This window comes from Kribbella sp. NPDC023855, assembly GCF_040639475.1.
Taxonomy (GTDB): Bacteria; Actinomycetota; Actinomycetes; order Propionibacteriales; family Kribbellaceae; genus Kribbella.
This window is the reverse complement of sequence record NZ_JBFAAA010000006.1, coordinates 168,780-225,454: the sequence shown is the minus strand read 5'-3', so window position 1 is coordinate 225,454 and position 56,675 is coordinate 168,780. Positions and strand designations below refer to the sequence as shown.

Below are 56,675 nucleotides of genomic sequence, written 5' to 3'. Positions count from 1 at the left end.
TGATGAGCCGGGTGAGGCCGACAGGGTCAGCTGTCCCGACCACGACCACCTCGTCGGCCTCTTCGAGTGTTGCCAGGGTGGCGCCGTTCCGGCGGGGCGCGAGCGTGTCGAAGGAGATCTCCTCGTCACTCTCGATGCAGAAGCCCGCGTCGATCACCGTGCAGGGTGCAAGCATCCGGGCGGTCGACCAGACGGCCTCAATGGCAGTAGGGCGCAGCTCGGTCCACCGGTCGGCGCGGCTGAGGCCTGTGAGCACCAGTTGATTCGGCCCGACCTGCCGAGCGTGTCGGGCGAGCGCTGCGACATCCAGCGACCCGCCGCTGGCAGAGCGGGCTGCCGCGGCCAGCCCCGAGGTCTCGTCGAGCATGCCGAGCAGCTGAGCCACAGTGCCGCCGTACACGTCAGCGTCGGCCAGCAGCGTGGGCATGTTGCGTGCTGCAAGCTCCGCGGCCAGTCCGACAGCGACCGTACTGCGGCCTGGCGCGCCGGTGGGTCCCCAGACGGCGATGATGCGGCCGGTGCCCTGGCCGTAGGGCTCGCCGTCCGCCTCCTGGTTGGCCCCTGACTCGCTGGTGAACGGTACGAACCCGCCGGCGAAGTGGGAGACAGTTGCCGGTGGCCCCGACTCCACCGCGTCGATGATGGCCCGGCCGAGGTCGTCCGCGCTGACGTCCGCCGGCAGGATTCGCTCGATGCCCATCCGGCTCAGGCGGTCCTCGGCGCCGGAGGGTTCGCCGTTGTCCGACGGGTCGACCAGGGCGACTACTGCGATTCGGCGGGCGTGGAGAGCGGCCACTGCGTCAGAGGTGAGTCTGGGGAGGTCTTCCGCGAGTAGTACGGCTCGGGCTTGCCCACTGGCCGCCGCGGCCATCACATCGGCGATGTCGACGCAGCGACGGACCACCCGGATGCCGGTGGCCCTTTCGGCCCGGCGTACGACGTCTGCTTCCCAGGGCGCGCCTGTGACCGCCAGCAGAACGGGCAACGACATCAGCGGCCCCGCCGGACGAGCACGGTCTCGCCGGTACTGATCAGGGGAAGGGCTGCAGAGAGCCTGTTGGCGTCCTTGGTGCCCAAGGCGATCAGTACCTGCCTTCGGGAGGAGCTAGCCGCCACACCCTTCACAGTGTCGATCTGTACTACGCGGACTTCGTTCCAGAGCCGCTGGGCCGGCTGGTCCTTGGGGATCACCCAGACGTCGACGTGGTCGCCCACTGCGGTGTCCGATGGGAGGCGGCCGGTCGTGATCGACAGCGGGAGCTCGGTGCGCTCGCTGTCGGACTTGGTGGTGGCAGCCTGGCGCGGTACGAACTCCCCCTTGCTGATGGGCCGGGTGAGGATGAGGCCGGTGAGGTCGGCGTCAGCGGCGACGTACTGCTTCGCTGCGTCGTCACTGGTGAAGCGGACGTTGACGGTGGTCAGGTCGTCCCCGGTGAGCGTCGAGCCGATCGGCAGGTCGCGCTTGACGGCCCAGATCGCGGTGGTGTCGTCGGCAGCGGCCAGCAGCTTGGCGCCGGCCAGCGCGGTGACCGCGACCAGCAGCACGCCGAGCAGCAGCCTGCCGTCCTTCCAGCGTGCCCTCCGAGTCCGCAGAGTCGGCGTGGACGGCGCCGCGAACCCACTGCGCAGGACAGGACTGTCGGCCACTCGGAACTCTCCCCAGCTTCGGTTACCACGTGATTGCACTCGATCGCGCTTGGCGACCGACATTCTGCCGTGTCCGCGGTTCTGGCGTCGTCCGTCATCCACAGGTGAGGGCTGGTTGGGGACAAACTGGTTCAATCCGATGCCAACCGTGGCAAACTGAAGCAACCACCTGCCCGTCGGCCCGAAGGGAAACAGCACGCATGCCGGCTCCGCGCTTCCTCCAGCTGTCCGACGTCGCCGAGGTCCTGAACATCTCAGCCAACCAGGTGTACGCCCTGGTCCGCCGCGGCGACATCCCCGCCGTAAAAATCGGCGGCCGAGGCCAGTGGCGAGTCGAGTCCTCGGAGCTGGAGAAGTACATCGAACGCCTCTACACCGAAACCAAGCAATTCATAGACACTCACCCCTTCGGCGAAGAAGCCGAAACCACACAAGACGCCCAGCTCTAACCTCCACCCGACAGCCGGCCTCCACCCTGCAACTCCCCCGGCCCGGCACCTCGGAGCACGACCCGACCCGGCGGCTCCACCCAGCCCGGCGCAGCTCAACCCGGCACTCGGAGCACGGCCCACCCCGGCGGCTCCACAGGGCCTGGCGACTCCGAGCACGGCTCACCCCCGGCAGTTCCGCACCGGGGTGCTTGGCCCGCCGGCCACTCGCCGCTTAGCTCAGCACCTCCGTCTGGGCGTCCATCAACGCAGGCCTGCGCGACTCGCCCGGCAGCTCCGCTCGGACCGGCGCGGCGGTCGGGCACGGCTCAGCCCGGCGGCTCCGCACGTACTCGACCCGGCGCGGGCGGCCACTCGCCGTTTAGCGCGGCACCTCCGCCCGAGCGTCCATCCCCAGGCATGCACGGCTCACCTGGCAGCTCGTCCCGGCAGTCGCTTGCCCACCGGCTGGCCCCGTAGGTCGCCGCTGGCACGCTGCGCCCGGCAGCTCCACTCCGCGCGCCTCGGCTGCTCAGCGCGGCAGCTCGGCTCCGGCTCGGCGGTTCTAGCGGCGGCGGACGGCGTCCAGGGCTTGGGTGGGGACTAGGCGGGAGTTGTAGACCTCGGTACGGCGGCGTGGTGCGTCTAGCGGGTGTTCGGCGAGTTCGAGGAAGTCGGCGCCGACTCGGTCGATCGTGCCGGTGACCGGGTGGCCGCCACAGAACAGCGTCACCGGTGAGCGATCCCGGGCGATTCCGCGCAGCAGATGCGCCAGGCCGAGTTTGGCTGCGACAGCCCCGTGCGCCGACTCCGCCCACGGACCGAGCCCGTGGATCGCGGTGAGCGCGGCATCCGGGATCAACCACTCCTCGTGGCGCTCCGCCTCCAGCAGCAAGCAGTCCTTGCCGACGCGGCTGAGCGTCCCCTGCACCGGATCGGCTCGCCTCAACTCCACCCGGATCACCGTCCCGACCGCCCCGCGCAGGCGATCCAGCACGGTGATCTTGCCGACCTCGGCGCGGATCCGGTCCGCGACCTCGCCGTACAGATCGCCGTCCTGCAGAGCCTCGAACTGCGACTCCAGGTCCTCGAACAGGGCTTCCAAACGCATGCCGTGAACCTACCGCTCCGGGCGGTCAGCGCCACTCTGCGTCTACCACTTCGACACTGCGTGACACGGTCTCGTCGTTTTCGACTTGCCAAAGCCGGTCTAGTCAGGTCTATATTGATCAAGCCAACGTAAACTCACGCAAACTCATAGGTCGGAGGTCAAAGCGGATGAACGCGACGATCCGTGGACTGAAGGGATTCCTGGCGCTGGGCGCGCTGGCATGCCTCGGCCTGCTCCTGCGCTGGGTGACAGCCGGCTCCATCACCGCGGCCACCACCCAGGACCTGACCGCAATGGCCTCCCTCGCGATCGGGGCGGTGGCATGGGTCGCCTATTGCTGGCTCGTCCTCGCGGTCCTCGCCACAGTGCTCGAGCAAACCCCCGGCGCCATCGGCCGAGCCGCCTCACTCGTCGCCACCGGCATCACGTCCCACGGCTCCCGAGCCCTACTCCGCTCAGCCCTCGGCGTAGCCGCCGTAACCCCCCTCACAATCGGCCTAGCCCAAGCCACCCCCGGCCAACCCCCTAACCACCCCCACACCAACACCACCAACCCCCACCAACACCAGTCATCCCCCACCCGCCCCTGGACCTCCACCGAACCCCGCTCAACCGTCGACCTCACAAGCACCACACCGCCCGCCCACCGCACGACTCCGGTCGATTCCCGCTCCACCGTCGACCTCACCACCCCAACCCCCACAGACCACCGCTCCCTGACCCCGACCCCCGGCGGCCCCAGCACCGGCGCCCGCCCGTGGAACACCACCGAGCCCCGCTCCTCCATCGACCTCGCCAGCACCGCGGCGACCGCCGACGGCACACCCTCGGTCGAATCCCGCTCCCCCATCGACCTCGCCAGCACCGCGGCAACCGCCACCCGCTCAGCGCCCGCCGAGCCACGCCCGACCGCCGACCACACCAGCACCGCATCGACCGCCCACCGCACGGCCCCGGCCGAGCCCCGCTCCACCGTCGACCTCACGAGCGCGCCGCCCGCCCGCCACTCGGCCTCCAGCGAGCCCCGTACTGCGGCTACTCGCGCCGGCGGGTCGCAGCTTTCGATCTCCGCAAAGCCCGGCCCGGCCTCCGCACGATCCGGTGCTACCGGCCGCCCGGCCGACGAGGCGCAGGCAGGCGCCCGGCCGTGGAGTGCGGTCGAGCCGCGGTCAACCGTGGAGGTTGCTGGGAGCTCGACCGTGGAGGCTGCTGGGAGATCGACCGTGGAGGCTGCTGGGAGATCGTCAAATGACTGGCGAGCCACCGAGGCTCCGTCGTCTGTCCAACTGACCGAGCAGTCCGGCAGCACCCCGTCGACGGCGTCGCGTACTCCGCGGACCCCTCAACCACAGACCAGCGACCAGGCCAAGACCGCGAACCGCACGTCAACAACTGGCACGCCGGCTCAACGTCCTCACCAGCAAACGCGAACCGGCGCGCCCACCGCGAAACAGCCGCCCGCCAAGCACACCGCAGTACCGGAGCAGCCGCCCGCCGCAGTACCGGAGCAGTCGGCGCGCGAGCACAGCGCAGTACCGGAGCGGGTTGTTGTTCCGGATCGGCCTACTGCTGGGGCTCCTACTCGGTACACGCATCTGCAGTCGGGGCAGGTCGCTCGGCCCTGGTCGCGCGTGGTCAAGCCCGGCGACTCGCTCTGGACGATTGCCGCCGCCGAGCTCGGACCTGCCGCCTCCGACGACGCGATCGCCGCCCGCTGGCCGCAGTGGTACGCCGCCAACCGCCAACTGATCGGCCCTGACCCCAACGTGATCCACCCCGGCCAGGTGCTCAACCCACCGCCGCCCGGCCATCCCGTGCCGCCAACCAACCAGGAGAAGTGACATGCGCAACCGCAAACTCGCCACCGTCAGCACCCTGCCCGCCACGGAGACCGCCTCCACCCGGATTCATCCCGCAACCCCAATGACACAAGGCGCTTTGGCTCTGCACTACCAAGAGGAGCCTGAGCTCCACCCAATACCAGCGCCACCCGTACTGCGCCTGGTGCCAACCGGCCCGACGCTGCCAGACGCTCAGGCGTGGGCAACGCGGCTGGTACAGGCAGTCGCCGAGGTGCTGGCCGGCGACCGCCCGATCGGCCAGCTGATCCGCTTCACCGACACCAGCGTCTTCACCGACCTCAACCGCCGCGTACGCGTCCTGGGCCTCACGACGACGGCTACCGCTCGCAGTACGAAGGAACGCAGCGCGGTCCGCTCGGTGCACGTCTCCCTGCCCGCGACCGAGGTTGCCGAGGTCTGCGCCCACGTCCGGTACGGCGACCGCTCCCGCGCGATGGCCCTCCGTCTGGAGGTACACCGCAACCGCTGGATCTGCACAGCTCTCGAACTCGGCTGAACTCCGCGGCGTCAGATCTGGTGCAGTTCCGCGACGACACCGACCAGACGTTCCAGCTCCGCGTCGGAGTCGGCGAACGGTACCTGGAAGGCGAGATCCTGGCCGAGCGGCCGACCAGTACGTCGTACCGGGTCTTCGCGCGCGGCGAGCGCTTCCTCCGAGCCGGCACCGAACACTTCCGCCGCAACCAGATCTGGCGCACCGCCATCGACCGCCGCACCGGCTCACCCGTCGGCGAAGAACTGATCCGGGAGAACGTTGCCTTGGTCAAATACATCCCCACCGACGTAGACATCGTCGAGGTCGACCTCAGCCAGCACCCACCAACCACCTGATGCGCGAGGCGGTCGACTGACGCCGTCAGACAACTCAACGGTTATTAGTGGTAGGTGGTGGTGGGGGTGGTCCAGGAGGCTAGGAGGTCTAGGGCTTGGGCTGTGGGGGAGCCTGGTTCGGGGGCGTAGAAGGTGAGGGTTAGGCCGGGGTCGGAGATCATGTCGACGCTTTCGTAGGCTAGTTCGAGGTCGCCGACGTCGCGGTGGTGGAAGTACTTGGTGCCGGCGCCGTGGGAGCGCACGTTGTGGGCGCTCCAGCGGCGGCGGAAGTCCTCGCTGCGGGTGGATACCTCGCCGACCAGGTCGTGCAGCTCCTTGTCATGCGGGTCGCGGCCGGCCTCCGTGCGGAGGATGGCGACACAGGTGTCAGCGGCGACCTCCCAGTCGGCGTAGAAGGCGCGGGCGGCGTCCAGCTCGAGGAACGTGAACCGGACGAAGTTCGGATGCGGGTCGGCGACGTCGTACAGGGAGGCGTGCATGGCGCGGCCGAGTTGGTTGCAGGCGAGGAGGTCCATCCGTCCGTTGCGGACGATCGCCGGGCCAGTGAACTTGTCGAGCACCCATTGCAGACTCGGCCGCGGCGTCCAGCGCTTGCTGGGCCGGCGCCGTGGTCGCATGCCGGCGCTGGTGCCGTCAGCGGCGTGGGCGAGGTGGAACAGGTGTCCGCGTTCGGCGTCGTCGAGTTGCAGGGCGCGGGCTAGCGCGTCGAGTACGGAGGCGGAGACACCGCCGAGTGCGCCGCGTTCGAGTTTGGAGTAGTACTCGACGCTCACTCCGGCGAGTGCGGCGACTTCGCCCCGGCGCAGTCCCGGAACACGACGTGTCCCGACATCAGGCAGCCCCGCCTGTTGCGGGGTGATCTTGGCTCGCCGCGAGATCAGGAACTCGCGGACCTCGGCTCGGTTGTCCACAGTACTGACGCTACGACGTGTTCCGCCCGTTTGAGGTGCTCTATCAGTACACGTCTCCCAAGAGACTCCCCCAGCCGGCCGGAACCCGGTTTGCTGGAGGCCATGGACGACCCGCCCGTCCCGTTAGCTGAGGAGGGCTCGATGCATCGGCAAGCTCCGTTGCCACTGTCAACAAACAGCCAGGCATCGGCACCGGCGGTGGCCCCGGCCCTGGCACCGGCACCGGCACCGGCATCGACATCGGCATCGACATCGACATCGGCATCGACATCGGCATCGACGGTGGCATCGGCATCGACGGTGGCATCGGAGGTGTCGCCAGCACCGGCATCGGCGGCGCGGCGCCGAGCGGGCCTGACCGCTGGTCTGGTGGCGAGCGTGGTGTTCCTGACCGCGATCGCGCCGCTGGCCACCGACATGTACGTCCCGGCGTTCCCCCAGGTCGCCGGTGAGTTGTCCACCACCGCGACGCAGGTCCAACTCACCCTGACGACCTTCTTCGTCGGCATGGCGCTCGGCCAACTCGTCGGCGGACCGGTGTCGGATCAACGCGGCCGGCGGGTCCCGCTGCTCGCGGCCGTCCTCGTCATGACCGCCGCCTCGATCGTGTGCGCGCTCGCACCCACCATCGGCGTGATGACGGTGGCACGCTTCGTGCAGGGTTTCGCCGGTGGATGGGCGATGGTGATCGGGCGGGCGATCATCGTCGACCTGGCCACAGGTGCTCAGCTGGTCCGGGTTCTGAACGTCATCGCCGGTGTCGGCGGCATCGCGCCGATCGTCGGCCCGCTGGTCGGCGGACTCATTCTGCAACTGTCACATTGGCGGGTCTCGTTCTGGCTCGTCGCCGCCCTGGGAATCGCGATGGTCATAGCCGTCCTGGTCGCGGTGCCCGAATCGCTCCCACCCGAACGCCGCCACGCCGGCGGTCTGCGGAGCTTCCTCGTCGCCGGACGCGTCGTGCTCGGCAATCGCGAGTACGTCGGTTATCTCGTGGTAGCCGGCGCCGCGATGGGCGCTCTGTTCGCCTACGTCGCCACCTCCGCGTTCGTCCTGCAAACCATGAACGGGTTGTCGCCCATCGCGTACTCGATCGACTTCGCCGCGAACGCGGGTGGCATGACAGTCGCCGCATTGATCGCGGCACGGCTCGCGGGCCGAGTCTCCACCCGCAGGCTCATCCTGATCGGACAAGTGGCTGCGTTGGCCGCCGGGATTGCGATGCTGGCCGGCGCTCTGTGGTTCGGTACGCCGCTGGTCGTGGCGCTGGTCTGCTTCTTCGTCATCATGACCGCCCAGGGACTCATCATTCCCAACGGCGGCGCGCTCGCATCGGCCGCAGTACCGGAGCATCCCGGTACTGGGTCAGCTGTCCAGGGTTTCGTCCAGTGGGTCGCCGCTGGCACGGTTGCTCCCATTGCCGGGCTTGGCGGCGACCACACCGCAGTACCGATGGCTGTACTGACCATTGCCGCTGCTGGTGCGTCCATGGTCGGGCTGCTCGTCCTGGCTAAGGAATGTCGGCGGCGGGTTGCAGACTAGGAGTGTGGAGTTCGCGGAGCGGTACCAGGAGCGGGCGGCGGCGTTGCCCGGTGCTGTGTTGTGGACTCGTACTGCGGACGGCGAGCCCTTTCGGGTGCTCCCCGACGGTTGCATGGACCTGTTGTGGGTCGAGGGCGAGCTGTTGGTGGCAGGGCCGGATCGGCGAGGGTGGATCGGGTCGGCTGAGCCGGGCGTCCGGTATGCGGGGCTGAGGTTCGCGCCGGGGACCGCGCCGGGGCTTCTCGGGGTGCCCGCTCGTGAGGTGGTGGATCTGCGGCTGCCGTTGGCCGACATCTGGTCGCCGAGGCGGAGTCGACGGCTGGCAGACCGGATCGGGACCGCTGCCGATCCGGCGTTGGCGTTGGAGGAGGTCGCGGGCGCGTTGTTCGACGCGGTGCCTGATCGGTTGGTGAGTCAGGTACTGCGTGGCGTCCGGCGCGGGGTCGCAGTACCGGCTCTGGCTCGGGGAGTCGGGTTGAGCGAGCGGCAGCTGTATCGGCGGTGTCTGGACGCGTTCGGGTATGGGCCGAAGATGCTTGATCGGGTACTGCGGTTGAATCTCGCGCTGGACCGGGCGCGAGCGGGGCTCTCGTTTGCGGAGGTCGCGGCACGGACCGGCTATGCCGACCAGGCGCATTTCACCCGCGACGTGAAGGCCCTGACCGGCGTGCCACCCAAGATCCTGCTGGCCTGACAATCGGTCCATGAGTGCTCCACACGGTCCGACCACAGCAACCACCCTCCGCCACAACCCCCTCAACGCCGTCACCGCCACCGTCGAACGCATCACGGATGAAGCCGGCCGGACTTACATCCGGAAGGAGCTGCGTGCTCCCACGCAAGCGCCGGTGGCGGCGGGCCGGGCGGGAGCGCGAGATGCGGTGGGCGAGGTGCAAGCGCTGGATGCCGTGGGCGAAGCGCAAGCGCCGGTGTCGGGCCGAGCGGGAGCGCCGGACGCGGCTGGCCGGGCGAGAGCGCGGGATGCGGTGGGTGGGGCGCAGGCGCCCGAGGCGGTCGGTCGGGCGGGAGCGCCGGAGGCGGCCGGCGGGGTGGGAGGGGCTCGCCGGCTGAAGGCGTCGCCTGTTGGATCTGCGGGGCGCGGCGGGCGACTGCGGAGTGGGGATGCGCAGGCTTCTGGGGTGGTGGGGTGGGCGGCTTCGGGGGAGTTGCGGCATTGGAATTACTGGGGGCGGGAGGTTGAGGTTTATCGGGATCGGGAGTGGCGGGAGGGGTTGGCGGGGACTGGGTTGGTGTTGCCGGAGGGGGAGGTTGAGGAGTACAGCGGTGGGGCGGTGCTGTATCTCGAGGATGTGGTTGGGAAGCCGGGGACCGAGTTTTCGTTGGCGGATCATGCGGCGTTGGCTCGGGCTTGTGGGCGTTGGCAGGCTCGGCCGGCGTTGGTGCGGCCGTGGACTTCGGAGGGGTTTCTGCGGGACTACTCGACCACGCGTGTAGTGCCCTGGGAGTTGCTGGGTGACGATGACGCCTGGAAGCAACCGCTGGTTGCCGAGAACTGGCCGGTGGGGTTGCGGGACAGCTGGCAGCACCTGGTTGCCCATCGGGATGAGCTGCTGACTATCGTCGAGCAGTCGCCGCGGGCGGGGTGTCATCTTGATCTGTGGGTCTGCAACCTGATTCGGCGTAGCGATGGTGAGATCGCCTTGCTGGACTGGGCTTTCGCTGGTGACGGGGCTGTGGGTGAAGACCTCGGGAACCACATTCCGGATGCTGTGTTCGATTTGTTCTGGCCGGCGGAACGCCTTCCCGAGCTCGCCGAGACGTGCATCGACAACTATCTCGACGGGCTGCGGGAAGGTGGCTGGCGGGGCGATCCGGACGTCGTACGGCGGGCGGTGATGGCCTCGACGGTCAAGTACGCGTGGTTGCTGCCTGGTCTGCTCGGGCGTGCCTCGGACCCGTCGCACCAGGCGTATCACCAGGAGGCGGACAGCCAGCATCTGTTCCAGCAGCGTGGGTTGGCGTTGAGCTTCGTGGCTGACTGGTGCGCGGAGGCGCTCAGAGGATGACGGTGAAGCCTCCTGGGGCGACGGGGGCGGTGAAGGTCTTCGCTGTGGTGGACAAGCGAGACTTGAGAGCTCCGGTGCTGTCGTAGGTCGACACCACGCTGCGGCGGGGTGCGGCGAGGGTGACCTGGTGTCGGCGTGGGTGGGTGTCGACACTGGCCAGCAGGATGGCGGTCGCGGTGCTGGTGGTCAGGCGGAGCTCGGAGATCAAAGGCAAAAGCAGAACAGCATCTACCCGCCGCTCCTGCAGCTGCGCCGACGTGGCGGAGGCGGGCGTGGCTGTGGTGGTGAGGTGGGTGGCTTGGGATGGGAGGGCGGTGGGGAGGGTGCGTGGGAGTAGGGCGCCGGGGGTGGGGGAGGTGCCTTGGGGGGTGGCGCCGGTGTGGGTGAGGGTGCCTAGGGGGTGGACGTTGGTGGACCAGGTGGTTTTGCCGGCGGTGGGGTCTGGGACGACGTCGATGATGGGGAGGGCGAGGCGGGGCTGGGTAGCGGGTGGCAGGGGCCAGGTGGCCTTGCTGCCGGTTGGGAGAGACACGTAGGAGTTGTTGCTCCATTGGGATTCGCCGGTCCACGGTGACGGCGGTGTGACGACGGTGGCTCCGCCGGACAGCGTTCCTGCCTCCGCCTCGAGCACCTGCAGACCGGAGAGAGTAGGGCTCGCCGACCCGAGCGCGCGAGCCTGCGCTGCCAGCGACGGATGCGCGTCCAGCGCCAGCATCGAGAGCAGGCCGTGGATGGTGGACTCGGCGCCCGAGTTGCGGTTCACCACGCCGTCACCCGAGATGCCGTCATAGGTGCGTCCAGTCGCGGGGTCGTACATAGTCTGACCGGCCCGGTTCGCGCCGAAGTACCAAGCAGCCACGAACGCCGCGACCTGCCGCAGCCCAGGGCGTCGCGCCGCAGTCGCCACGCCCAGAAGCGCCTGCAGCCGCGCATCGACCCCGTACGCGATCTGCGTCCGGTCAATCGGCGCAGGCAACCACCCGTTGTCAGGTCCACCTGCAGTCATCAGCAAGGGGGTGAAGCCGGCCGCGTCGCCCAGAGCCGGCTCAAGCAGACGCGGCGCACGCAGTACTGCGGAAGCCGCGGCCAGCGCGGATGGCATCTGCGCACCCCATGCGTGCCAGACCGAGATCGACTCGCCCCACGGCAGTAGAGCCCGGAACGGCCAGGTCTGCGTATCGCCAGCAGCCATAGCCGCCAGACCCTCAGCAAACCGGGCAAGGGCAGTCCGGGCTCGGGCAGAACCACCAGCCTCCACATAGGCAGCCAGCCCAAGCACTGCCTCAGACGTAGCGTCAGCACCGGCCGCGATCAGCCAGGCAGGGACTCGCCGACCATCTACGAGATTCCACGAGCCGTACCGCACCAGCACCTGCCGCTCCAGCGCACTCACAGCCAACTCGAGCCGCTCACGCAGGAAGGCGGCAAACCCCGCGTCGAGCGACCGGAAGACCGCATCCCCCTCCCCCAACGCCCAGACCGTCCGGGCCAGCCAGTACGACGGACCGGAGTCCGACGGGTCAGGCAGCTCCACTGGCTCGGCACTGGGGTTGAGGGTGCCGTCCGGCTGCATCCAGAGCACCACGTTGCCGGCGTTGACCCCAGTGGTCGTCTGCAGGAACGTCAACCCACGCAACAGCCCGTACGCCGCCTGCCTGCTGTGGGCGTCGCCATGCATCGAGTAGTGGCGCAGGTAGACAACAGCAGCCCGGGCAATGTCGTCTGCGTTGTAGGCGCCTTGCCCGTAGGTATTGGTGGCCGAGTCATAAGGCCCACCGCCGATGCGCGCGTAGGAGCCGTCCGAGCGACGATCGGCGTAGGTCCACAACACCCCGAGAGGCCCCGAGCCGTACGTCGAATGCCCAGCCAGAGCAGGCGGAGTGACCACAGCACCGAGGTAGTCGAGATGCGCGAGATTGGTCATCTCCGCGGCAGCAGAGTCAGAGGCAGACGCAGGCAAAGAGATACTGGAGGCCGCGGCGACGGCGAGAGTACCGCCGAGGACGGTTCGACGGGTAACGGTCATGACAGCCGGTCCAAGCGCGCTACGCCGATCTTGGCATCCGCCATCCCGTAGAAGACGTAATGCACCCCGTCGACCTCCTCGATCGCCGTCGGGAAGACGACGTTGCCCACCGTCCCGATGCGTTCCTCCTCGGTCTCCGGCACCAGGATCGGTTCCGCCGTACGATCCAGCACCCGGGTGACGTCGGCAGGATCCAGCAGCAGCGCGCCGGCCGCGTAGCTGACCTTCTGTGTCGTCGGATCGAACCCCTTCGGCTGCTCACCGGTCACCCCGTGGTGAATCACCAGCCATCCCTCCGGCACCCGCAGCGGCGCGGGCCCAGCGCCGATCTTGAGCTCCTCGAACCCGTACTCCGGCATCGCCACCAGCCGGTGTTCGCGCAGGTGCACCAGATTGCGCAAATCCCGCTCGACCTCCGCCACGGGCACGAACGAGACCCAGATCCCCGGCCGATCGTCCTTGATCCCGGCGGGCAGATGGACACCCTCGCCTTCCCGGAACCACCCGAGGTCCCACATCGGCCGATGCAGCATCGCGTAGGCAGGCGCACCGTCCGGCCCCGGCACCGGCTCGGGGAAGAACACCGTGTCCTTGTTGGGGAACAGGTTCAGGTCGGTGTCCAGGTCGGCCTGGTACTCGAAGTGCAACGGCCCCAGCCGCGTCCACGACCGCAGATCGTCCGACACCGCGAGCGCCGGCTTCGGCCCCAAAGGCCCGTAGGCAACATAGGTCATCACGTGTTTGCCCAGCGACGGGATCCACGTCACCCGTGGATCCTCGACGCCGGCATTGTTCAGCCCACGCTCCCAGCCTTCGTCAGGCGCCAGTACTACGCCCTCGCGGGAAACCCCGGTCGGTACGCCGTCCGTCAGCACCACCCGAGCCAGCCCGACCCGCGAAACATTGCCCGGAGCAACCAATCGCGGGAGCAGGTAGAGCTCCCCGCCAGGCGTGTGCCCGGAAGCCGGGTTGAGAACCCCTTCGGACTCGAGCGAGTTGCCCGGCTCCGGCGTCATCACAACACCGAGACGCGTCAACGTATAAGGAACAGTCACAGCGAGAACCTTTCAAGAAAGACTAGCCCTTGACCCCGGACTCGAGGCTGGAAGAGATGAAGCGGCGCTGGAAGATGACGAACAGCGCGACCGCCGGAGCAGCCAGCACACAGGCACCGGCCAGTACTGCGCCGAACGGGTTCGCCGCCCGCGCCGAGACCGTGGTGATGTAGTTCGACAGCGACACCGCCAGTGGCTGCATGTCCTGCTGCTTGGTGATCAGGAACGGCCAGAGGAACTCGTTCCACGGCCCGATGAAGGTCAGCAGTACGCCGGTCAGCAACGCGGGCTTGACCAACGGGATGGCGACCCGCCACAGGATGTCCAGCTCACGGGCTCCGTCGATCCGGGCCGCGTCGAACAACTCCTGGGGCAGCTGCAGGAAGTACTGCCGGAAGACGAAGACCGCCGTCGAGTTGATCGCGAACGGCAGGATCATCCCTAAGTACGAATCGGCCAGCCCATAGCTGCGCACGATCAGCACATAGAGCGGAATGGTCAGCAACTGGAACGGCACGACCTGCACCAGCAGCATCAGGTTGAACACCGTCGACCGGCCGCGAAACTGCAACCTGGCCAACGCATACCCAGCCAGTACGCCGAACACCAGCGTGCCGAGGATGACCCCACCGGTGAAGGCCCCGGAGTTGATGAGCGACCTGCCGAGGCTGATCGCCTTGTTGATCTCCTCGTAGTTGTGCAGCGTCAGGTTGCCCGGTGACGGGAACGCGCCACCGACCGAAGAGTCCGGCGACTCCTGCAGACTGCCGACCAGCATGTAGTAGAAGGGGAACAGGAAGACGAATGCCCCCAGCAACAATCCGATGAACCGCCAAGTCTGACGCATCAGGACTCCCGGTCCAGTAGTCGACGCTGAAGCACAGCCAGCAGCAGTACGCCGATCACGAGCAGTACTCCGATCGCCGAGCCGACATCAGGATTGCCCTGCTCGATCCCGCGCTGGTACATGATCAGCACCGGCGAGGCCGACGCCCCGTCGGGACCACCACCGCCGGTGAGCAGATAGGGCTCGGTGAACAGGTTCGCTCCGGTCACGGTCGCCAGCAGGACGACCAGTGTCGTGGCCGGCCGGACACCGGGGACGGTGACGTTGAGAAACGACTTCCACCGCCCGGCGCCGTCCATCGACGCCGCTTCGTACAGGTCCTTCGACACGTTCTGCAGCGCGGCCAGGTAGAGCAGAATGAAGAAGCCGAGCTGTTTCCAGGTGACGTAGACCGCGACCGTCGGCATCGCCAGCTTAGAGTTCACCAGCCAGGACGGGTCGGGCGCGAGCGGCCCGAGGACCGAGTTCACCAGACCGTCGGAGTTGAACAGAAACAGCCAGACCCCGACGACAGCGACGCTCGCGGTCACGTACGGCACGTAGTACGAGACTCTGAAGAAGCCGCGCCATCTGATCGCCGCGTTCAGTGCGTAGGCCAGCAGCAGTGACAGGACGACGGTCAGCGGGACGTTGATCAGCAGGAAGATCCCGACGTTCGCGAACGACCGGCGGACCGCCGGGTCCGAGAGCACTGCCGCATAGTTCTCGAACCCGACGAACGGCCGCTCCACGATCGCGCCCGGCGCCGCGAAGAAGTAGTCGTGGAAGGACATGTACACCGCGAACCCGAGCGGGTACGCGAACACCGCGGCCAGAAACACGGCGTACGGCGTGACGAACGCCGACCCGATCGGTTGCTTGCCCAACACGCTGATACGCCTGGTCATGGGCCCTCCCGGTCTGGACTGAGGAACGGAGGGAGCGAAGCGACTGGAGAGACGAGGGAAGGCCGGGAGGTTAGCCCCATGACCCGCCGAGCCGAAGGCGAGGCCAAAAGCACTGTCATGACTGCGAGGCGAGCTGTTCGACCTTCTGGACCGCGCCGTCGAGGGCCTCGCCCGGGTCCTGCTGACCGAAGATGACCGACTTCGACCAGGCGTCGCGGAAGGTCTGCCAGATGGTGATCGAGTTCGGCACGTTGGGCACCTCGACGGTGCGGGACGCCTGCTCGGCGAACTGCTTGTAGTCGGGGTTCTTCGTGAAGTACTCCGGGTAGGCGGTCGCGATCCCGTCCCGCAACGGCATCTGGCCGGTTGCCTCCAGCAACTTGCCGTCCTGCTCCTTGCTGGTGGCGAACTTCAGCACGTCCCAGGCCGTCCCACGGTTCTTGCAGGCCGAGTACATCGCCACGTTCTTGGCGTCGCTGAACGTGTAGGTCTCGGCAGCGGACTTACCCGCCGACGTCGGCACCGGCACCGCACCCCACTCGACCTTGCCCTTGTACGACGCGATCGCCCACGGGCCGACGATCGCCATCGCGGCCTTGCCGTCGACGAACGAGTCGCCGTTGTACTTCTCCTGCGACGCGAGCTTCTCGGCGTACAGGGTGCGCCAGAACGCGGCGACCTTCTTGCCCTCCTCGGAGGCGAACTGCGCCTTGCCGTCGGCAACGAGTTGCTTGCCACCGGTCTCGGCCGCGAACAGCGGGTAGAAGTCGAACCAGGACTGGTAGAACTCGTTGCTCGGCGCGGGGTAGATCGCGTACTTCGCGGCCTTCGAGGCGACGATCTTGCGCGAGGCGGCGAGGAACTCGTCGTACGTCGCCAGCGCCGGCTTGGCCGGGTCCAGACCGGCCTTCGCAAAGACCTTCTTGTTGTAGAAGATCATCACCGGATTGGCCTTCCACGGCGCCTGGTAGTACTTGCCGTCAGTCGACTTGTACTGCTCGGCGACCTTGCCGGAGCGCTCCTCGAGGTACGACTTGCCGTCCGGGAAGCTGTCGAGCGCCACCAGGCCACCCTGCTTCTGGAACTGCGAGACGGACGCCGGTGAGGTGTTGAAGATCAGGCAGGGCGCGTTGCCCGCGGTGATCGCGGCGCCGATGACTTCCTCGGAGCTCTTGCCGGCCGGGATCTCCTGGGCGGTCACCTTCTGGTCCGCGTGGGCAGCGTTCCAGGCGGCGACCATCTGCTTGCCCCAGGCCACTTCCTCGGCGTTGTTCGAGAGCCAGACGGTGATCTCGCCCCGGGCTTGGGCGGCCGCGTCGGCATCGCCGCCGCCCGAGCTGCCGCCGCAGGCGGCCGTAGTACCGGCCAGGCCTAAGGCCAGTAGGGCAGCCGTGAGTTTGCGTTTCATGAGTCCTCCAGGTGGGCGGTTGACCGCCGGATGATCAGGCGAGCGGGCGGCAGTTCGACATCCGGTACTGCGCTGTCGCCGTCGATGAGCTGGTTGAGGGTTCGCGCGGCCGCCTCGCCGAAGGCGTAGGGGTCGGCGCGGACCGTGGTCAGACCGGGATGGACGAACTCGGCGAGCTCGCTGTCGTCGAAGCCGGCGATGCTGAGGTCGTCGGGCACCCGGAGTCCTGCTTGCTGCGCGGCGCCGAGACCGGCGATCGCCATCCGGTCGTTGGCGTAGACGATCGCGGTCGGTCGCTCGGGGAGCGCGAGCAGCCGCTTGGTCGCCTCGATCCCGCCGACCGCGGTGAAGTCGCTGACCTCGATCCCGATCGGCTCCACTCCCGCTTCGGTCAGGGCGCTGACGAAGGCGTCCTGCCGGGCGGTCGCGTGCACGAAGTCCTGCGGGCCGGCCACATGCGCGATCCGGCGGTGGCCGAGCTCGAGCAGGTGCTGGACGACAGCGATCGTGCCGGGCCGGTCGTCCAGGCAGACGGCCGGGAACGGCGAGGGCCCGTCGGGACGGTTCAGCGTGACCGCCGGCAGCCCGAGCGAGGTCAGCAGGTCGATCCGGGGATCGTCGTGCCGGAGGTCGGACAGGAAGACGCCGTCGACGCGGCCGTCCTGAGCCAGCCGCCGGTACCCCGCTTCCTCGTCCTCGCCGGGCGCGACCACCTGCAGTACGAGAGCTTGGCCGCGGGGGGCGAGCACGCTCTCGACGCCGCCGATGAACGCCGGGAAGAACGGGTCCGAGGACAGCACGCCCGGGTCCCTGGTGATCACCAGACCGAGCGCGAACGCCTTCGAGACCGACAGCGAACGAGCCCGGTTGCTGGGCCGCCAGCCGAGCTCGTCGGCGGCCGCCAGAATCCGGTCGACGGTCGCCTTGGCCAGGCCGGGCCGCCCGTTCAGCGCGAACGAGACGGCGCCCTTGGACACGCCGGCGCGGGTCGCCACATCCGCGATGGTCGGCCGTTCCTTCGTCATCTGCATCCCAGGATTGAGGGTTTAAACCGGTTTAAACGATTACTAAACCGGTACAAACCCTCCACGTCAAGAGGTCGGACCCGACTGCGCAGTACCGCGTCGATGGGAGGGTTCCGCGCACTCGTTTGCAAGTTCGTCTTGACGGTGCGGTGCCGGGTCGCTTAACTAAGGCGTCAGTGCCGGGCCCGTGAGACCCACACTGCAGTGACGCACCCAGCCGGTAACGAACGAGTTTCCAGTCCGGTTTTCAGGCGCCAGGGCGACGGCCCGAGGCGGGGTCGCGTCCCCTGGACCGATGGAGCCAATCGTGTCCCGTTTCCGCCTCCCACTGCTGGTCGCCGTGACCATCGCCACCGTCACTCTCGCCTCGCTGCTCACCCGCACCTCCGCCGACGCGGCCGTCACGCTGCCACCGGTCCACGCCAAGTTCGACTACCAGATCGGCGGCGCCTACTCGCCGCCGTCCGGCGTCCAGGTCGTCACCCGTGACCGGACGGCAACGCCGGCCGCCGGTCTCTACAACATCTGCTACGTCAACGCCTTCCAGGTCCAGCCCGGTGAGGAGAGCCAGTGGGCCTCCGACTTGCTGCTCCGCGACGCCGCCGGCAACGTCGTCGTCGACGAGGACTGGGGCGAGGCGTTGCTCGATCTCCGGACCTCGGACAAGCGGACCCGAATCGCCGCGAAGGTCAACGGCTGGATCGACGGGTGCGCCGCCAAGGGGTACAAGGCGATCGAGCCGGACAACTACGACAGCTACACCCGCTCGAAGTCGCTGCTGACTGCTTCGCAGGCCAAGGCGTACCTCACCCTGCTGGCGCAGCACGCCCACTCCAAGTCGCTGGCCATCGGCCAGAAGAACACGGTCGAACTGGCCGGTGCGCGGCAGAGCATCGGGCTCGACTTCGCCGTCGCCGAGGAGTGCGGCCAGTACGACGAGTGCGGTGACTATGTCGCTGCCTTCGGCAACAACGTGATCGTGATCGAGTACACCGACAGCGGCCGGCGCAAGGCCTGCACCGCCTTCGGTACCAGGTTGAGCATCGTGCAGCGCGACGTGGACGTCTCCGTCCCCGGTGACGCCGGCTACGTGCGCAAAACCTGCTGATCAGCCCTTTCCCAGCTCAGCTCTAGGGGTTACCCATGCCTTCACCAACTCGTCGTGACGTCCTTCGCGCGGCAGCCGCCCTGGCCGCTGCCGGCACCCTCGCCGCCTGCGGCAAAACAGGCGAGGAACCCGCCGGTGGCGTGGTCACCGTCGACCTGTGGCACGGCCAGACGGACCTCGCCAAGGCGGCGCTCGACGGCCTGATCAAACAGTTCAACGACACGCATCCGTTGATCAAGGTCGTCGGCGGTGGTGGCGGGGTGACGGCGGACAGCATGCTGCAGAAGGTCACCGCGGGCCTCGCGGCCGGGTCCTACCCGGATATCGCGTACATCTTCGGATCGGACCTGGCCAGCATGACGCGGAGCCCGAAGGTGGCCGACCTGACCGCGTCGCTGGAACTGAAGGACTGCTGGCCGGCTGCTCGCGACGCGGTCACGGTGAAGGGCAAGGTCCGCGCCGCTCCGGCGCTGCTCGACTCACTGTGCGTTGTCTACAACAAGAAACTCTTCGCCGCCGCCGGTTTGCCCGAGCCCAAGGCAGGCTGGACCTGGGACGACTTCATTGCGACCGCTCAGAAGCTGACCAACCCGCGCAAGGGCATTTTCGGTACCGGCTGGCCGGGTGTCGGCGACGAGGACACGGTCTGGCGATTGTGGCCGATGATCTGGGACCTCGGCGGCGATGTGGTCAGTGAGGACGGCAAGTCGGTCGGCTTCGACAAGGTGGGTGCGCAGGCGCTGGGAACAATCGACCGGCTCCGTACCGACAAGTCCCTGTACGTCGATCCGAAACCGGGTGGCGAGCAGCTCTACCAGGTGTTCCTCGGTGGCCGAATGGGGATGGTTGCCACCGGCCCCTGGCAACTCCCCGATGTCGTTGACCGAGGCATCGACTACGGCGTCGCACCACTGCCGACGTACTCCGGGAAGCCGGTAACGATTTCGGGGCCTGACACCTGGACCGTGTTCGACAACGGCAAGGCGCGGGTCAAGGCGGCGACCGAGTTCGTTCGCTGGCTCAACGACCCCAAGCAGGATGTCCGCTGGGACATCGAGGCCGGAAGCCTGCCGGTGAGCACCACGACGGCGGCTCTGCCCGAGTGGAAGAAACATGCCGCGGGCACGAAGGGGATGCAGGTCTTCGTGGATGCGCTGGAGTCGGCGCGGGTCCGGCCGACCATACCGGCGTACCCGCAGGTGTCGCAGCAACTCGGCCAGGCCGTGGTCGCAGTACTGCTGGGCAAGAAGTCGCCGGACGATGCGCTCGGTGAGTGTGTGAAGCAGTGCAACGCCATCCTGGCAGTGCCCAGCTGATGGCCAGTGTCGTCGGCACCTTCACCGTCGATCCTCGTGCGCGGCGCGCGGCCAAGCGGCGTACCAGGGGTGAGGGCCTGACCGCGTGGGCCTTCGTCAGCCCGTCGGTGCTGATCATCCTCGGGCTGAGCGTCGTCCCGGTGCTGTGGTCGTTGTTGTTGTCGTTCCAGTCGAACGACCTGGTCTCGCCGAGCGAGTGGGTGGGACTCGCCAACTACAGGGCGCTTTCGGTCGATCCCGCGTTTGCCGCTGCGGTGAAGCACACGTTGCTCTACGCGGTGCTGTATGTGCCGCTCAGCGTGGTCGGCGGGTTGGCGATCGCGTTGATGCTCGATCGGCGGATCCGCTTCATCGGGCTCTATCGCACCCTGGTCTTCGTGCCCTTCGTCGTGTCCGCGGCGGCGCAGGGCGTGCTGTTCTCGTTCGTGCTCGACCCCGAGTTCGGCGTGGCCAACTCGGTGCTGCACAAGCTCGGACTGCCGGCGCAGGGGTTCTTCAGTGATCCCGGCCAGGCGCTCTACCTGCTGGTCGGGATCTCGCTGTGGAGCGGCACGGGCTTCTGCGTGATCGTCTATCTTGCCGGCCTGCAAGGGGTTTCAGCCGAACTCGTCGAGGCTGCCCGCATCGACGGTGCAGGACGAGCCGGCGTACTACGGCACGTCGTGCTCCCGTCGTTGACGCCGGTGACGATCTTCCTGGTGCTGTTTCAGACGATCAACGCGTTGCAGGTGTTCGACCTGGTCTTCGTCACCACGAAGGGCGGGCCGCTCGGCTCGACGACGGTGATCGTGTACTTCATCTGGGAGAAGGCGTTCAAGACCTTCACGGCCGGCTACAGCGCGGCCGCGGCGTACGCGCTCGCTGTTGCGTTGCTGGTCATCGGGCTCGCCCTGCAGTTCTACCGCCGGAGGGTCGCGCGATGAAACGTCTGCCCTTCAGCCCTTGGCATCTCGTCCTCGCGCCACTGGCGCTGCTGTTCGCGCTGCCGCTGGTCTGGTTGCTGGTCAGCTCGGTGATGAGCAACTCGGAGATCAACCGGTTCCCGCCGGCGCTGATCCCGTCGAGCATCAAGCTGGACGGGTACCGGTTCGTGCTCGGGAACGCGCTGTTCCCGCGCTGGTTCGTCAACTCGCTCATCGTGTCGGCGGTCGCGGTGACCGCCAACCTGGTGCTCGGGTCGCTGAGTGGGTACGCGTTCGCGCGGATGCGGTTCGCGGGGTCGCGGGTGGTGCTGGGGCTGATGCTCGCGACGATGGTGATCCCGTTCCAGCTGACGATGATCCCGACGTTTCTGGTGATGAAGCAGCTCGGGCTGATCGACACCCTGGGCGCGCTGATCATCCCCGCGCTGGTGACGCCGTTCTCGGTGTTCCTGTTCCGGCAGTTCTTCGTCTCGCTGCCACGTGAGCTGGAAGAGGCGGCCTGGCTCGACGGGTGCGGGCGGCTGCGGATCCTGGTTTCCGTAGTACTGCCGCTGGCGAGGCCTGCGCTCAGCACTGTTGCGGTGCTGACGTTCCTGAGTACGTGGAACGACCTGACCTGGCCGCTGATCGCTATCAATCACGACGCCAACTACACGCTTCAGCTCGGGCTGACGACCTTCCAGGGCCAGCACCACACCCAGTGGGCGGCGGTGATGGCCGGCAACGTCATCACCGTCCTGCCTGTCCTGCTGGGTTTCCTGCTGGCTCAGAAGGCCTTCATCCGCTCGCTGGCTTCTACCGGACTTAAGGGTTAACAGATATGAGTGGTTTTGATCTGTTGGTCATCGGCGATGCCAATCCCGATGTGGTGGTGGGGCCTGTGCCGCAGCCGGTGCTGTTCGGCCAGCGTGAGCGACTTGTCGACATGGGGTCTCTTGTCCTCGGTGGGTCCGCGGCGATCATGGCGTGTGGCGCTGCTCGGCTTGGGTTGAGTGTGGCCTTCGCTGGTCGGGTTGGTGACGACCCTGCCGGTGCCTTCGTCCGTACTGCGCTCGCGGAGCGCGGCGTCGACGTGTCGGCTCTGGTGGTCGACCCGACGCTCCCCACTCCCCTGACGACGGTGCTCACGTCCGGTGATGATCGGGCGATCCTCACGGCGCCTGGGTGTTTGCCGGCGATCACGGCGTACGACGCACCGGCTGAGCTGTTGCGGTCTGTTCGGCATGTGCACGCTGCCTCCTTCTACCTGATGCCTGAGCTCGCTGCTGGGCTTGCTGCGCTCTTCAAGGAGGCGAAGAGCAACAAGGCGTCTACGTCGCTCGACACCAATGACGATCCCTCTGGGCGATGGGACCGCGTAGTACTGGATGCTGTTTTGCGGGTGACCGACATCCTCTTCCCGAACGCGGCAGAGGCGCATGCGCTGACAGGGCATCCGGTACTGGCGGATGCGGCCGGCATACTCGCTCGGCGCGGTCCGCTGGTGGTGGTGAAGGACGGTGCCGCCGGGGCTCTGGCACATGACGGCACGAACCTGGTGTCGACACCTGCGCTTGCGGTGGAGCCAGTGGACACCGTGGGGGCCGGCGACAGCTTTGACGCGGGCTATGTGGCCGCAGTACTGAACGGCCTCGGGCGGGAGCGGGCACTGGCGGTCGCTGCGGCCTGTGGGTCGCTGTCGACGCGTGCTGCCGGCGGTACTGCGGCACAGGCCGACTGGGCGCTTGCTGTGGAGAGTGCCGGATGACCAAGATCGCGTTCATCGGCGCCGGAAGCGTCGTCTTCACGCAGGGGTTGCTGGCCGACCTGTTCAGCTTCTCGGACCTTGGCCCGCTGCACATCGCCTTGCACGACATCGATCCGGAGCGGCTGAGTACTGCGACCGGCGCCGCCACTGCGATCGCCGACACGCTGAAGGTGTCGCCACAGATCACCGCCCATCTCGACCGGCGGGCGGCGCTCGACGGGTGCGACTTCGTCATCAACATGATCCAGGTGGGGATGAACGAGGCGACCCGGCTCGACTTCGAGATCCCGGCGCGGTACGGGGTCCGGCAGACGATCGGCGACACGCTCGGCGTGGGCGGCGTCTTCCGCGCACTGCGGACCTTCCCGGTACTGCGCGGCCTCGCGGTCGACATCGCCGCCGTCTGCCCGGACGCGTGGCTGCTGAACTACACGAACCCGATGGCGATGAACGTCTGGTACCTGTCGGCCCTCGGCGTACGGAACCTCGTCGGGCTGTGCCACTCGGTCTACTGGACGATGAACGACCTGTCGGCACTGGTCGGAGCGCCGTACGACGAGGTGTCGTACCTGGCGGCCGGCGTGAACCACCAGGCGTGGGTACTGCGCTTCGAGCACCAGGGGCGCGACCTGTATCCGGTGCTGGACGACGTAGTCGCCGGCGATCCGGAGCTGTCGCGGCGGGTGCGGGTGGACATGTACCGGCGACTCGGGCACTACCCGACCGAGACGAGCGAGCACTCGTCGGAGTACGTGCCGTGGTACCTGCATGACGCGTCGGAGGTGGAGCGGCTGCGGCTGCCGGTGGGTGACTACCTGCGCATTGTCGAGGAGAACGTGGCGCTCTACCAGAGCACCCGGGATGCCCTGAAGGCCGGTGAGACGCTGGCTGTCGAGGGCACGATGGAGTACGCGCCACAGGTCATCCACAGCATGGTCACCGGCACACCCCGAACCATCTACGGCAACATGGTCAACACCGGCCTGATCGCCAACCTCCCGGCCAACGCAGTCGTAGAAGTCCCTTGCCTGGTTGACTCCCTAGGCGTCCAACCCACCTCCATCGGCCCCCTCCCCACCCAATGCGCCGCCCTCAATCGCGCCTACATCAACGTCAACGAACTAGTCGTCAAAGCGGCCCTCGAGGAAGACCCGCACGCCATCCGCCAAGCCCTCATGGTCGACCCAGCAACCTCGGCAACCCTCACAGTCGAGCAGATCTGGTCGCTGGCGAATGACCTAGTGGATGCCCACAGCAACTACCTGCAGCAGTCCCTCCGCACCCAGCTAACCCTCTAGTTGCGCGGCTGCCTGCAGGTAGGTCTTGTAAGTTGCCAGGTTGCTCAGGACTTCGGCTGCTGTTGTGGTTTTGTGGAGGGCGCCTACGCCTTGGCCGGCGTAGAGAGAGGCAGCGGTGGGGTCGGCGGCGCGGGAGGCGGCTACGTACTGGGCGTGGCCCTCGTCGTCTGACTTCAGGGCGTCTTCCCTGCCCTCCCACCTGTTGTAGAAGGTGTTGCGGAGCGCCCGGCCTCCGAATTCGTCGGGCCAGCCGGCTCGGGAGGCGGCGTCGAAGACTGTGCCGTAGACGGTGTCGGTCTCGTCGGCTTCCAGCAGGCGTTGACGGGAGGGCTCCGGCGTCAGCGCCTCCTCGCAGGTGAGGAACGCCGTGCCGATCCACCCACCAGCAGCACCAGCAGCCAGTACTGCGGCCAGTCCGCGCGGCCCCGAGATGCCACCACCCGCCAGCACCGGGAGGTCGGTGAGCTCGAGAATCGCTTGCAGCAAAGGAAGTGTGCCCACCTCGTTGCGCCCGTGGCCGCCCGCCTCGGCACCACGCACGACGATCGCGTCGACACCCGCATCGATGGCTTCACGCGCGTCGGCGACGGTCCCGGCCTGGGTCGTCACCACAATGCCCGCGGCACGCAACTGTTCGACGTACGGGCTGTAGTCGCCGAAGCTGAGTGAGACGAGCGCCGGCTTCAACTCCAGTACCGCCTCGAGATGCTCGGGGTGATCCTTGACCGACCATGCCATCAGGCCGACGCCGTACGGCTTGCCGCTCGCCGCCGCGATCGCGCCTTCCGTGCGGATCCAGTCGGCCGACACCGCGCTCCCGGCGCCGAGCATGCCGAGCCCGCCGGCCGTCGAGACCGCTGCCGTCAACTTCCCGCCGCTCACGAAGGCCATCGGCGCCGCCACCACCGGTACCGACAGTCCGAACGTGTCCGTCAACCAGGTGCCCATCGTCCACTCCTCCCAGGCAACGCGAAGGCCCGCCCCGAAACTGTCTGGGGCGGGCCTTCGAGCGCATCAGCTCTTGTAGATGTCCGAGTTCGGGTCACCGTGGCAGCGCTTGTACTTCTTGCCCGAGCCACACGGGCAGACCGCGTTGCGCGGCGTACCGGCGTACTCGAGAGCGCCGCCCTCGACCGCGTCGGTGCGCACCGAGACCTCGTCGTCGCCGTCGATCGTCGGCGCCGAGTAGGTCAGCCGCTGCGGGCGGCTCTCCGTGCTCAGGCCCTTGGCGCGCAGCTTCGGGGTGTCCTGCGGGCGCGGGGTGTCCTGCGGACGGTCCTCGTCGTCCTCGCCGGACTGCCGGCCCGGGAACTCGGCGACCGGCGCACCCGGCACCAGGATGTCCTCGGCCTCGGTCTCCTCGAGCTCGGCCAGTTCCGCCTGCGCGGCCAGGTCGGCCTGCATCGCCTCGATGTCGACCTCGACGTTGAAGATGAACGCGACCGACTCCTCCTTGATGGACTCCATCATGGCGGCGAACATGTCGTAACCCTCGCGCTGGTACTCGACCAGCGGGTCGCGCTGCGCCATCGCGCGCAGGCCGATGCCCTCGCGCAGGTAGTCCATCTCGTACAGGTGCTCGCGCCACTTGCGGTCCAGCACGCTCAGCACCACCCGGCGCTCGAGCTCGCGCATCGCGTCGGTGCCGAGGCTCTGCTCGCGCCGCTCGTACGCCTCGCGGGCGTCGGCGATCAGCCGCTCGACCAGGAAGTCCTGGGTGAGCCCGGAGCGGTCGCCACCGGCCTCCTCGATCAGCTCTTCCTCGGTCAGCTCGGTCTGGTACAGCGTCCGCAGCGCGGTGAACAGCTGGTCCAGATCCCAGTCCTCGGCGAAACCGTCGGCAGTCGCGCCCTGCACGTAGCCGGTAATGGTCTCGTCGAGCATGTCCAGCACCTGCTCCTGCAGGTCCGCGCCCTCGAGCACCCGGCGGCGCTCGGCGTACACGACGTGCCGCTGCCGGTTCATCACGTCGTCGTACTTCAGGATGTTCTTGCGGGTCTCGAAGTTCTGCGCCTCGACCTGCGACTGCGCCGACGCGATCGCCTTGGTGACGACCTTGTTCTCCAGCGGCACGGTGTCGTCGTCGTTGCGCGACATCGCCCAGTCGACCATCTCGCGCTTGAACAGGCGCATCAGGTCGTCCTCGAGGGACAGGTAGAAGCGGGACTCGCCCGGGTCGCCCTGGCGGCCGGCGCGGCCGCGCAGCTGGTTGTCGATCCGGCGCGACTCGTGCCGCTCGGTGCCCAGCACGTACAGACCGCCGGCCTCGCGGACCTCGACCTGCTCGTCCTTGACCTGCTGCTCGAACTTCTCCAGGACCTTCGGGTACTCCGCTTCGTACTCCTCCGCGGACTCCACCGGGTCGATGCCGCGGGCTCGCAGGTCCTTGTCGGCCAGGTGCTCGGGGTTGCCACCCAGGATGATGTCGGTACCACGGCCGGCCATGTTGGTGGCCACCGTGACGGCGCCCTTGCGGCCCGCCTCGGCGACGATCGCGGCCTCACGCGCGTGCTGCTTCGCGTTCAGCACCTCGTGCGGGATGTTGCGCTTGCGGAGCTGGTTGGACAACCGCTCGGACTTCTCGACGCTGGTGGTACCGACCAGGATCGGCTGCCCGGTCTCGTGCCGCTTGACGATGTCCTCGACGACCGCGTTGAACTTGGCTTCCTCGGTGCGGTAGATCAGGTCGCGCTGGTCCTGCCGGACCATCGGCTTGTTGGTCGGGATCTGGACCACGCCGAGACCGTAGATCTTGGAGAACTCGTTCTCCTCGGTCTTGGCGGTACCGGTCATCCCGGCCAGCTTGTTGTAGAGCCGGAAGTAGTTCTGCAGCGTGATCGTCGCGAGGGTCTGGTACTCCTCCTTGATCTCGACCTTCTCCTTGGCCTCGATCGCCTGGTGCAGACCCTCGTTGTAGCGGCGGCCGTGCAGCGTCCGGCCGGTGTGCTCGTCGACGATCAGCACCTCGCCGTCGACGACCACGTAGTCCTTGTCCTTGCGGAACAGGTCCTTGGCCTTCAGCGCGTTGTTCAGGTAGCTGATCAGCGGGGTGTTGGCCGACTCGTACAGGTTGTCGATGCCGAGCCGGTCCTCGACCTTCTCGATCCCGCGCTCGAGGATGGCGACGGTGCGCTTCTTCTCGTCCACCTCGTAGTCGGCGATCGGGCGCTGGTCCTCGGCGATCTTGTCGTCGGCGAACCGCGGCTTGAGCTGGGCGGCCAGGTTCGCCATCTCGACGTACCAGCGCTGGGAGTCCTCGGCCGGGCCGGAGATGATCAGCGGGGTCCGGGCCTCGTCGACCAGGATCGAGTCGACCTCGTCCACGATCGCGTAGTTGTGCTCGCGCTGGACACAGTCCTCGATCGAGTTGGCCATGTTGTCGCGCAGGTAGTCGAAGCCGAACTCGTTGTTCGTGCCGTAGGTGATGTCCTTGGAGTAGGCGACGCGGCGCTCGGCCGGCGTCATCTCCGGCAGGATCACGCCGTAGTCGAGGCCGAGGAAGTGGTACACCCGGCCCATCCACTCGGCCTGGAACCTGGCCAGGTAGTCGTTCACCGTGACCACGTGCACGCCCTTGCCGGACAGCGCGTTCAGGTACGTCGGCAGGGTGCCCACCAGGGTCTTGCCCTCACCGGTCTTCATCTCGGCGATGTTGCCCAGGTGCAGCGCCGCGCCACCCATGATCTGGACGTCGTAGTGGCGCTGGTGCAGGGTCCGCTTGGCGGCCTCCCGGACGACCGCGAAGGCCTCCGGCAGCAGCCCGTCCAGGGACTCCCCGTTGTCGACCCGTTGCTTGAAGTCGGCCGTCTGCCCGCGGAGCTCCTCGTCGGACATGCCGACGAAGTCGTCCTCGATCGAGTTCACCACCTTGGCGATGGTCTCGAGCTTGCGAACGGTCTTGCCCTCGCCGATCCGCAGTAACTTGTCGAACGCCTTCATCGTGGGGGGTCCACTCCTTGACTGTGCAGCCTTCAATGCGGCGGGTGCCTGACCGTGCGTACCCGGTGACGGACGCAGCACGGCCTGCCCGCCTGGCGGGCGCCACCCATGGTACTGGGCGAGCAGCCCCACCCCACGCCCCGGAGTGCGACCCGCCCATGTCCCCACCACGACTGAGCACCCCAAAAAGTTCCAGTACTACGCCACGCGCCACCGGCAGCGGACTGCACCGGCCTCCGGTGAGGTGGTCTGGCAGCGGCGGGCCGCGCCGCCGTGGTTGCTGCAGGCTGCGCCGCAGGTGGGGGCAGAGGAGGCGGCTCCCACCCCGAACGGGGGGGTGCTGGTGTGCGGGGTGGGGCTTAGATGCCTGCTCCTGCTTGGTTGGGCTAGTGGGCGTGGAGCGCGTGGCTTAGGGCTGGGGCTAGGTCGCCGGGGCCTGCTACGCGGACCTGGTTCAGGCCTAGCCAGGTGGCTAGTTGGACGAGCTCGGCTGCTAGTTCCTCCGGGGTCTCCGCGGGTGCGTTGGGTTCGGCGTGGGCTGATTGGACTAGGAGGGTGCCGGTGGCGCGGTCGGACTTCAGATCTACTCGGGCTACCAGGCGGTCGCCTAGGAGGAAGGGGAGGACGTAGTAGCCGTAGATGCGTTTTTCGGCTGGTACGTAGATTTCTATGCGGTAGCGGAAGCCGAAGAGAGCCTCCGTGCGGGTTCGCTCGAAGACCAGCGAGTCGAACGGGCTGACCAGAGCCCGGGTGTTCACCCGGCGGGTCAGTTTGGCGTCGCGGTGCAGGTACGCCTGGCGCTTCCAGCCCTGGATGGTGACCGGCAGCAACTCCCCCTCCTCGACCAGTTCGCTGATCGCCTGCGCGGTGGGAGCGGGCGCAGTACGGAAGTAGTCCTTCAAACACTGGGCCGTCGCGACCCCATGCGCCTTGGCCGCGATCGAGACGAGGCCGCGATGCGCGTCCTCCGGGGTCGGCGTCGGGGTCGCGACCACCGAGGCGGGCAGCACCCGCTCGGGGATGTCGTACATCCGCTCGAACTGCTGGTTTCGCCGGGCGACCGTGATCTCACCGGCGAAGAAGAGGAACTCCAGCGCGCGCTTCACATCGGACCAGTTCCAGCCCCAGTGGTTCCGGTCGCGCTCCACGTCGTCATCGATCTCGCGGGCGGTCAGCGGACCGTGATCCCGCACGTCCGCGAGCACCTGCTTGACCAGATCCGGCCGCTCGGCCGCGATCGCCCGCGGCCCGCCCCACGCCTCGGTCGCCGCCCGCGCCATCCGCCACCGCATCAACGGATGCGTCTCCACCGGGATCAGCGACGCCTCGTGCGCCCAGTACTCCACCAGTCGGCGCGGCGCCTTCCCCGCGGCACGGTCGAGCAGGTCCCGCGGGTACGGCCCCAGCCGGGAGTACAGCGGCAGGTACTGCGTTCGGCTCAGCACGTTGACCGAGTCGATCTGGATCAGCCCGATCCGGCCGAGCACGCGACTCAGCGCGCGCATGTCCGGAACGCCTTTTGGGCGTGGATCGGTGAACCCCTGGGCAGCCAATGCCACCCGCCGGGCCTGGGCCGTCGACAACACCTCCGTGGTCACGCCAGAGAGTCTGCCCGACCCCACCGACAAAACGTGTCGATCAGGTGTCCTGGACGTTCAGGATCACCAGGCGGTCAGTCAGTTGGGGCGCGAGATGGGCGGGCAGCAGCCCGCGGGACCAGAGCTCCTCGACCACGCGGAACCGCCCGTACTGCGTCCGGCTGAGCATGATCGCGGCGGCGTGCTCGCCGGTGACGCCGGGCAGAGTTTCCAGTACGGCGGCCGGGGCGCCGTTGAGATCGACCAGTCCGCCGTCGTCGAAGTGCCGGGGAAGGTCGGGCCGGCCGATCCGGAGGGCCTGCGCGAGGGCCGGCTCGTTGGCGACGATCTGGCGCGCGTTGTTCCGCAGTACGGCGTCGGCGGAGAGCACTGGCGGTTGGTAGGCCGACGGTGGATACGCAGGTTGCGGCGGGTACGCCGGAGGATGCTGGGCTGGCGGCAGCTGGTGCTGGGGCAGGAGGTACGGCGGTTGCTGCGGCTTGCGGCGAGGGGGTCTGCCGATGACGACCGCTGCCTGGACCGAGCAGGCGATTGCGGCGAAGAGCTGGATCAGGCTGATCATGAAGTCGCGGTCGGTGAACTCCGGCTGGTCGGGCTCGATGACGAGGAAGAAGTAGCCCAGCATCGCCGCGAGATAGCCGACTGCGGACAGCCCGAGGGCGATACTCCGCTGCCTGATCGCCACGACGCCCATCAGCACCCACCCGCCGAATCCGAACGTCACCAACGGCGTGGCCGCACCCAGCAGCTTCAGCACCACCAGCTTCCACCGCGTCGGCGCCGGGGGGACGGGCGGCGGCGGAGTGGACCCGAGGGGCGCCGAGTACGGGCGGCCCTCGCCCGCCCGCCCGGAGACCTGTGGGGTGGGGGGCGGGGCGCTGTGGGTGCGCCCAGGTAGGTGCGGGGCGAGGGGCGTTGTGCTGGAGGTGCGCCCAGGGAGCTGTGGAGTGGCGGGCATTGGGCTGTGGGGGTGCCCGGGGGCCTGTGGAGTGGCGGGCATTGGGCTGTGGGGGTGCCCGGGGGCCTGTGGAGTGGCGGGCATTGGGCTGTGGGGGTGCCCGGAGGGCTGTGGGGTTGTGCTGTGGGCGGGGAATCCTGGGTGGGCGAGCTCTGTCTCTAGGGTCCGGAGCGTTTCTTCGGCGTTGCTGCGGGCAGCCAGCAGCTGTGGGCGGATCTCGTCGAAGGGGTGGCCGGTGAGGCCTTCGAGCGGCGTGCCGTGCCACAGGGCCAGCGCAGTACGGACTTTGTCTGCCGCCTCCCGGTCCTGGCCCGCAGCACTCAGCCGCTCGGCCTCGGCGACGTACAAAGTGAACTCACTGAGATCGCTCTCGGCAGGCATAACGCACAGGACGTACTTGCCGTCCCCCAGAGTTATGAGCAGCTCGCCGCTCCCAGGCGTCCGGTGCGGATCGACCAGCTCACGCAGTGCATCGATGTGACCGGCAACCAGCTCGCGCGCGTCCTCCGGCGGCGTAGCCTCCCACGCCGCGGCGACCAGCTCGGCCGGTGAGACCGCCTGGTTCGCCTTCAGCAGCAGGGCCGCGAGGATCCGCTGTTGTTGCTCAGGGCCCAGATTCCGCCGGATCCGGTCGCGCCGGACGACGAGCGGCCCGAGCAACTCGTAGCGCACAGATCCCATTGGGCCCTCCCCCTCACCGGTCCAGACCGAATGAGTCTAGAGATCGAGGTGGTCATAACTCCGGTGTTACCGCAAGTGAGAGGTGCGCTACCCGAGGTGATCAGGGGATTCTGCGAGCAGGCGGCGCCGCCCGCGCCCGCCCCTGAACACCTGGAGTGTGAGGCATGACAGCAAGACTTCAGCTGGTGCGCGCCGTTGTGGCCGCCGGTGCACTGACCGCGGCATCCCTCGGCGCGGTGTCCGCCGCGACCGCCGCCCCGGCTCCGGACTGTCCGCACACCCGGATCGTCGGCGGCGACCTCGCCCACACGGCCGACGCTCCCTGGGCCATCCAGCTGTCGAACAGCGCCTCACCCGACCCGACTGAGGAGTACTGCGGCGCCACCCTGGTCGCGGCCAACAAGATCGTCACGGCAGCCCACTGCTCCACCGAGGCGGCCGCGACCTACACCGCGATCCAGGGCCGGGACGTGCTGAGCGACAAGACCGTCGGCAAGGAATCGAAGATCAGCGCCATCTGGGTCGACCCGGAGTACGGCAAAGCGGGCGGGCACGACGTCGCGGTGATGACGCTGGCCACCCCGTTCACCGGCGTACCGACTCTCGCCCTGGAGACCAGTACGGCGGCTGACGCGGAGGGCGCGGCCGCTGTCGTCTACGGCTGGGGCGCCACCGAGGGCACCGGCCCGGCGAACACCTTCCAGAAGGTGGCAGTGCCCGTGCTCGGCGACGCGTACTGCGGTGACGTGTACGCGAGCCAGAACTACACCCCGGCCGGTGAGATCTGCGCCGGCTACAAGGAAGGCGGCAAGGACTCCTGCCAGGGTGACTCCGGCGGCCCGCTGGTCCTCAACGGCCGCCTGTTCGGTGTCGTCTCCTGGGGCGTCGGCTGCGCGGACGCCGGCAACCCAGGCGTCTACGCCGAGGTAGCCACCTACGCCACCGCCCTCCAGGCCCAGATCGACAGCTAGCGCAGGAACAGACCTTCACAGGGGAAGGAGAAAGGGCCGGACACCGTGCGCGGTGTCCGGCCCTTCTCCTTTGTGGGCTCCTCCCGGGTCAGACGGCCAGCCGGATCACTCCGTAGTCGTAGCCGCGGCGGCGGTAGACGACGCTGGGCTGGTTTTCGTCGGCGTCGACGAACAGGTAGAAGTCGTGGCCGACCAGTTCGAGCTCGTAGAGCGCCTGGTCGAGCGACATCGGCTTGGCGGTGTGGGTCTTCTCGCGCATCACCAGCGGCCCGTCACCGGTCACCGTCAGCGAGCCGAACTTCTGGGTGGGCACCTCGTCCTCGGCGGCCGTCTCCTCCGGCACCGGGGTGCCGTTGACCGCCTGCTTCGCGGCCACGTGCCGCAGGCCTTCGGGGGCGTGCTGGCCGGTGTGCACCCGGCGCCGGTCGGCCGCCTTACGGACCTGGGCCCGCAGCCGGTCCAGACTCACGTCGAAAGCAGCTTGCTTGGTCTCACCGCTCGCTTCGGCCCGGAGTACCGGCCCCTTGGTGTACATGGTGAGCTCGACGCGCATCGCCCGATCGTGCTGTCGCGGGTTCTTCTCCTGGCTGACTTCTACCTCGCATCGCAGTACCCGGTGATCGACCTTCTCGATCCGCTCGAGTTTTTCCTCGACGTACTGCCGGAAGCGGTCACTGACCTCGCAGTGATGACCCTTGACAACGACGTCCACGGAAACCTCCATCGATCGGCGACTCTGTTACGTCTTCGGACCCCCGTCGGTGGTGCCGGTTGCGGCAGTCGGGCGCCCGAAACGACAACACCCGCTCTGCGGCCCGGCGAACTCCGTGGGAAGGAATCCGGCTGATCCGGTCCTCGCCCACCACTGCGTCCGACAAGCCCAAGCGGGTGTCATACGCCAACGCTAGTCGGCTTCTGCGAAAACCGGTAGGGAAGTTCTCATGAACCGGGCAGCGCGCGTCGCCGGGTCGCCGCCACCACCGCACAACCGAGGACCGGAATTCCCCGGACGGCCAGCGCACGGCACGCCTCGGCCAGCGTGGAACCGGTCGTCAGCACGTCGTCGACCACGATCACCGGCTGACCCGTCAGCCTTTCAGCCCAGCGCGAACGGGCCTCGAAAGCGCCGGAGAGATTGGCGGCACGCTGCTGAGCGGACAGGCCGGCTTGGTCCTGCGGCCGCCGTACGACGGCCAGCGCGTCGGCGAGCCGTACGTCGTACCCACTCCTGCGCAGCCGGCGGATCGCGACCGCGGTCAGCCGGCGCAACGGGTCGTGGCCGCGTTGCCTGACGGTGGAAGCCGAGGACGGCACAGGGCAGAGCCATGCCGCGCGTCCCGCTCCCAATGTGGTCTGCACCGCCACGGCGAGGGCCTCACCGAGCGGGCCGGCCAGCGCGTACCGAGCGTGCTCCTTGTGCGCGAGGATCACCGACCGCACCACCCCGCCGTACTCCGCTGTTGCCGTCGGCATCAGTAGCCCGGCCGGCACCGGATCAGGCCAGGCCCGGTACGCCGTACAGCCCGCGAGCGCGTGCCGGCAGCTGGGGCACAGTGAAACACCTGGGCGGTCGCACCCCGCACACCGGCCGCCCAGCACGAGATCCACGAGCGCATCCCGCAGCAGCCACCCGAACCACGATCCGCGATCGCCTCCCGGACCGCAACCAGACCGCCGGCAACCTGTGGACAAGCCAGCCGGATCGACCACCGAGACCTAGCCTGTGGACAAATCGGAGCCCCAGAGCTGTGGACAAATCAGCCCGGGTAGACCGGGGAGACTTTGCCTTCGGCGCCTTCGGCGAGGTCGACCCAGTTGAGGTCCTTGCCCTGCCAGTGCAGCTGGCCGGCCGCGTCCTGAACGGCGGGCAGGGTGTCGAGGTTCGGGTTCGCGGCGACGTGGATCGTGTCGAACTCGCTGCTCGCGCCCGGAAGCGCCCGCTGGTACGAGCCGTCCACGTTCACCTGCCACGGCCGGGCCTTGTTCTCACCCTTGGCGGCCTTACCTGCGACCAGGATGCCGAGGTTGCTCCAGGTCGCGTCCGTGATGTCGGCCAGCCGCAGCTGCAGCGGCTTGAACCGGCTGAGCACCAACTGGTTGCCGTCGGTGTTCTCGATCGTTGCGGTCTGCACCGTGTTGACGCCCTTCGACCGCATCACCAGCAGCGCCCGGACCCCGTCCGGCGCCATCCGCAGGACGACCGGGGTGCTGTCGCCGAACTGGGTCTGCACGGTAGCCAGCTTGCCGTCCGGTCCGCGGACCCGCAGCCGGGGCTTGGCGCTGTCGGCCCGGTCGAGGATCCACAGGTTGTCGTCGTTGTCGTAGCTCGGCCGCAGCACCTTGCCCTCGACCGGGATCATCGTCGTGGGCTGCTCGTTCCGCGGCGTGTCCAGCCGGCCGTAGACGACGGCCGGCGTGCCGTTCTTCGTGGTGGTGACGATCGCGCCGGAGTCACCGCCGAGGCTCACCGCGAACGACTTGGCGTTGTACGCATACAGCGGGCTGTCGGAGATCGGCTGCGGCTCGATCGTCTGGGAACCGTCCTGGCCCTGCGGGATGCGCTGGATCTTGCCGTCGCGCAGGCCGTACAGGTCCTTCATCCGGCCGCTCGCCACGGACGGGTCGTACTGGCCGAAGTTGGTGGCGAACGAGAGCTCGTCGGGCTGGTCGGGCAGCAGCGGGGCGCCGTCGACGGTGATCCGGACCCGGTTGGTGACCGGCCGCAGCGTCCAGGTGATCTGGGCGGCCAGCCGCTCGCGGTCCATCGGGTCGGTCAGCGAGGCCGCCGTGCCGCTGAGAGCGACCGTCGCGACCCCGGACTCGACCGGTACCGACACGTTCACCGTCGTGCCGGGTGGGGCAGCCGAGACGACGCTGTTGCCGAGCTGGCTGGTCGGGCCCTTCAACAGCTCCTGGATCAGCTGGGTAGCCGCCTGGCCGGCGACCTTGTTCGGCAGGAAGACCGGGTCCGCGACCAGCAGGTCCCTGGACCGGTTGAAGAAGTACAGCGCCTGCGGCGCGAGCCGCGGCTGCAGCTGGTTGCTGCCCAGGAACACGCCAGGCGGCACGTTCGCGACCCGCCACTGCTTGGACACCTCGACCAGCTCGAAGACCCAGTCCACCTGTTCGCCGGGCACCGCCGGTGTCCACGAACCGCGCGAGTCGATGGTGGCGATCAGCGGTGCGGACAGGTGCACCTTCTTGTTGGCATCGACCGACACCCCCGAGCCCGCGGTCTGGTCGTAGACAAGGGTCTTGGACTCGGGTTTCCAGCCTCCGGCGGCTTCCGGCGTCATGTACTCCCGGGCGACGTCGAAGGCACGGGAGTCCGACATCGCCTCCAGGAAGCCGTTCACCAGCGGGAGCGGCTCGGCGTTGGGACGCGGTGGCCGCGCCTCGACCCCGATCCCGGCGCTCCCCGCGGCCGGCGCGTCCTGGCTGCTGTTCCGGATCGGGCCCTGGGTCGGCACGGTCGCGCAACCCGTCGCCAGCAGGGCCGTCGTCAGCGCGCCTGCCAGCAAGGCCAGCGGCTTGCTCCTCATGAATCGTCACCACCGGTCAGCTTCTGGTACGGCGCGCCGACGTCGACGAGCTCGGTCACCACGCGGGCCGCGTCGCTCGGCCGGGGCGGCAGCGGCGAGCCGGTCAGCGTGATGTCGGGTCTGCGCGGCAGGGTCAGCCGGAAGTACGCGCCGTCGCCAGGCGATCCCCAGGCATCCAGCCGGCCACCGTGCAGCCGGGCATCCTCCAGCGCGATGGACAGACCGAGCCCCGTGCCGCCCGTGGTCCTGGCCCGGGCCGGGTCGGCCCGCCAGAACCGGCTGAACACCATCTCGGCCTCTTCGGCCCGGAACCCGACACCGTGGTCGCGGACGGCCACCGCCGCGGCCTCTTCGTCGTACGCCGTGCTGATCAGGATCGGCCGGCTCTCGCTGTGCTCGATCGCGTTGCCGATCAGGTTGCGCAGGATCCGCTCGATCCGGCGCGAGTCCACCTGCGCGCGGCACGGCCGGGGCATGTCCAGCCGGACCTCGCAGCCCTTGTGCCGCAACAGGGTCTCGTGGTTCTCCAGGACGCGGGAGACGATGTCGCGCAGGTCCACGTCCTCAAGGTCGAGCGCGGCCGCGCCGGCGTCGAAGCGGCTGATCTCGAGCAGGTCGGCGAGCAGTTCCTCGAAGCGGTTGAGCTCGTTCTGCAGCAGCTCGACCGAGCGGCGGGTGATCGGGTCGAAGTCGTCCCGGGTCTCGTGCAGCAGGTCGGCGGCCATCCGGACCGTGGTGAGCGGCGTGCGCAGCTCGTGCGAGACGTCGGAGACGAACCGGCGCTGCAGCCGGGACAGCTCCTCCAGCCGGCGGATCTGCTGCTGCAGGTTGCTGGCCATCTTGTTGAAGGAGACCGCCAGCCGAGCCAGGTCGTCGGTACCGCGGACCTGCATCCGCTCCTCGAGCCGGCCGGCCGCGAGCCGTTCCGCGATCCGCCGGGCCATCCGGACCGGCGTGACGACCTGGCGGGTGACCAGCCAGGCCACTGCACCGAGCAGGATGACCAGCAGCAACCCTGCGGTGAGCAGTGCTCGCTGGACCACGTCCAGGGTGTCCTTCTGCGCCGTGAGCGGGAACAGGAAGTACACCTCGTACCGCTGGGCGTTCAGGTTCAGCACCCGTAGCTGGGAGCCGAACGCGAGGCCGGGCTCGCTCTGGCCGTCGTCGTAGTCGATCCGCATGTAGGTGTCGTAGAGCCTGGTCTCGTCCTTCGCGACCGAGGCGCGCAGCTCGTACGGGATCGAGTCGCTCTTGACCTGGCCGGTGGTCCGGATCGCGTTGGAGTCGGCCTGGTCGCTCGGGATCAGCACCACTTCGTACAGGCCGGGCCGGTTGGAGCCCGCGATCAGCAGCGACAGCTTCTGCTGGATCGCGCCGGGGTCGGCGGCGTTCAGCGAACCGGACAGCGACGCGAGCTGCGCGACGGCCTCCTTCTGGGCGCTGTCCCGCCGCGCCTCCAGGATGCCGTCGGTGACCTGGCTCATCATCACCCAGCCGACCAGGATCAGCACGATCGTCGACATCAGCAAGGTGCCGGTGACGATCCGGGCCTGGATCGAGCGTCGCCAGAAGTCCGGCCAGTGCCGGGGGTGGGTCCGCCACAGCGGTTGCTGCGCGGCGTGCCAGTCGGCCCCGGCGGCGGTGAGCTCGATCTCGGTTCCGCGGGTTTCCGGCTCGGCTGCCGGTTTCTCCGCCTGCGACTGGTCGTCGCGTCCGTACTCGATCAGTCCGCACCAGCCTTGTAACCCACACCCCGCACCGTCACGACGATCTCGGGGTGCTCCGGGTCCTTCTCGATCTTGGACCGCAGCCGCTGGACGTGCACGTTCACCAGCCGGGTGTCGGCCGCGTGCCGGTAGCCCCAGACCTGCTCGAGCAGCACCTCACGGGTGAACACCTGCCAGGGCTTGGAGGCCAGGCAGACCAGCAGGTCGAACTCGAGCGGGGTCAGCTGGATGGTCTCGCCGGCCCGCTTGACCGAGTGCCCGGCCACGTCGATGGTCAGGTCGCCGATGGTCAGCGACTCCGGCCCGGGCTCGTCCATCCGGCGCAGCCGGGCCCTGATCCGGGCCACCAGCTCCTTCGGCTTGAACGGCTTCACCACGTAGTCGTCGGCGCCGGACTCCAGGCCCAGCACGACGTCCACGGTGTCGCTCTTGGCGGTCAGCATCACGATCGGGACGCCGGACTCGGCCCGGATCGCCCGGCAGACGTCGATCCCGTCCATCCCCGGCAGCATCAGGTCGAGCAGCAAAAGGTCGGGTTTGAACTCGCGGAAGGCCGGCACCGCTTTGTCGCCGGTGGCGCACAGGTAGGTGTCGTAGCCCTCGTTGCGCAGCACGATGCTGAGCATCTCGGACAACGCCGTGTCGTCATCGACGATGAGGACTCGGCCCCGCATCGTCCGGTTACCTTCTGCCACGCCTGCTCCTTGTCGTGTCACGGCCGATCCGGATCAGTACCGCGCCCAGGGGCGCCGATCGTACGCACTACGGATAGTGTCCCATTCTCCGGCCGGCGCACACGCCGGAGCGCCGAGCGGGACCGGAGTAATGGGGGTATTGGACCGCTCGGGCTGTGATCATGGTGCACTGCGGGTTCGGGGACAAGCCCGGCAGGGCCACATCAGGCTCGCCGCCGGGCCGGGAAGGGAGGGGTGGGATGCGCGACGACATCGGGGTCTACGAGAGCCCGGAGTACTCCGAACCGCTGCGGCCGTGGCTGCCGGCGGACCTGCTCGACAACGCCGCCCGGACCATCTCCGACAACAAGGTGGTCATGCTGGGCCTGCCGGTGGTGGCCGGGATCGCGCTGGCCGCGGTCCAGGCGGCGCTGGCCCAGCTCACGGTGCCCGGTGGCATCAGCGGCTTCTTCAACGCGGACTCGCCGTTCGAACAGGCCGGTATCTCCATGCTGGTCATGTACGGACTGCAACTGGTCCTGTTCGCCGTGGTGTCGAGCATGCTGTCCGGCATCATCGCCCTGGCCGCCGTCCGCAGCCAGCTGGCCCACCGGGTGGGCCCACGAGAACTGCTCCGCCTGGTACGCCGGTCCCTGCCCGCTCTGGCCGCTGTCGGCGCGGTGCAGTCGCTGTGCTTCGTCGTGATGATCGCCGGCTGGGGACTGGGCGTCTTCGGCCTCGGGGTCGGCGCGGACGCGGTCATCTCGTCAGAGGTCGCCGGTCTGATTTCGGTCCTGCTGGTGATGGTGGGCGGCGTCCTGGTGCTGATCTTCGGCATCCGGCTGGTCCTGGCCGGCACCGTGGTCCTGATGGAGGGCAAGCACGCTCCGGACATCGGGCTCTACATCCCGGCCAGGGTGGGGATCTGGGGTTCGCTGCGGCGGTCCTGGCAGCTGGTGCGGGGCAAGTTCTGGCGGGTGCTGGGCATCCTGCTCTTCGCCTCCGTGGTGGTGAACATCGTCAGCTACGCACTGCAGTTCGGTATCGGCACCCTGGTCGCCACGCTCGGCGCCTGGGCCGACGGCAGCGACAACGGCAGCGCAACCGTGGTCGCGGTGGCGGTGGGCGTTGCCGCCGGAGTAGCGACCGTTCTGACGCTGATCGCCAGCCTCGCCTTCCTGTCGGCCGTGCAGGCGCTCATCTATCTTGACCTGCGGGTGCGGCGCGAGGGGCTCGACCTCTGGCTCCGTCCCTCCCTCCGACCGGCCCAGCAGCAGACCGGGCCGCTGCTGTGAGGCCCATGGTGCTGCTGGAACCGCCGGTGGACATCAGTCGCGACGATGCCGCCCGGGAAGCCGCGAAGGAGTTGGCCAAGCCCGCGTACGGGCAAGCCGGCGACAACCTGATCGTCCGGGCGATCGACAAGGTCCTGACGTGGATCACCGACATGCTCAACGACCTGACCGGCCGCTCCCCGGACGGCAACGTCGGGGTGCTGATGCTGGTCGGCCTGATCGTGCTGGTCGTCATCGTGGCCCTCTGGCGGGCCGGAGTACTGCGCACCACGCGCAGCACCAAGAGCCAGGTCGTCTTCGAGACCGGCAAGCCACGCAGCGCAGCGGAGTACCGGGCCCAGGCTGAGGCTGAGGTGGCCGGGGGCAACTACGCGGGTGCGGTGCGCAGCCGGTTCCGTGCCTGTGTCGCTGAGCTCACCGAGCGCACTGTGATCGACGAGCGACCGGGGCGGACGGCGTACGAGGCTGTGGCGGACGCAGGGCGCGCAGTACCGGCTCTGCGGGAGCCACTGCAGCCGGCGGCGCTGGCGTTCACAGAGGTTGTCTACGGCAACCGTCCTGGTACTCCGGAACGCTATGCCCAGGTAGCGGCGGCTGACGACGCCGCGAGGCATGTGTCGACTCGACAGCTGGTGCAGGGATGAGTACTGCGGTCGGTCGGAGCGGTACCGAGGTCTGGCGGGCCCTGCGGGTTCCCCTGCTGGTCACCGGAGTCGCCGTGCTCATCACCTTCGTTCTCCTCATCACCGGATCCACTCGGACCTCTGGTCCGTTCAGTCCGGACTCTGCCGCGCCGTCCGGTGCGAAAGCGCTAGCGGCCCTGCTGGAGAACCACGGGGTCGACGTGACCGGCACTGAAGACTTCGAGGACGCCACCGACGACGGAGCGGGCAAGACGCTTCTGGTCGCTCCCGGCGGGTCTCTGAGCCGCTCCGACTGGGAAGACATCGCAGCGGCCGACTGGAGTCACGTCGTGCTCATGCGGCCGAGCTCCAGAGCACTGGAGGCCATTGCCCCCGGCGTGCAGTCCGCAAGCCAGACGATGCCCTTCGACAGCCGCTCCCCCGGCTGCGACCTCCCTGCGGCCGACAAGGCCGGTACTGCGACTGTCGGCGGCGTCTCGTACTCCGCGCCCGACTCCGCCATCGCCTGCTACGGCGACGGCATCAACCACACAGTCATCCGGATGGACGCCGGGGGCACGACCGTCGACGTGGTCGGCTCGCCCCGGACCTTCACCAACGACGAGTTGGCCGAGGACGGCAACGCGGCGCTGGCGCTCAACCTGGTCGGCACCCACTCCGAGCTGGTCTGGTACCTGCCGCAGTACGAGGGCAACAGCTACAACGAGAACGACGCCGACGGGCCGCCACTGGTGCCGCCGGACGTCCGGTACATCGCTTGGGCGCTGGCCTTCGCTGCCTTCGTCGTGGCGATCTGGCGTGGCCGTCGGCTCGGACCCGTCGTACCCGAGCCGCTGCCGGTCATCGTGCACGCGGCGGAGACCACCGAAGGCCGGGCCAGGCTCTACCGCCGTTCCAGAGCTCGCGACCGGGCGGCCGCGGCTCTGCGGGAGTCCGCGCTCGGCAAACTCCAGAAGGCGCACGGGATCCCCCGCAGAGCCGACCCGACCGCCGTGGTGACGACAGTCGCCGCCCGGACCGGCAGGGATCCCGCCATGCTCCACGAACTGCTCTACGGTCAACCACCGGCCGATGACTCCGCCCTGATGTCCCTGTCCCATGCGCTAGACGTGCTGACGCTGGAGGTACGACACCCGTGACGACCGCTATCGAGGTCACCCCCGAACGGGCCAGGCAGGCCCTGGTCGAGCTCCGGAACGAGATCGGCAAGGCCGTGGTCGGGCAGGAGACGGCCGTGACCGCTCTGGTGCTCGCGCTGCTGTGCCGCGGCCACGTGCTGCTGGAAGGCGTCCCGGGGACGGCCAAGACGCTGATGGTGCGGGCGCTGTCGATGGCAATGCGGCTGGAGACGAAGCGGGTCCAGTTCACTCCCGACCTGATGCCCGGCGACGTCACCGGCTCCCTGGTGTACGACGCGAAGACCAGCGAGTTCGAGTTCCGCAAGGGGCCGGTGTTCACCAACATCCTGCTCGCGGACGAGATCAACCGGACACCCCCGAAGACCCAGGCCGCGCTGCTCGAGGCGATGGAGGAGCGGCAGGTCACCGTCGACGGCGAGCCCCGGATGCTGCCGATCCCGTTCGTGGTCGCCGCGACCCAGAACCCGATCGAGTACGAGGGCACCTATCCGCTGCCCGAGGCGCAGCTGGACCGGTTCTTGCTGAAGGTGACGCTGGACATTCCGCCACGGGACGCCGAGATCGCAGTACTGGCGCGGCATGCTGCCGGTTTCGACCCGCGTGACCTGACGGCGGCAGGGCTGCGTCCGGTTGCCGGCCCGGAGGACTTGCTGGCTGGACAGGCCGCAGTACGACGGGTCGCAGTACGGGAAGACGTGTTGGCTTACGTAGTGGACCTGTGTCGGGCCACTCGGCAGTCTCCGTCGCTGCAGCTTGGGGTGTCGCCTCGTGGGGCTACTGCGCTGCTTGCGGTGTCTCGGGCGTGGGCCTGGCTGTCCGGTCGCGACTACGTGATCCCGGATGACGTCAAGGCGATGGCGCGTCCCTGTCTGCGGCACCGGGTGCAGATCCGGCCGGAAGCAGAGCTGGAAGGTGTCACGGCGGACGCAGTACTGGAGAGCGTGCTGGCCACGGTGCCAGTGCCACGCTGATGGTCGTCACTGGCCGGGCCGGCGTCCTTGCCGCGGCCGGAGTCGTCTTTGTCGCAGTAGTGATGCCCAGGTGGGCAGGAGTCGGCCTGGTCGTCGCTGTTGTGCTGCTCGTGTGTCTGGTCGACCTGCTGTTGGCTGGGTCGCCTCGGCGCTTGCAGCTCAGCAGGGAGGGCGACAACGCAGTACGGCTTGGCCAGCAGGCTGTGGTGACGTTGCTGGTGGCCAATCCGGGCCGTCGGGTGAAGGGGTTGCTGCGCGACGCTTGGCCGCCTTCTGCCGGCGTACAGGACCCACCGCACAAGCTGGACCTGCCCAATGGCGAGCGGCGGCGGCTGACGACGCATCTGGTGCCCACCAGGCGTGGGGACCGGCATGCTGATCGCGTGACCGTGCGGTCGATCGGTCCGCTCGGCTTTGCCGGCCGGCAGGGGTCGCACAAGGTGCCGTGGACCGTCCGGGCGCTGCCACCGTTCAACAGCCGCAAGCACCTGCCTTCGAGGCTTGCACGGCTGCGTGAGCTGGATGGCCGAACCGCCTTGCTGACAAGGGGTCAGGGCACGGAGTTCGACTCACTGCGCGACTACGTGCCGGGCGATGACGTCCGCAGCATCGACTGGCGAGCCACCGCCCGCCGCGACAGCGTCGTACTGCGAACCTGGCGGCCCGAGCGCGACCGGCAGGTGGCCATCGTGATCGACTCAGGTCGCATGTCGGCCGGACGGGTCGGGGACGCACCTCGCCTGGACCACGCAATGGACGCAGCCCTCCTGCTGGCCGCCCTGGCGACCCGCGCGGGCGACCGGGTCTCCTTGCTGGCTTGCGACTCCGAGGTCCGCGCAGACGTCCGCCGCCCGGCCCCGCAAGACGTCCTCCCGTCCTTCGTCAACGCTTTGGCGAACGTGGACGCGCAACTCGTCCAGACCGACTTCCGGGTGGTCGTCTCGCACGTCCTGGAGCGCCTCGGCCAACGCTCCCTCGTAGTACTCCTGACTGGCCTGGACCCAGCGGTGATCGAGGAGTCTCTCCTCCCGGTCATCGGTCCGCTGCTCCGCCGCCACGTCGTAGTACTGGCCTCCGTAGCCGACCCTCGCCTGTCAGAGATGGAAACCTCCCTCTCCGACATGATCGAGATCTACGGCGCAGCCTCAGCCGCCCGCACCCGCCTGGACCGCGAACGAGTCACCGCAGTCCTCACCCGAGCCGGCGCCACCGTCATCGACGAAAACCCCGACCAAATAGCTCCCGCTCTCGCCGACACCTACCTGTCGTTGAAGAAGGCGGGACGGCTTTAGCTCCACCGGGTTTCCGCGGCTTGCGAGTGCGCCGACGCGTCACCCGACGCTTCCGGTCTTCGTCAGCGATATCACCGACAGGTGTGGCACCGTCGTGGTTCCACCGATCTGGGTGTCGTACGAGAACGAGCCCAGCACGAGGACCCTCGCCGTGAACAGGTCGTCTTCGATCAGGTCCGACACGTCACCAGAGACGTTCGTCAGCAACGTGTTCGTCGGGTAGTCCACGAACCCGTACGACGGACGATGCTTGATGCCGTCCATATTCGCCCGGAACGTGTCCGTACCCGTCGCAGCATCGAACTGGGTCACGGTGCCGTGGACGGTGATCGCCTCACCGATGTGCGCGTCCGGGTCCTTGGCGATCTTCGCCCACGCCCGCGCCGTCAGCTTCTTGTAGACGATCGGCTTCGGCTTCACCGTGGGTTTCGGCGTGATCTTCGGTGCCTGCGTCGGCTTGACCGACGGAGACGGCGCCTGGGACGTCGCCTTGACGCTCGGCTTGCTGGCCGGAGCGGAGGGGGCCGGGGCCGAGGGGGCTGGGGCGGAGGTGGTCGGAGCGGAGGTGGTCGGAGCGGAGGCGGCCGGAGCAGGGGACGGCTCTGCATCCGTCGACGCACCGTTCGTACCACCGCCGGCGTCACTGAACATGCCGATGATCACGAAGACCCCGAGGACCGCACCCGTCACGACGACCCACGTGCGCTTCAAGAACGGCTTTTTCGGCGGCCTGGGCGGCCTGGGCGGCCATCCGCCAGGCGGCGGACTGCCAGGCGGGTACTGCGGTGGCTGCCAGCCAGGCGGCGGACCCTGCTGGAACGGGGGCGGCTGGCCACCCTGGCGTGGCGGATCCGAGTTCTGCTGGTACTGCTGAGTCATAGGTCGGCTCCCCCTCCAGATGCGATGCACGGTGGGCCGACCCTCCCGGCGAGATTGACCGGATCGCTCTGGACGACCGCCTCTTGATTGAGGTTCGCCTTGGGGCGGTCCCGCGCGGCAGGGTCTAACGGCCCCTCTCGGGGGCCGGATGGCCCCCGCGGAGCCGGCCGTCTCCAGTGCGGGCCGCTCTGGCGGAGTGCGGCAGGGTTCAGAGCTAGACCAGACCGAGCGGCTCGTGTGGTTCGGGCGGGAGTTCGACGGTGAGGGGGTCGCCGGGGCGGACTGTGCCGCCGGTGGTGACGACGCTCATGATGCCTACACGGCGGACGATCGTGCCGTCGGCGGCCTTGGTCAGGACCTGTTTGAGCAGGCCTTTCTGGAGTTTGTTGATTTGACTGCAGGGGTCTCGCAGTCCGGTGACGGTGAGGATGGCGGCGTCGCCTAGATGGAGTCTGGTGCCGGTGGGGAGGGTGAAGAGGTCAAGGCCGGCGGTGGTGACGTTCTCACCCAGCTCGCCTGGCGCCACGTCGTACCCGTTGAATGCCAGCTCGTCGAGCACCTCCCGCGAGATGAGGTGCACCTGCCGCAGGTTCGGCGCGGTGCGGTCTTTACGGACGAGGTGGAGATGCTGCACGGTCGCGCCCGCGTGCGCATCCCCCTCGACTCCGATGCCTTCGATCAACCGAATCTCACCGACCGACAACTTGCTGAACCTGTGCTTGTCGTCGCGGTGGACAGCTTCGACTCTCACCAGTTCAGCTTAGAGCGGCCAGAGCGGGGAGCGACGGCGGGAGCATTCAACCTGCTGCGGCCGACTCGGCCGGGCCACCAATGGGCTCGCGCGACGCAGGAGCGCAGCACCACGCGCGACGCAGGAGCGCAGCACCACGCGCGACGCAGGAGCGCAGCACCACGCGCGACGCAGGAGCGCCCGCACCGCGCGACGCAGGAGCGGCGGCTGGGGTTGGGCTTGCCCCCGGGTGGTGGACACCGGGTTATGCGGCTTTTGCCGCGTGGTGGTGTGTGAGTTCGTACTGTATTGGGCTGGTCATGCCGAGGGCTGAGTGGCGTCGGCGGCGGTTGTAGATGTTGGCGATCCAGTGGTGGAGGGCTTGTTTGGCTTGGGTGCGGGTAGTCCAGGTGTGGCGGTGGTAGAACTCGACTTTGAGGGTGGCGAAGAACGACTCGGCCATCGCGTTGTCCCAGCAGACCCCGGTGCGCCCGACCGAGCAAACCAGGTTGTTCGCGGTGGCGAAGTCGTGGAGCTGGCTGGAGGTGTATTGGGTGCCGCGGTCGGCGTGGAAGACCACTTGGCGCGCGAGCCGGCCGCCGCGCTGGTCGATGGCCATCTGGAGCGCGGCCTGGACCAGGTCGGTGCGTTGGTGGTCCTCGATCGCCCAGCCCAGCACCCGGCGGGAGCAGGCATCGCGCACGACCGCGAGGTAGAGCCAGCCTTGGTGGGTGTGCAGGTAGGTGATGTCGGAGATCCAGACCCGGTCCAGTGTGCCGGTGTCGAAGACCCGGTTCACCAGGTCCGGGCGTGGTGCTGCGTGGTCGTCGCGTCGGGTGGTGATGGTGAACGGGCGAGGTGAGATGCCTTGCAGGCCCAGCGACGCCATGGTTTTGGCGACTGTTTTGCGGGTCACGACGGTGCCGGCCGCGCGCAGTTCACCGGTGATCCGCGGAGCACCGTAGACACCATCGGATGCGGTGTGGGCCGCGAGCACCTGCGCGGTGATCTCGTCTTGGCGCGCCTGGCGTGGTCCTGGCCCGTCCAGCTCTCGGCGCCGCCAGGCATAGAACCCTGAGCGTGAGACCTGCAGTAGTTCACACATCCGGGCGACACGAAAGCCGGCCTTCTGCGACTCGAGGACATGACCGATGACGCGGTAGGCATCTACCGGTTGTTGTCTGAGGCGAAGAAGGCCGCTGCTTTTTTCAAGAACTCCCGGTCTTTCCGCAATTCCGAGTTCTCCCGTCGCAGCCGCGCCAGCTCGGCACGCTCATCCAGACTCAACGGCCCCTGCTCACCACCCGCACCCGGCTCGGGCGGCTGGTCACTGGCCCGCTCCACCAGCACCCAGCGGCTCAGCAGCTGCGCCCCCAACCCGAGCTCCCGGGCCACCTGAGCGATCGGCCGGCCCGACTCGATCACCAACCGGGCCGCCTCCCGCCGATACTCCGGCGTGAACGTCCTGTGCTTACCCATAACAACATCCTTCCCGCGAGACCAAGATCCCGCCAGCGAAGATGTCCACCCAACGGGGGCAAGCCCAGGGTGGGTGGGAGCTACCGACCGGGGAGCGACGGAGGAGCGAGCGGGGAGGGGCGTGGGGGATTACAGCAGGTGGCAGGCGGCTTGGGAGTTGGGGGTGGCGGGGAGGATGGGGAGGAGGTTGGTGCGGCAGTGGGGGGCGATGGGGTTGCCTGCGGCTACTACCTGGCAGCGGGGGTGGAAGCGGCAGCCGCCGGGGATGCGGGTTGGGTCTGGGGGCTCGCCGGACAGGACGATGCGTTCGGGGGATTCGGGGAGGACCGAGAGCAGGGCCTGGGTGTAGGGGTGTTGGGGGTTCTTCAGGACCTCTTCGGTGGGGCCCGACTCGACGATGCGGCCGAGGTACATGACGGCTACCCGGTCGGCGATGTTCCAGGCGAGGCCGAGGTCGTGGGTGACGACCAGCGCCGACAAGCCCAGGTCGTCGCGGAGGCGGAGGAGCAAGGCGAGGATCTCGCCGCGGACGGACGCGTCCAGGGAGGCGACGGGTTCGTCGGCGATCAGCACCTTCGGGTCGAGCGCGAGTGCGCCGGCGATGACGACTCGTTGCCGCTGGCCACCAGACAGCTCGTGTGGGTAGCGCAGGAAGAACCGCTCCGGTGGTCGCAGACCGGCCCGGGAGAGGGCTTCGCTGACAACCCTCTCCTCGTCCGGCAGACCGTGAATCCGGGGGCCTTCGGCAACTGCTTCGTAGACCGTCTGGCGCGGGTTCAGCGAGCCCATCGGGTCCTGCAGCACGAGTTGCACGCGCCGGCGGTAGGCCTTGAGCGACTTGCCTCGGTAGGACAGCGGCGTTCCGTCGTACGAGACCGTGCCGGAGGTCGGGCGTTCCAAGCCGAGCAGGGTGCGGGCCAGGGTGGTTTTGCCACAGCCCGATTCGCCCACCAGGGCAACGATCTCGCCCGCCCCGACAGAGAGATTGACGCCGTCGACGGCCCGCGCGCGCCGGCCGCGCGAGCTGAACTCGACCGCCAGCTCAGTTGCCGTTAGCAAGATTCCTCCAGGACCAGCACACAGGCCGCCGTACGCCGGTCACCGGCCGGCCGCAACGAGACATCGACCGTCGAGCACGTGTCGAGCGCCACCGGGCAGCGCGGATGGAACACGCATCCCGACGGCAACTGCTGCGGATCCGGCGGGTCACCCCCGAGACCCCGTGGCGCCAACCGCGACGCGGGATCGCCGACGGTAGGGAAGGCCGCCGACAGCGCCTGGCTGTAGGGGTGGCGGAACGTACCACCGGAAGGACCGGTCTCGACCACTCGCCCGGCGTACATGACGGCCAGCCGGTCGCACGTGTCGGCCAGCACGGACAGGTCGTGCGAGATCATCAGCAACGAGATCCCGTGCGACGCGATCAGTTCCTTGATCAGGTTCAGCACCTGCGCCTGCACCATCAGGTCGAGCGCGGTGGTCGGCTCGTCGGCGATGATCAGTTGCGGCTCGCAGGCCAGTGCCATCGCGATCATCACTCGTTGCCGTTGGCCACCGGACAGTTCGTGCGGGTAGCTGCGCGCCCGCCAGGCCGGCAGACCGACCTGGCTGAGCAGTTCCGCAACGCGCGCCTTGGCCTTCTCGGCGGACTGCAGTTTGTGCACCAGCATCGGTTCGGCGATCTGGTCGCCGATCCGCTGCACCGGGTTGAGCCCGTGCTGCGCCCCCTGGAAGACGATCGACGCCTCGGCCCAGCGGACCGCGCGCAACCGTCCCCACTTCATCGCCAGCACGTCCTCGCCACCGAGCACGATGCGTCCCTCGATCCGCGCGTCCTTCGGCAGCAGCCGCAGTAGCGCCATCGCCAGCGTCGACTTCCCCGACCCCGACTCCCCCACGATGCCGAGGGCCTCCCCGGCTTCCAGCGACAACGAAACACCCCGTACTGCGGGCACTTCCCCCGACGCGATCCGGTAGGTGACCGACAGCTCGTCCAGCTCGAGCAGGCTCATCAGGCGGCCCTCCGCAGCCGGGGGTTCAGCACGTTCTCCAGCGCCCGGCCGCAGAGCGTGAACGCCATCACGACGATGACGATGCACAGACCGGGCACGAGGATGTACCACCAAGCGCCGGAGGTCGCCGCGCCCCAGTCGTACGAACCGCGCAGCATCGTGCCCCACGAGGTCTTGTTCGCGCTGACACCGAGGAAGGCCAGCGTCGACTCGGTGACGATCGCGCTCGCCACCTCCAGGGTGGTACTTGCCAGCAGCAACGGTGCGACGTTCGGCAGGACGTGCCGGGTGGTGATGTGCCAGTGTCCGCCACCGAGAGCTTGGGAGCGTTCGATGTATGGCCGGGCCTCCACCGCCAATGTCTGCGCGCGGATCAAACGGGCCGTCGAAGGCCAGGACGTCACGCCGATGGCGGCGATGATGGTCACCGTGCTACCGCCCAGGATCGCCGCCAGCACCAGCGCGGTGACCAGCGACGGCAGGACCAGGAACCAGTCGGTGATCCGCATGACGATCGCGCCGATCCAGCCGCGGAAGTGCCCGGCCGCGATCCCGAGCACGGTACCGATCACCATGCTGAGCAGCGCGGCGAGGAAGCCGATCAGCAGCGACGTCCGCGAACCCCACCAGACCATCAGCAACACGGATCGGCCGGACTCGTCCGTACCGAGCGGGTCGTCCCAGCTCGGCGGCGCCAGCTTCTCGCCGGTCCCGCTGACGACATTCGTCACGCCCGCATCGATGAACAGCGGCGCGATCACCGCGAGCAGGACGGCAACCAGCAGGATCGCCAACCCGGCAACACCGGCCCGATGGGTCCGGAAGTCTGACCAGAACCGCCGCAGAGCGCGCTGACGCCGGGTCCAGGTGATGCTGCTCATGCCGACCTCACCCTCGGATCAAGCACGTGGTAGACGACATCGGCGAGCGTGTTCATCAGGATCACCGACACCGTGATGAGCAGGAACGTGCCCTGCATCAAGGTGAAGTCGGGCACCCGGATCGCCTCGTAGAACAACTGCCCGAGCCCCGGCCAGCTGAAGATCGCCTCGACCGTCACCGCCCCGCCGACGACGAACCCGATCCGCATGAAAACCAGCGTCACGGTCGGCAGCAGCGCGTTCGGTACTGCGTGCCGCCGCCTGATCTCGTCATCCTTGAGACCCTTCGCCCGCGCCGTCGTGACGTAGTCCTGCCCCACCTCGTCGAGCACCGACGACCGCATCACCAGCAGGTACTGCGCATACACCACCGCCACCATCGTCAAGCACGGCAACACCATGTGCTTCGCGACATCGAGCACATAGCCGATACCGTCCGGTGCATCGACACTCTCGATCCCCCGGGTCGGGAAGATGCCCGGGATCGGTCCGATGCCGGCGGCAAACACCATCAGCAGCAGGAGTCCGAGCCAGAACGTCGGTACCGACCAAAGCACCAGCGAGACCCCGGTGGAGAATTTGTCGAAGCGGCTGCCCGGCTTCCATCCGGCTCGGGCTCCTTGCCAGATGCCCAGGCTGACGGCCATCACGAGCGCAGTACCGGTGAGCAGCAGGGTCGGGCCGATGCGTTCGCCGATCAGGTCGAGGACGGGACGCTTGTACTCGTACGACGTACCGAGGTCGAAGCGCAGCGTCTGGCCGACGAAGTCCAGGAACTGCTCGGGCAGCGACTTGTCCAGCCCGAGCCGGTGTCGCTCCAGGTCGAGTTGCTCCGGCGTCATGTTCCGCCCCTGGGCCAGCGCCCGGACCGGGTCGCCCGGCAGCAACCGGAACGCGAAGAACGTCGCGACGATCACCATCGCGATGCTGAGCAGCGCCCCGCCCACCTTCGACACGGCGTACCCGAGGAGCCCCCGGCGGGCGGGCTCCTCGGCGATCGCCTCCGCCGCGGGTGGCGCGATGGTCATCGCCGCGCCACCCGGTCAGAAACTCGGCTCATTCGCGGTCGTCCGCCACGGTGTTGCGGCGACGGACGAGGAGGAGCCCGATGGCGGCCAGGGCGATGACGCCTGCGACGACCCCGAGGATGACGCCGGTGTTCGAGCCCTCGTCCTCAGCGGCCGCGCCGTCCTTGGAGACGGCTTCCAGCGTGTAGAAGGGCCAGTAGCCGCTGCCGCCGTACAGCATGCCCTTGTCCTCGGGGATCGAGGTGACCTTGGCGATCCGGTCCTTGCGGTAGCCCTCGAGATTGTTCGGGTAGTACAGCGCGATCACCGGCGCATCCGTGTAGAGCCGCTCCTGCATCTTCTTGATGACGTCGGCACGCTTCGGCCGGTCCAGCTCCTTCAGCTGCTGCTGGTAGAGCGCCTCGTACTGCGGGTCGCAGTAGAACGACTCGGTCCCACCGCCCTCACCCGATGCGGTCGGACGCCGGCTGCACAGGTGCGTCGCCAGCACCTCCTCCGGATCCGGGTTGACCGACCAGCCGCTGATCGCGAGGTCGAACAGGGCCGTCGTGCCGGTCTCCTCGGTGAACTTGCTGGAGTCGAGCCGCTTGGTGGTCAGCGTGATGCCGACCTCCTTGAGCCACCCGGTCAGGTACTCGGCCAGCTTCTCCTCGATCGGTGCGTCGGTGTGGATACTGAACCGGAACTGCAGTTTGCGCGTTCCGTCCGGCATCGTCCGGATGCCGTCGGCACCCTTCTTGTACCCGGCGTCGTCGAGGATCTTGTTCGCCTTGGCCAGGTCGAAGGTGACCTTCTTGTCCCCGTCGGCTTGCCAGAAGAAGTCCTTGTACATCGGCGGCACGATCGAGCCGTCGGCCGGCTTGGCCAGCCCGTTCTGCACCTCGTCGACCAGCTTCTGCTTGTCGATCGCGGTGTGCAGTGCCTGACGGACCTTCGGGTCCTTCAGCGCCGGGTGCCCGTCGCCGATCGGCTTGTTGTCGCTCGTGGTCGCACCGTGGTTGACCTGCAGGTACGTCGCGCGGCGGCCCTCGGTGTTCCACTGGACGATGTTCTCGTCACCCTTGAGGGCTTCGAAGTCCGGCGGCGCGAGCCGGCCGATCAGGTCGATGTCACCCTTCTTCAGCCCGACGATCGCGGCCGCCGGGTTGTCGTAGAAGATCACCTGCAGCTCGTCGATCTTCGGGGCGCCCCGCCAGTAGTCCGGGTTCGCCTTGAGCTTCACGTACTGGTCCTTCTTGTGCTCCACCGCGATGTACGGCCCGCTGGTGACGGCGGGGTAGTCGTTCGCCTCGTACTTCGCGATGTCGCCGACCTTCTCCCAGACGTGCTTGGGCATGATCGGTACCGGGTTGTCGAGCATCGACGCCTGCGGGGTCTTCAGCTTGATGGTGAGATCCTGGCCGCTCGCACTGACACTGGCGAAGTTCTCCACGGCCGGACCGTTGCCGGTCTTCGCGCCGTCGTCGGTCATCATCTTGTTGAACGTCCAGGCGGCGTCCGCGGCCGTGATCGGCTGCCCGTCCGACCACTTGGCCTGGCGCATCTTGAACGTCCAGGTCAGACCGTCCGGCGAGGTGGTCCACGACTCGGCCAGGTCGGCGCTGGGCTGCAGCGTCTTCGAGTCCGGCACGGTCAGGAAGCCGTACATCCAGCGGTGGATCGACGACGAGACCAGCCGGACGGCCAGGAACGGGTTCATCGAGTCCATCGCCTGGGTCGCGCCGACCCTGATCACCTTGGGCCCCGCGGGACTGTCGGTCACCGCGGCCGGTGCCGCCTGGGCCGTCATCCCCGGCAGTCCGCCCAGTGCCAGCAGCCCCATCGCCGCCACCGCGCCGATCCATTTCCGCATCCGCCCCACGCACCTTCCGCCCTGGTGTTTAGGGAGAAAACCACACCATGGAGCGGTGGTTCGTCAATGATTTACGTCTTTTCGTCACTGATCCGTTGCCTGCATCGGCGAATAGTTACGGGTGCCGGCCGGCCAGCACGCAGAACTCGTTGCCTTCGGGGTCGGCGAGGATCACCCAGCTCTCCTCGCCGGTCTGACCGGCGTTCGCGCGGGTGGCACCCAGATCGAGCAGGCGTCGGACCTCCTCGTCCTGGTCCCGATCGGTCGGGTTGAGGTCGAGGTGCAGCCGATTCTTGATGATCTTGCCCTCGGGCACCTTCGCGAACGCGAGCGTCGGCGGCACCGGTCCGGGACGCGCCTTGCCCTCCGCCACCAACGGCGACCCGATGCTGACGAAGTCCTCTTCCTGCTCCCGTACTTCGTAGTCGAGCACCGCACACCAGAACCGGGCCAGCGCCACCGGATCAGCACAGTCGATCGCCAACTCGGTGAACTTGCTCGTCACGACGGAACCTTTCTCAGTGTTTGGCGTTGCGGGACCAGACGAAGGCGTAGACGCCGAAGGAGGCGACGCCGAGGGCGAGCAGCGTCAGAAGAACGGAGCCGAAGGGCTGGTTCCTGATCGTGTGCAGGGCGGTGTCCAGGCCGCCGGCCTTCTTCGGGTCGTAGCTGACCGCGGCCCAGGCGAACAGGGCGCCGGCGATGACAAAGGCGATGCCCTTGGCGCCGTAGCCGATCCGGCCGAGCAGGACGGTGGACTCCGACACGCCACCGACCAGATCCTCGCGGAACGTCTTCTTCACCGCCTTGGTGAGCTGGTGGATCCCGAAGCCGATCACGACCAGCCCGATCAGCACGACCAGCACCCGGCCGGCACCGTTCTGCATCAGCTTCGCGCTCAGGCCGCTCGACGTACCGGCGCTCGATTTGCCCGAGCCCATCGCGGTCTTGGCCGCGCTGACCGCCAGCACCAGGTAGACGATGCCGCGACCGACGGCCGAGATCTTCTTCTTCGTGTCGAGAAAGCCGTAGGCGACTTCGAAACCCTTCCAGATCACCAATGAGAACAGGCCGGCCGCGACGATCCAGAGCAGCACGCCACCGAAGGGCTTGCTCGCCAGCTCGTGCAGCGCCCCTTCGTGGGAGCCTTCCTGGGAGGCCTTACCCCAGGCGATTTGCAGTGCTATCCAGGCGATCAACAGGTGCACTACGCCGTACGCGATCAGGCCGACGGTGATCGAGGCGTGGTACACGGGGCTTTGCCGTGCTTGTTGGGCGGTCGTCATGGCTCATTCGTACCCAGTGGGAAACCACTGCCCTGCACCAGGCTCAGGCCGAGACGGGGGCGCTCGCCTCGCGGTCGGCTTCCTCGACATCGCCGTACTCGCCGGCCTTCACGGCGCGGCGGCCGAGCGTCCAGACGTAGACGAAGAACCCGAGCTCGGCCAGTACGCCGATGCCGACCCGGACCGGGGTGGGCAGCGGCGACGGCGTGACGAAGGCCTCGATCAGGCCGGTGATCAGCAAGATCGTTGCGAGGCCGATCGCCATCCCGACGGTGGCCCGGCCGGTCTGGGCGAGGGCCTGCATCCTGGTCCGCGGGCCGGGCGCTATCCAGGACCAGCCGAGTCGCAGGCCGGCCGCCGACGCGACGAAGACCGCGGTGAGTTCGAGCAGTCCGTGCGGCGTGATCAGGCCGAAGAACACGTCGGCGCGGTCGTGGCCGATCATCAGGCCGGCCATCACGCCGAGGTTCTCCGCGTTGCTCCAGAGCACGAACATCGTCGGGACCAGCAGCACGCCGATCGCCAGTACCGCGGCGGAGATGGCGGCGTTGTTGATCCAGACGCGCAGGGCGAAGTCCTGAGCCGGGTTCTCGGAGTAGTAGTTGGCGAAGTCCTCGTCGACGAGTTGCTCGATCTGCGACGGGGTGGCGATCGACTCGAGGATCTCCGGGTGCGCGATGATCCGCCACGCCATCCAGGCGGCGACCAGGTAGAACAGCAGGCCGATGGTGAGCCACCAGCGGCGGGACACGTACAGAGCGGCGGGGAAGCTCACCAGGAAGTACCGGGAGATGTCCCGCCAGACAGGTGCCTGTGCGCCCGTCACTGCACCTCTGGCGTCGGCTATGAGCCCCGAGAGCCGGCCGATGGTGACAGGGTCGGCTCCACTCGCCCGGAGCGCCGACAGGTGCGTACCGACGCGCTGGTAGAGCGAGACGAGTTCGTCGGCCTCAGCACCGCTCAACCGGCGCTGCCGCCGAGTCAGCTCGGCCAGCCGATCCCACTGCGGCTGATGCACGGACACGAACGCCTCGACGTCCATCAGCCCTCCCTTGTCTGCGCTGGCTCTCCCCTGGGGCAGACTAGCGGTCCGGGGTGTCTGAAATGGGAGGGGGCGCTGTGTCTCAGCTGGTCACGGGGGAAGCGGTTGTCCTCCAGGTGCGGATCGCGCGGATGCCGACCCGGGCCCTGGCGTGTGCGATCGACTTCATCGTCCAGATGATCGTGCTGGGAGCGCTGCTCGGCATCCTGCTGCGGTTCCTGGTCGTGGAGGCGAGCCCCGCCCTCGGCGCTGCCCTGGTGATCATCACCGTCCTTCTGGTCCTGATCGGCTACAAGGTCGTCATGGAGACGCTCACCCGCGGCAAGACGCTGGGCAAGCTCATGCTCGGGCTCAAGGTGGTGCGCGACGACGGCAGCTCGATCCGGTTCCGGCACGCGCTCGTCCGGGCGCTGCTCTGGCTGTTCGTCGACTTCGCGCCGTGGTTCGCGGCCAGCCCGGGAATCGTGGCGAGCCTGATGAACAAACAGGGCAAGCGAATAGGCGACATGGTGGCCGGCACGGTGGTGATCCGCGAGCGGCACCAGCCGATGGCGTCGCCGCCGCTGTTCGTCCCGGGGCACCTGGTCCAGTGGGCGCAGTCCCTGGAGCTGTCGCGGCTCTCGGACGACCTGGCGAACACGGCCCGCGAGTACCTGGCCCGTTTCATCGAGCTGGAGCCCGCCGCTCGGGTTGCCCTGGGCGACGCGCTCGCCTACCGCGTCGGGCAGGTGACGGCTCCTGCCCCGCCGGTACCGATCATCGCGCCCGCGTTCCTGTCCGCAGTACTGGCCGAACGCCGCCGGCGCGAACTGACCCGCCTAGCCACCGCCAGAGCGACGTACAGCGCCAACACCGGCCCCTTCAGCCACCCCACCCCGTACGCCGCCCCACCCGGCCCCTTCGCCGCCCCCGGCCAGCACGCCGCCCCGCTCGGCCAGTACGCCCCGCCCGGCCAATTCGCCGCCCCCAGCCAGTACCCGGCTCCGCCCGGCCCGTACTCGGCTCCGGCCAACCCGTACGCCGTTCCGGCTGGGCCGTTTGCTCCTCCGAGCCCGTACGGTGCCCAGCCGGCGCAGTACAGCCCGCCCCCGTCACCGCAGGACCGCCCATACCCCGCCCCACCGCCCGCACCCGCCCAAGAGCCGACGAAGGTCAACGCCGAGGGCTGGCACGCACCGGGCAGCGAACCCGACCAGTGGTCCTGACCACCTGAAACTGTCGGACCGCCTAGGCAGACTGGTCCCGTGGACTTTCCCCAAGCTCTGCGGACCGCGCGGCACGGCCGGCACCTCAGTCAACTCGAGCTTGCCCTGCGTGCCGGGACGACGCAGCGGCACCTCAGCTTCCTGGAGTCCGGCCGCTCGACCCCCGGCCGCGCGCTGATCATCCGCTTGGCCGAGTCGATGGAGCTGTCCCTGCGCGACCGCAACGACCTCCTGCACCTGGCCGGCTTCGCGCCCGTCTATCCACAGACGGCCATCGACGACCCCGCCCTGCAGCATGTCCGGTCGGCGCTCGACCACATCCTCACCGGCCACCTGCCGTACCCCGCGATCGTGGTCGACGCCAACCACGATCTGGTCCTCGCGAACGAAGCCTTCAGCCTGTTCACCGACGGAGTAGCCGACAAACTGCTCGAGCCACCGATCAACGTACTGCGCCTGTCGCTGCACCCAGACGGCGTCGCGCCACGCATCGCCAACCTCTCGCACTGGGCCCAGCACATCCTCGACCGGCTGCCACCCGGCGAGTTCCGCGACGAACTCGCCGCCTACGTCCCGTACGTCGAACCAGGGCCCGAGCATGTCGGCTTCGCAGCCCCCATGCAGCTCCGCTCACCCAAGGGCGACCTCCAGCTGACCACAACCATCACGACCTTCGCGACCGCACTGGACGTCACCATCGCCGAGCTCAAACTGGAGGCCTTCCTCCCAGCCGACGAAGCGACAGCGGCCCTGCTGACAGGTTGATCAGTTCGGGAACATGTAGTCGGCGACGATCCGCCCATCGGCGTCCACCTGCAGCACCTCCAGCCCCCCGCCCATGACCTCACCGG

At 68.3% G+C, this 56,675-nt stretch carries 53 protein-coding genes (2 of these 53 cut by a window edge); 21 read left to right on the top strand and 32 right to left on the bottom strand.

Annotated features, from left to right (window positions below; all coding sequences use genetic code 11):
* Positions 1 to 991, bottom strand: the 5' portion of a protein-coding gene (locus AB0F51_RS22730) for a P-loop NTPase (RefSeq protein WP_360282978.1). 284 nt of this gene lie to the left of the window's left edge; the window shows 991 of its 1,275 coding nt (coding positions 1–991); the start codon lies at positions 989 to 991; the stop codon falls past the left edge of the window.
* Positions 991 to 1,647 (bottom strand): SAF domain-containing protein, encoded by a 657-nt coding sequence (locus AB0F51_RS22725; protein WP_360282976.1) that lies wholly within the window; start codon positions 1,645 to 1,647, stop codon positions 991 to 993. The genes AB0F51_RS22730 and AB0F51_RS22725 overlap by 1 nt, the downstream gene beginning before the upstream one ends.
* 200 nt (positions 1,648 to 1,847) lie before the next feature.
* Between AB0F51_RS22725 and AB0F51_RS22720 the strand changes: the two genes are divergently transcribed.
* The gene (locus AB0F51_RS22720; protein WP_360282974.1) at positions 1,848 to 2,096 is read left to right on the top strand and encodes a helix-turn-helix domain-containing protein; all 249 of its coding nucleotides are present in this window, start codon (positions 1,848 to 1,850) and stop codon (positions 2,094 to 2,096) included.
* Positions 2,097 to 2,640: 544 nt separating this feature from the next.
* Here the strand turns inward: AB0F51_RS22720 and AB0F51_RS22715 are convergent.
* Entirely contained in the window at positions 2,641 to 3,186 is a 546-nt protein-coding gene (locus tag AB0F51_RS22715) for a hypothetical protein (RefSeq protein WP_360282972.1), read from the bottom strand.
* A gap of 167 nt (positions 3,187 to 3,353) precedes the next feature.
* Between AB0F51_RS22715 and AB0F51_RS22710 the strand changes: the two genes are divergently transcribed.
* The 3 genes from AB0F51_RS22710 to AB0F51_RS22700 are packed head-to-tail and all read left to right on the top strand — an operon-like array spanning position 3,354 to position 5,879.
* Positions 3,354 to 5,027, top strand: a complete 1,674-nt coding sequence (locus tag AB0F51_RS22710; protein ID WP_360282970.1) for a hypothetical protein — start codon at positions 3,354 to 3,356, stop codon at positions 5,025 to 5,027.
* 1 nt (position 5,028) lies between these two features.
* Positions 5,029 to 5,544, top strand: coding sequence for an Rv3235 family protein (locus tag AB0F51_RS22705; protein WP_360282968.1), 516 nt, complete (start codon positions 5,029 to 5,031; stop codon positions 5,542 to 5,544).
* A gap of 20 nt (positions 5,545 to 5,564) precedes the next feature.
* On the top strand, positions 5,565 to 5,879 hold the full coding sequence (locus AB0F51_RS22700) for a hypothetical protein (protein WP_360282966.1): 315 nt from the start codon (positions 5,565 to 5,567) through the stop codon (positions 5,877 to 5,879).
* Positions 5,880 to 5,923: 44 nt separating this feature from the next.
* On the opposite strand, the gene AB0F51_RS22695 is transcribed toward AB0F51_RS22700, so the two are convergent.
* Positions 5,924 to 6,790 (bottom strand): helix-turn-helix transcriptional regulator, encoded by an 867-nt coding sequence (locus tag AB0F51_RS22695; protein ID WP_360282964.1) that lies wholly within the window; start codon positions 6,788 to 6,790, stop codon positions 5,924 to 5,926.
* Between the two features lie 312 nt (positions 6,791 to 7,102).
* Between AB0F51_RS22695 and AB0F51_RS22690 the strand changes: the two genes are divergently transcribed.
* From AB0F51_RS22690 to AB0F51_RS22680, 3 genes are read left to right on the top strand one after another with little or no spacing between them, the layout of a single operon-like run.
* Positions 7,103 to 8,332 (top strand): multidrug effflux MFS transporter, encoded by a 1,230-nt coding sequence (locus tag AB0F51_RS22690; protein ID WP_360282962.1) that lies wholly within the window; start codon positions 7,103 to 7,105, stop codon positions 8,330 to 8,332.
* A gap of 4 nt (positions 8,333 to 8,336) precedes the next feature.
* A complete protein-coding gene (locus AB0F51_RS22685) occupies positions 8,337 to 9,026 on the top strand; it encodes a helix-turn-helix transcriptional regulator (protein ID WP_360282960.1) in 690 nt (229 codons plus the stop codon).
* Between the two features lie 10 nt (positions 9,027 to 9,036).
* The gene (locus AB0F51_RS22680) at positions 9,037 to 10,359 is read left to right on the top strand and encodes an aminoglycoside phosphotransferase (protein WP_360282958.1); all 1,323 of its coding nucleotides are present in this window, start codon (positions 9,037 to 9,039) and stop codon (positions 10,357 to 10,359) included.
* Here the strand turns inward: AB0F51_RS22680 and AB0F51_RS22675 are convergent.
* The 6 genes from AB0F51_RS22675 to AB0F51_RS22650 form a co-directional block, all read right to left on the bottom strand.
* On the bottom strand, positions 10,349 to 12,283 hold the full coding sequence (locus AB0F51_RS22675) for a hypothetical protein (RefSeq protein ID WP_360282956.1): 1,935 nt from the start codon (positions 12,281 to 12,283) through the stop codon (positions 10,349 to 10,351). The two genes, AB0F51_RS22680 and AB0F51_RS22675, sit on opposite strands and share 11 nt — an antisense overlap.
* Before the next feature lie 98 nt (positions 12,284 to 12,381).
* Positions 12,382 to 13,440, bottom strand: a complete 1,059-nt coding sequence (locus AB0F51_RS22670; protein WP_360282954.1) for a glycosidase — start codon at positions 13,438 to 13,440, stop codon at positions 12,382 to 12,384.
* Between the two features lie 22 nt (positions 13,441 to 13,462).
* Positions 13,463 to 14,287, bottom strand: a complete 825-nt coding sequence (locus AB0F51_RS22665) for a carbohydrate ABC transporter permease (protein ID WP_360282952.1) — start codon at positions 14,285 to 14,287, stop codon at positions 13,463 to 13,465.
* Positions 14,287 to 15,174: a sugar ABC transporter permease gene (locus AB0F51_RS22660; RefSeq protein WP_360282950.1), complete on the bottom strand. Its 888-nt coding sequence runs from the start codon at positions 15,172 to 15,174 to the stop codon at positions 14,287 to 14,289. The genes AB0F51_RS22665 and AB0F51_RS22660 overlap by 1 nt, the downstream gene beginning before the upstream one ends.
* 115 nt (positions 15,175 to 15,289) lie before the next feature.
* Positions 15,290 to 16,582: a sugar ABC transporter substrate-binding protein gene (locus AB0F51_RS22655; protein ID WP_360282948.1), complete on the bottom strand. Its 1,293-nt coding sequence runs from the start codon at positions 16,580 to 16,582 to the stop codon at positions 15,290 to 15,292.
* Complete coding sequence (locus AB0F51_RS22650; RefSeq protein ID WP_360282946.1) at positions 16,579 to 17,607, bottom strand: LacI family DNA-binding transcriptional regulator; 1,029 nt, start codon at positions 17,605 to 17,607, stop codon at positions 16,579 to 16,581. Before AB0F51_RS22650 ends, AB0F51_RS22655 begins: the two co-directional genes overlap by 4 nt.
* Before the next feature lie 307 nt (positions 17,608 to 17,914).
* Between AB0F51_RS22650 and AB0F51_RS22645 the strand changes: the two genes are divergently transcribed.
* Genes AB0F51_RS22645 through AB0F51_RS22620 form a run of 6 tightly spaced genes read left to right on the top strand, consistent with a single transcriptional unit; the run spans position 17,915 to position 23,999 of the window.
* Positions 17,915 to 18,715, top strand: coding sequence for an endo alpha-1,4 polygalactosaminidase (locus tag AB0F51_RS22645; protein WP_360282944.1), 801 nt, complete (start codon positions 17,915 to 17,917; stop codon positions 18,713 to 18,715).
* Between the two features lie 35 nt (positions 18,716 to 18,750).
* Positions 18,751 to 20,031 (top strand): ABC transporter substrate-binding protein, encoded by a 1,281-nt coding sequence (locus tag AB0F51_RS22640; RefSeq protein ID WP_360282942.1) that lies wholly within the window; start codon positions 18,751 to 18,753, stop codon positions 20,029 to 20,031.
* Positions 20,031 to 20,954, top strand: coding sequence for a sugar ABC transporter permease (locus tag AB0F51_RS22635; protein WP_360282940.1), 924 nt, complete (start codon positions 20,031 to 20,033; stop codon positions 20,952 to 20,954). The genes AB0F51_RS22640 and AB0F51_RS22635 overlap by 1 nt, the downstream gene beginning before the upstream one ends.
* On the top strand, positions 20,951 to 21,769 hold the full coding sequence (locus tag AB0F51_RS22630; protein ID WP_360282938.1) for a carbohydrate ABC transporter permease: 819 nt from the start codon (positions 20,951 to 20,953) through the stop codon (positions 21,767 to 21,769). The genes AB0F51_RS22635 and AB0F51_RS22630 overlap by 4 nt, the downstream gene beginning before the upstream one ends.
* Before the next feature lie 5 nt (positions 21,770 to 21,774).
* Complete coding sequence (locus tag AB0F51_RS22625; protein ID WP_360282936.1) at positions 21,775 to 22,701, top strand: sugar kinase; 927 nt, start codon at positions 21,775 to 21,777, stop codon at positions 22,699 to 22,701.
* Positions 22,698 to 23,999 carry an alpha-glucosidase/alpha-galactosidase gene (locus AB0F51_RS22620; RefSeq protein ID WP_360282934.1) on the top strand — a complete coding sequence of 434 codons (1,302 nt, stop codon included), beginning with the start codon at positions 22,698 to 22,700 and terminating at the stop codon, positions 23,997 to 23,999. Before AB0F51_RS22625 ends, AB0F51_RS22620 begins: the two co-directional genes overlap by 4 nt.
* On the opposite strand, the gene AB0F51_RS22615 is transcribed toward AB0F51_RS22620, so the two are convergent.
* The 4 genes from AB0F51_RS22615 to AB0F51_RS22600 all read right to left on the bottom strand — a co-directional run bounded on the left by AB0F51_RS22615 (position 23,988) and on the right by AB0F51_RS22600 (position 31,175).
* Positions 23,988 to 24,947: a nitronate monooxygenase gene (locus AB0F51_RS22615; RefSeq protein ID WP_360282932.1), complete on the bottom strand. Its 960-nt coding sequence runs from the start codon at positions 24,945 to 24,947 to the stop codon at positions 23,988 to 23,990. The two genes, AB0F51_RS22620 and AB0F51_RS22615, sit on opposite strands and share 12 nt — an antisense overlap.
* 66 nt (positions 24,948 to 25,013) lie before the next feature.
* Complete coding sequence (gene secA / locus AB0F51_RS22610; RefSeq protein WP_360282930.1) at positions 25,014 to 27,938, bottom strand: preprotein translocase subunit SecA; 2,925 nt, start codon at positions 27,936 to 27,938, stop codon at positions 25,014 to 25,016.
* Between the two features lie 386 nt (positions 27,939 to 28,324).
* Positions 28,325 to 29,536, bottom strand: a complete 1,212-nt coding sequence (locus tag AB0F51_RS22605) for a crosslink repair DNA glycosylase YcaQ family protein (RefSeq protein WP_360282928.1) — start codon at positions 29,534 to 29,536, stop codon at positions 28,325 to 28,327.
* A 40-nt stretch (positions 29,537 to 29,576) separates the two neighbouring features.
* Positions 29,577 to 31,175: a BTAD domain-containing putative transcriptional regulator gene (locus AB0F51_RS22600; protein WP_360282926.1), complete on the bottom strand. Its 1,599-nt coding sequence runs from the start codon at positions 31,173 to 31,175 to the stop codon at positions 29,577 to 29,579.
* A 164-nt stretch (positions 31,176 to 31,339) separates the two neighbouring features.
* Between AB0F51_RS22600 and AB0F51_RS22595 the strand changes: the two genes are divergently transcribed.
* Positions 31,340 to 32,146, top strand: coding sequence for a serine protease (locus tag AB0F51_RS22595; RefSeq protein ID WP_360282924.1), 807 nt, complete (start codon positions 31,340 to 31,342; stop codon positions 32,144 to 32,146).
* A gap of 88 nt (positions 32,147 to 32,234) precedes the next feature.
* On the opposite strand, the gene raiA is transcribed toward AB0F51_RS22595, so the two are convergent.
* The 5 genes from raiA to mtrA form a co-directional block, all read right to left on the bottom strand.
* Complete coding sequence (raiA, locus tag AB0F51_RS22590) at positions 32,235 to 32,858, bottom strand: ribosome-associated translation inhibitor RaiA (RefSeq protein ID WP_360282922.1); 624 nt, start codon at positions 32,856 to 32,858, stop codon at positions 32,235 to 32,237.
* 227 nt (positions 32,859 to 33,085) lie between these two features.
* The gene (locus tag AB0F51_RS22585; protein ID WP_360282920.1) at positions 33,086 to 33,637 is read right to left on the bottom strand and encodes a phosphoribosyltransferase family protein; all 552 of its coding nucleotides are present in this window, start codon (positions 33,635 to 33,637) and stop codon (positions 33,086 to 33,088) included.
* Positions 33,638 to 33,903: 266 nt separating this feature from the next.
* Positions 33,904 to 35,688, bottom strand: a complete 1,785-nt coding sequence (locus AB0F51_RS22580; protein ID WP_360282918.1) for an LpqB family beta-propeller domain-containing protein — start codon at positions 35,686 to 35,688, stop codon at positions 33,904 to 33,906.
* Positions 35,685 to 37,292, bottom strand: coding sequence for an MtrAB system histidine kinase MtrB (mtrB, locus tag AB0F51_RS22575; RefSeq protein ID WP_360283463.1), 1,608 nt, complete (start codon positions 37,290 to 37,292; stop codon positions 35,685 to 35,687). Before mtrB ends, AB0F51_RS22580 begins: the two co-directional genes overlap by 4 nt.
* A 119-nt stretch (positions 37,293 to 37,411) precedes the next feature.
* Positions 37,412 to 38,089, bottom strand: coding sequence for an MtrAB system response regulator MtrA (gene mtrA / locus AB0F51_RS22570; RefSeq protein ID WP_131345780.1), 678 nt, complete (start codon positions 38,087 to 38,089; stop codon positions 37,412 to 37,414).
* 260 nt (positions 38,090 to 38,349) lie between these two features.
* Between mtrA and AB0F51_RS22565 the strand changes: the two genes are divergently transcribed.
* Genes AB0F51_RS22565 through AB0F51_RS22545 form a run of 5 tightly spaced genes read left to right on the top strand, consistent with a single transcriptional unit; the run spans position 38,350 to position 43,430 of the window.
* Positions 38,350 to 39,384, top strand: a complete 1,035-nt coding sequence (locus AB0F51_RS22565) for a hypothetical protein (RefSeq protein WP_360282916.1) — start codon at positions 38,350 to 38,352, stop codon at positions 39,382 to 39,384.
* 5 nt (positions 39,385 to 39,389) lie between these two features.
* Entirely contained in the window at positions 39,390 to 40,028 is a 639-nt protein-coding gene (locus AB0F51_RS22560; RefSeq protein WP_360282914.1) for a DUF4129 domain-containing protein, read from the top strand.
* A complete protein-coding gene (locus tag AB0F51_RS22555; protein ID WP_360282912.1) occupies positions 40,025 to 41,167 on the top strand; it encodes a DUF4350 domain-containing protein in 1,143 nt (380 codons plus the stop codon). Before AB0F51_RS22560 ends, AB0F51_RS22555 begins: the two co-directional genes overlap by 4 nt.
* Entirely contained in the window at positions 41,164 to 42,138 is a 975-nt protein-coding gene (locus AB0F51_RS22550) for a MoxR family ATPase (RefSeq protein WP_360282910.1), read from the top strand. The genes AB0F51_RS22555 and AB0F51_RS22550 overlap by 4 nt, the downstream gene beginning before the upstream one ends.
* Positions 42,138 to 43,430, top strand: coding sequence for a DUF58 domain-containing protein (locus AB0F51_RS22545; protein WP_360282908.1), 1,293 nt, complete (start codon positions 42,138 to 42,140; stop codon positions 43,428 to 43,430). The genes AB0F51_RS22550 and AB0F51_RS22545 overlap by 1 nt, the downstream gene beginning before the upstream one ends.
* Positions 43,431 to 43,469: 39 nt before the next feature.
* On the opposite strand, the gene AB0F51_RS22540 is transcribed toward AB0F51_RS22545, so the two are convergent.
* The 12 genes from AB0F51_RS22540 to AB0F51_RS22485 form a co-directional block, all read right to left on the bottom strand.
* The gene (locus AB0F51_RS22540; RefSeq protein ID WP_360282906.1) at positions 43,470 to 44,141 is read right to left on the bottom strand and encodes a hypothetical protein; all 672 of its coding nucleotides are present in this window, start codon (positions 44,139 to 44,141) and stop codon (positions 43,470 to 43,472) included.
* A 382-nt stretch (positions 44,142 to 44,523) separates the two neighbouring features.
* Positions 44,524 to 45,060, bottom strand: a complete 537-nt coding sequence (locus AB0F51_RS22535; RefSeq protein ID WP_360282904.1) for an MOSC domain-containing protein — start codon at positions 45,058 to 45,060, stop codon at positions 44,524 to 44,526.
* Between the two features lie 244 nt (positions 45,061 to 45,304).
* On the bottom strand, positions 45,305 to 46,273 hold the full coding sequence (locus AB0F51_RS22530) for an IS3 family transposase (RefSeq protein ID WP_360283460.1): 969 nt from the start codon (positions 46,271 to 46,273) through the stop codon (positions 45,305 to 45,307).
* A complete protein-coding gene (locus AB0F51_RS22525; RefSeq protein WP_360282902.1) occupies positions 46,207 to 46,518 on the bottom strand; it encodes a transposase in 312 nt (103 codons plus the stop codon). The genes AB0F51_RS22530 and AB0F51_RS22525 overlap by 67 nt, the downstream gene beginning before the upstream one ends.
* Before the next feature lie 129 nt (positions 46,519 to 46,647).
* The gene (locus AB0F51_RS22520; protein WP_360282900.1) at positions 46,648 to 47,577 is read right to left on the bottom strand and encodes an ABC transporter ATP-binding protein; all 930 of its coding nucleotides are present in this window, start codon (positions 47,575 to 47,577) and stop codon (positions 46,648 to 46,650) included.
* On the bottom strand, positions 47,571 to 48,530 hold the full coding sequence (locus AB0F51_RS22515; protein ID WP_360282898.1) for an ABC transporter ATP-binding protein: 960 nt from the start codon (positions 48,528 to 48,530) through the stop codon (positions 47,571 to 47,573). The genes AB0F51_RS22520 and AB0F51_RS22515 overlap by 7 nt, the downstream gene beginning before the upstream one ends.
* Complete coding sequence (locus tag AB0F51_RS22510) at positions 48,530 to 49,411, bottom strand: ABC transporter permease (protein WP_360282896.1); 882 nt, start codon at positions 49,409 to 49,411, stop codon at positions 48,530 to 48,532. Before AB0F51_RS22510 ends, AB0F51_RS22515 begins: the two co-directional genes overlap by 1 nt.
* A complete protein-coding gene (locus tag AB0F51_RS22505) occupies positions 49,408 to 50,439 on the bottom strand; it encodes an ABC transporter permease (RefSeq protein ID WP_360282894.1) in 1,032 nt (343 codons plus the stop codon). The genes AB0F51_RS22510 and AB0F51_RS22505 overlap by 4 nt, the downstream gene beginning before the upstream one ends.
* 28 nt (positions 50,440 to 50,467) lie before the next feature.
* Positions 50,468 to 52,291 carry a peptide ABC transporter substrate-binding protein gene (locus AB0F51_RS22500; protein ID WP_360282892.1) on the bottom strand — a complete coding sequence of 608 codons (1,824 nt, stop codon included), beginning with the start codon at positions 52,289 to 52,291 and terminating at the stop codon, positions 50,468 to 50,470.
* A gap of 115 nt (positions 52,292 to 52,406) precedes the next feature.
* The gene (locus AB0F51_RS22495) at positions 52,407 to 52,796 is read right to left on the bottom strand and encodes a VOC family protein (protein WP_360282890.1); all 390 of its coding nucleotides are present in this window, start codon (positions 52,794 to 52,796) and stop codon (positions 52,407 to 52,409) included.
* A 13-nt stretch (positions 52,797 to 52,809) separates the two neighbouring features.
* The gene (locus tag AB0F51_RS22490) at positions 52,810 to 53,577 is read right to left on the bottom strand and encodes a DUF1206 domain-containing protein (protein ID WP_360282888.1); all 768 of its coding nucleotides are present in this window, start codon (positions 53,575 to 53,577) and stop codon (positions 52,810 to 52,812) included.
* Between the two features lie 43 nt (positions 53,578 to 53,620).
* Positions 53,621 to 54,619 (bottom strand): stage II sporulation protein M, encoded by a 999-nt coding sequence (locus AB0F51_RS22485; protein WP_360282886.1) that lies wholly within the window; start codon positions 54,617 to 54,619, stop codon positions 53,621 to 53,623.
* A gap of 77 nt (positions 54,620 to 54,696) precedes the next feature.
* Here AB0F51_RS22485 and AB0F51_RS22480 point away from each other — a divergent pair, with 77 nt between their 5' ends.
* Positions 54,697 to 55,824, top strand: a complete 1,128-nt coding sequence (locus tag AB0F51_RS22480) for an RDD family protein (RefSeq protein ID WP_360282884.1) — start codon at positions 54,697 to 54,699, stop codon at positions 55,822 to 55,824.
* Between the two features lie 39 nt (positions 55,825 to 55,863).
* The gene (locus tag AB0F51_RS22475) at positions 55,864 to 56,589 is read left to right on the top strand and encodes a helix-turn-helix domain-containing protein (RefSeq protein WP_360282882.1); all 726 of its coding nucleotides are present in this window, start codon (positions 55,864 to 55,866) and stop codon (positions 56,587 to 56,589) included.
* On the opposite strand, the gene AB0F51_RS22470 is transcribed toward AB0F51_RS22475, so the two are convergent.
* Positions 56,590 to 56,675: the 3' end of a hypothetical protein gene (locus AB0F51_RS22470; RefSeq protein WP_360282880.1), read on the bottom strand. Its footprint extends 340 nt past the window's final position; 86 of the gene's 426 nt are visible here — the last part of the coding sequence; the start codon falls outside the window, past its right edge; the stop codon is at positions 56,590 to 56,592. It lies immediately after the preceding gene.

Bases quoted from the DNA above. Each gene is read 5' to 3' on its own strand.
- AB0F51_RS22720 (WP_360282974.1), top strand. From the start codon at position 1,848: ATGCCGGCTCCGCGCTTCCTCCAGCTGTCCGACGTCGCCGAGGTCCTG.
- AB0F51_RS22715 (WP_360282972.1), bottom strand. From the start codon at position 3,186: ATGCGTTTGGAAGCCCTGTTCGAGGACCTGGAGTCGCAGTTCGAGGCT.
- AB0F51_RS22710 (WP_360282970.1), top strand. From the start codon at position 3,354: ATGAACGCGACGATCCGTGGACTGAAGGGATTCCTGGCGCTGGGCGCG.
- AB0F51_RS22705 (WP_360282968.1), top strand. From the start codon at position 5,029: ATGCGCAACCGCAAACTCGCCACCGTCAGCACCCTGCCCGCCACGGAG.
- AB0F51_RS22680 (WP_360282958.1), top strand. From the start codon at position 9,037: ATGAGTGCTCCACACGGTCCGACCACAGCAACCACCCTCCGCCACAAC.
- AB0F51_RS22675 (WP_360282956.1), bottom strand. From the start codon at position 12,283: ATGACCAATCTCGCGCATCTCGACTACCTCGGTGCTGTGGTCACTCCG.
- AB0F51_RS22665 (WP_360282952.1), bottom strand. From the start codon at position 14,287: ATGCGTCAGACTTGGCGGTTCATCGGATTGTTGCTGGGGGCATTCGTC.
- AB0F51_RS22660 (WP_360282950.1), bottom strand. From the start codon at position 15,174: ATGACCAGGCGTATCAGCGTGTTGGGCAAGCAACCGATCGGGTCGGCG.
- AB0F51_RS22655 (WP_360282948.1), bottom strand. From the start codon at position 16,582: ATGAAACGCAAACTCACGGCTGCCCTACTGGCCTTAGGCCTGGCCGGT.
- AB0F51_RS22650 (WP_360282946.1), bottom strand. From the start codon at position 17,607: ATGACGAAGGAACGGCCGACCATCGCGGATGTGGCGACCCGCGCCGGC.
- AB0F51_RS22640 (WP_360282942.1), top strand. From the start codon at position 18,751: ATGCCTTCACCAACTCGTCGTGACGTCCTTCGCGCGGCAGCCGCCCTG.
- AB0F51_RS22635 (WP_360282940.1), top strand. From the start codon at position 20,031: ATGGCCAGTGTCGTCGGCACCTTCACCGTCGATCCTCGTGCGCGGCGC.
- AB0F51_RS22630 (WP_360282938.1), top strand. From the start codon at position 20,951: ATGAAACGTCTGCCCTTCAGCCCTTGGCATCTCGTCCTCGCGCCACTG.
- AB0F51_RS22625 (WP_360282936.1), top strand. From the start codon at position 21,775: ATGAGTGGTTTTGATCTGTTGGTCATCGGCGATGCCAATCCCGATGTG.
- AB0F51_RS22620 (WP_360282934.1), top strand. From the start codon at position 22,698: ATGACCAAGATCGCGTTCATCGGCGCCGGAAGCGTCGTCTTCACGCAG.
- AB0F51_RS22615 (WP_360282932.1), bottom strand. From the start codon at position 24,947: ATGGGCACCTGGTTGACGGACACGTTCGGACTGTCGGTACCGGTGGTG.
- secA (WP_360282930.1), bottom strand. From the start codon at position 27,938: ATGAAGGCGTTCGACAAGTTACTGCGGATCGGCGAGGGCAAGACCGTT.
- AB0F51_RS22600 (WP_360282926.1), bottom strand. From the start codon at position 31,175: ATGGGATCTGTGCGCTACGAGTTGCTCGGGCCGCTCGTCGTCCGGCGC.
- AB0F51_RS22595 (WP_360282924.1), top strand. From the start codon at position 31,340: ATGACAGCAAGACTTCAGCTGGTGCGCGCCGTTGTGGCCGCCGGTGCA.
- AB0F51_RS22580 (WP_360282918.1), bottom strand. From the start codon at position 35,688: ATGAGGAGCAAGCCGCTGGCCTTGCTGGCAGGCGCGCTGACGACGGCC.
- mtrA (WP_131345780.1), bottom strand. From the start codon at position 38,089: ATGCGGGGCCGAGTCCTCATCGTCGATGACGACACGGCGTTGTCCGAG.
- AB0F51_RS22565 (WP_360282916.1), top strand. From the start codon at position 38,350: ATGCGCGACGACATCGGGGTCTACGAGAGCCCGGAGTACTCCGAACCG.
- AB0F51_RS22560 (WP_360282914.1), top strand. From the start codon at position 39,390: ATGGTGCTGCTGGAACCGCCGGTGGACATCAGTCGCGACGATGCCGCC.
- AB0F51_RS22555 (WP_360282912.1), top strand. From the start codon at position 40,025: ATGAGTACTGCGGTCGGTCGGAGCGGTACCGAGGTCTGGCGGGCCCTG.
- AB0F51_RS22545 (WP_360282908.1), top strand. From the start codon at position 42,138: ATGGTCGTCACTGGCCGGGCCGGCGTCCTTGCCGCGGCCGGAGTCGTC.
- AB0F51_RS22525 (WP_360282902.1), bottom strand. From the start codon at position 46,518: ATGGGTAAGCACAGGACGTTCACGCCGGAGTATCGGCGGGAGGCGGCC.
- AB0F51_RS22515 (WP_360282898.1), bottom strand. From the start codon at position 48,530: ATGAGCCTGCTCGAGCTGGACGAGCTGTCGGTCACCTACCGGATCGCG.
- AB0F51_RS22510 (WP_360282896.1), bottom strand. From the start codon at position 49,411: ATGAGCAGCATCACCTGGACCCGGCGTCAGCGCGCTCTGCGGCGGTTC.
- AB0F51_RS22505 (WP_360282894.1), bottom strand. From the start codon at position 50,439: ATGACCATCGCGCCACCCGCGGCGGAGGCGATCGCCGAGGAGCCCGCC.
- AB0F51_RS22500 (WP_360282892.1), bottom strand. From the start codon at position 52,291: ATGCGGAAATGGATCGGCGCGGTGGCGGCGATGGGGCTGCTGGCACTG.
- AB0F51_RS22490 (WP_360282888.1), bottom strand. From the start codon at position 53,577: ATGACGACCGCCCAACAAGCACGGCAAAGCCCCGTGTACCACGCCTCG.
- AB0F51_RS22485 (WP_360282886.1), bottom strand. From the start codon at position 54,619: ATGGACGTCGAGGCGTTCGTGTCCGTGCATCAGCCGCAGTGGGATCGG.